The organism is Rhizobium mongolense subsp. loessense, from assembly GCF_900099775.1.
In the GTDB taxonomy this organism is placed as follows: Bacteria; Pseudomonadota; Alphaproteobacteria; order Rhizobiales; family Rhizobiaceae; genus Rhizobium; species Rhizobium loessense.
In genome coordinates this window covers 953,845-1,008,135 of sequence record NZ_FMTM01000001.1, presented here as the reverse complement: position 1 = coordinate 1,008,135, position 54,291 = coordinate 953,845, and the positions used below count along the sequence as shown (strand labels likewise).

Below are 54,291 nucleotides of genomic sequence, written 5' to 3'. Positions count from 1 at the left end.
GGTTCGGTTCGAGAAACCGCGCGGCGCTTCTCGCTCGCGGCCTCCACTGTATCGTCGGCGGTCAGCAATCTTGAGAGCGAGCTTGCGATCAAGCTGACCAAGCGCAGTTCCGGTGAACTCGTCAAACTGATCGCGAGCGGCAAGGTGCGCGACGCGCTGCAGCCCATCATGCACGCGGTCGAGCAGCTTTATGAAGTCGCAGACGAACGCGCCGAAGCCTTGGAAAGCTGGGCATCGCGCATTCCGATCAAGCTCGTGACGATCGAGCGCTTTCTGGAGGTCGCAGATCAGGGTAGCATCAATCGTGCCGCCCGGCGTCTTCAGCTTGGCCAGCCGCAACTTTCATTGCAGATCGCCAATCTTGAGAAGTTCGTCGGTCATCAGCTTCTCGAACGTCAGGCGCAAGGCTCGACGCTGACCGAGAAGGGAAGGCGGGTCTATGGCATCTTTTCGGCGGTGAGCCAGGCCTGGAACGATCTCAAATCAACGGCCGACGAACGCTATCGGCGTGCTGCGCGTTCGCTGCGTATCGGATCGATCATTCCGACGGGTGCGGAAAGCTGGGTTGCGCGCTGCCTGGGCGCTCTGGTGGCCGATTGGAATGCGGGGCGCAGCAAGAACGCCATTTCGCTGATTTCCATGACTGCCGATGATCTGCGGGAAGCCCTCAGATCTGGCCGCATCGACGTGGCGATCCTAGATTCGGTGTTCGAGCTGGAAAGCTTCGGACACCGCGAACTCCTACGCACCGATCTGGTGGCAATCGCGCCGCCGGCAAGTACGGGGCTGACTGTCGCCGATCTGGTGGCCGAGCATCCCATCTGCACGCCGAGCGAGCGAACCGGCCTGGGCGATGCCGCAACTGCACTGAGCCGCGAGCGAACCGTAAGCCGCCGCTTTCGCAATCAGGACATCATGGCGGCGGATTCACTGCCGGTGATCGTCGATCTTGTTTCGAACCACGGCTATGTCTCGTTCCTCGGACGCGTCAGCGCGCTGCCGATTGCCGATCGCGTCCGTATTGTCGAACTCGCCGAACACATCCCGATTTCCTATCATGTCGCCTTCAATCATCGGAAAGCATCGGCGGATGCCTGCGCCATGATTGCTGCAGCCGTGCACAAAATCATCTCGGAGCCTGTCGCGAAAACCGCTGCTGTCGCCTAAAGAGGCCGTCGGCGGATGAAGGAGTTTAGAAAGATGCCGGCTTTGCTGGAAGTGTGCGTGGACAGCCCGAAGGGCCTTGCGGCCGCAATCGAAGGCGGCGCAGGCCGTATCGAGCTTTGCTCGGCGCTTGAACTGGGCGGCCTGACGCCGGTCGCAGGTCTCATGAAAGCCGCAGCATCAGCACCGATCCCAGTCTACGCGATGATCCGTCCGCATTCGGGCCCCTTCATTTTCGATGCAGCGGACGAGGATGCAATGATGGCGGATATCGATGCCATCCGCGCTTTCGGCCTCGCCGGCGTTGTCATCGGCGCCAACCGACCCGATGGAACGCTGGACATGCCGCTCATCCACCGCTTGAAAAAGCATGCTGCCGGTCTGGGCTCTACGCTGCATCGCGCCTTCGACCTCGTGCCGGATGCCGATGTTGCGCTGGAGCAGGCCGTCGAGCTTGGCTGCGAGCGCATCCTCACCTCCGGCTGCGCGCCGAAAGCGATAGATGGTCTCGAAACGCTGAAGCGTATCTCCGCAAAGGCCGCCGGCCGGATTTCGATCATGCCCGGCAGCGGCGTGCGGTGCGGCAATGTCGCGCAAATTCTACGCATGACAGGCGCCCGGGAGATCCATGGCTCGTGCAGTTCACCGGCGAACATCGATCCGCGCGCCGTCTCTTTCGGCTTTGCGGCACCGGCCTCCAATCAAACCGATGTCGCGGTCGTCCGGCAGATGCGCCAGGCGATCGACGCGGCTTAAGCGGCCACTTTGATGACGGCCTTGATCAGGCCGGTCTTTTCATGCGTCCAGAGGGGGAGGTCGCGCGGCGCGTCGGCAAGGGTCGTGCGGTGCGTGATCAGCTTGTCGACTGGCACCAGGCCTTTGGCGATCGAATCCGCGACATGCTCGAAGTCTGCGCGCGTCGCATTGCGGCTGCCGATGACCGTCATTTCGCGCTTGTGGAATTCCGGGTCGGAAAAGCGGATGTCGTCCTTCACGACGCTAACCAGCACCAGTGCGCCGCCATGCGCCACGAAACTGAAAGCCTTCTCCATCGAAGGACCGTAGCCCGTCGCGTCGAATACGACATCGAAGCCATCGCCGTCCGTCTTCGCCTTCACGGCTTCGGCCGTTTCGTCATTGGCGACAATGCCGGCGAGGAAGCCGAATCGCTCCGAAGCCATCTGCAACCGTTCGGCACTGGTGTCGAGCAGTGTCACGTCATGCCCGGCAATCCGTGAGAAGATTGCAGCCCCAAGCCCGATCGGACCTGCGCCGATGACCAGCGATCGCGAGGCGGCGGGCGCCATCGAACGCCGGACGGCGTGTGCGCCGATCGCCAGGAACTCGACGGTTGCTGCCGCCTCGAGGCTTAAGCCTTTCGCGGGATAGAGATTGTCGGCCGGAACGGTGATCTCTTCGCAGAACGCTCCGTCGGTGTGGACGCCGAGCACCTTGATACTCGTGCAGCAGTTCGGTTTGTCTTGCCGGCAGGCAACGCAGTTGCCGCAGGAAAGGTATGGATTGACAATCACTGGCGTTCCGGCAGTCATCGTGACACCGTCACCCGCCTCGAGCACGGTTGCCGAGATTTCGTGGCCCATGACGCGCGGATACTCGAGGAAGGGGTGTTTGCCTTCGAAGATGTGGTAATCCGTGCCGCAAATGCCGACGTGGCTGACGGCAAGCCGGACCCAGCCGGGGGCAGGGGTTCCGGGGGAGGGGTGCTCGACAATTTCGAGCACGCCGGGCTTCTGGCAAAGCACTGCTTTCATGATGTGTCTCGCATTCAGAACATGAAGAAGCCGGTCGCGGGACCGGCTTCACGATGTTTCTTCGATCTCACTGGCTCCGGCGGCGGCGCAACTGATCGAAATAGACGATCACGATGATCAGCAGACCGGTGATGATACGCTGCCAGAAGGAGTTGACGTTCAAGAGGTTCGCGCCGTTGTTGATCGTGGCCAGGATGAAGGCGCCGATCAACGGACCATGAACCGAGCCGATCGCACCGAAAAGGCTGGTTCCGCCGATAACGGAAGAGGCGATCGCCTGCAGTTCCCAACCGTCGGCCTGGGTCGCGTTGCCGATCGCGATGCGCGAGGCAAGTAGCACGCCGACAAAGGCGGCGAAGGTCGCCGAGAGAATATAGGCGAGATAGATCATGCCGTCGACGCGCACGCCGGAAAGGCGGGCAGCTTCGCGGTTGGAGCCGACTGCAAAGAGATAGCGGCCCCAACGGCTCAGATGCAAGAAGACGAAGGACGGAACCGCGACGAGTATGACCATCCAGAAGAGGCTCGGCACGCCGAGAAAGTTGGCGCGGGCGAAGTTCGTGAAGGGCTCGTTGACGATATTGATCGTCGATCCATTGGTGATGAGCAGGCCGATACCGCGCAACGACGTCAGCGTTGCCAAGGTGATGATGAATGGCGGCAGCCCCATCTTGACGATGCCAAAACCGTGAAAGGCTCCGATCCCGACCCCGATCAGCAGCGTGATGAGAATGGCGGCCCATACCGGAACCCCCGCCTGCAGAAGCCACGCGAGAATGACACCGGCAAAGCCGACGATGGCGCCGACGGAAAGGTCGATGCCGGCCGTAATGATAACGAAGGTCTGGCCGAGCGCCAGGATTGCCGTCATCGCGCCCTGCCGCAGCAGGTTCGAAATATTGAGCGGCGTCCAGAAGCTGGCGGTGACGATGCCGAGGAGGATCCAGAGGAAGAGAAGTAATCCGATCAGGGTCAGGCTGAACAGGATGTTCACTTTTCGGCGCGGCGGCGGGGCGACGATTTCCGTGGGGGTTACAGTCATTGGTTCTCTCTCCCTCTTATTCTTTCACTCAGACGCCGATCGCTTCGCCGAGCACTTCTTCATGCGTCGCCGCGTGGTAGTCGTGGCTTGCGACCAACTGGCCGCGGCGGAAAACGTGCAGCCGGTCAGCAAGCTCGTAGACTTCCGGCAGATAGGACGAGATCAGGATGATGCCTGCGCCTTCCTTCAGAAGCTTGGCAAACAGCCGGTAGATTTCCGCCTTTGTACCGACATCGACACCAACTGTTGGCTCGTCGAAGATGAACAGGCGTGCGCCGTGGCTGAGCCATTTGCCGATGACGACCTTTTGCTGGTTGCCGCCGGACATGCTGGATGCGAGCACCCGGCGGCTCGGGGTCTTGATTGAAAGATTGCGAATCTGCCGGTCGGAATTCTCCGATTCCTCGCTGTGGCTGATGACCGGGCCTTTGCTCAGCCTCTTGAAGACCGGCAAGTTGATGTTGAGACTGATAGACAGGTTGAGGCAGAGCCCCTGGTCGCGGCGGCTCTCGGGCGCAAGCGCGATCCCGAGCTCCATCGCCGTGCGTTCGTTCTTGATGTCGACCTGCTTGCCCATCCATCGGATTTCGCCGGCGGTCGTCTTTTCGCGGCCGTAGAGGCCGAGTGCGAATTCGCTGCGTCCTGCCCCGATCAGGCCGTAAAGCCCGACGATTTGGCCGGCCTTCACGGTCAGCGATACGTCCTCGAAACCAGGCCCCGAAAGCCCGCGTACATCAAGGATCGTTTCGCCGATCGGAATTTCTTCCTTGTGATAGATTTGTTCGATCGAGCGGTTGATCATCAGCGCGATCAACTCCGCTTCGTTCGTCTCGCCGATCGTGCGCGTGCCGACATGGGTGCCGTCGCGCAGCACCGAGACGCGGTCTGCAAGCTCGAAAACTTCTTCCATGCGGTGGCTGATGTAGACGATCGTCACGCCTTCGCCCTGCAGGCGACGGATGAGCTTGAAAAGTTGTGCAGATTCCTGTCGGGTAAGATAAGCCGTCGGCTCGTCGAAGATGAGGAACTGCGTACCGCGCATAGCTGCGCGTGCCGTTGCTACGAGCTGCTGCTGGCCGATGGTGAGCTCACTCAGCAGGACATTTGCGGGCAGGCCGAAGCCGAGATCGTCGAGGACGGCCTGTGCCATCTTGACCATCTGCTTCTTCCGCATGAGGCCGTACTGGTTGACTTCGTCGCCGAGAAAGAGATTGGCCGCAACCGTCAAGTGCGGGCAGAGCACCACCTCCTGGTGGACGGCGTTGATGCCGCGCGCGATCGCCTCGTTCGGCGTCGCAAGTGCAACGGGATGGCCGCACCAGAAAACTTCCCCGGCGGTTCGGCTGATCACACCGGTCAACAGCTTGATGAGGGTTGATTTGCCCGCACCGTTTTCGCCGACTATCGCGTGAATTTCGCCGGCCAGAAAGGTCATCGTCGCAGGCTTTAGCGCTTGGACATAGCCATAGTTCTTTTGCAAAGCCCTGAGCTCGAGGATCGGTGAGCCCGCGGGAATGCGGTTTGCCTCTTTCAGTGTCGCGCTGTCGTCGTGGCGATGACTGACCTCTTCCAGGCTCATGGACGTCTCCTCCTCACGAATTGCTGTCTCCTCCACCAGCGATCCGCGCCCCTCGGGCAAACGATAACACAGGTGAAGAAAAGGCTGCGCGGAATTTCTCACGCGCAGCCTTGGTTCGTGTTTACTGGATCTTCGGATTGATCAGCGCATCGATCTTCGGATCGCTCATATTCGCCTTCGTGACGAGGTTTGCACCGGTGTCGACGTTTTCTTCGACCTTCTCGCCCTTCGAAACCGCAAGCGCGGTCTTTATGCCGTCATAGCCCATGCGATAGGGGTCCTGCACGACGAGACCCGCAAGCGAACCTTCCTTCAGGAAGCCGACGGTCTTCTCGTCGCTGTCGAAGGCGATGACCTTGATCTTGTCGCCGAGCTTGTTTTCAGCGATCGCTTGGCCAACACCCTGCCCCAGGATCAGGTTGGAGGCAAAGACCCCGACGAGGTTCGGGTTGGCGGTGATCAGGTCGGTCATCATGTTGAGGCCGGTCGTTGCCTGACCGTCACCGTATTTGTCGGCAATGACCTTCAGGCCGGGATACTTGGTCTTCACTTGATCCAGGAAGCCTTCGCGGCGCTGCTCGAGCGAGCCGACGCCCGGAAGATTTGTGAGGATCACCACTTCACCCTCTTCCTTGCCCGTCATTTCCTTGATGGCAGCAGCCAGACCGTCAGCTGCGATGCGGCCGCCCTGAACGTTGTCCGTCGTCAGGAACGACTTGAATGCCTTGGAATCGGCGGCAGAGTCGATACCGATGATCGGAACCGATTTGGCGGCTTCGTCGATCGGCTTTCCGAGCGCCTTGAACTCGGTCGGCGAAATGACGATGGCGGCGGGTTTACCGGCGACGGCGTTTTCAAGAATGCTGATCTGGCCATTGATGTCGGATTCGGCCTGCGCGCCGAGTTCCGGAACGTTGACGCCGAGATCCTTGCCGGCCTTGCGGGCGCCGGCGAGCACGATCTGCCAGTAGAAGGACGTCGTATCCTTGACGATGATCGGGATCGTCACGTCGGCTGCAAAGGATGGCACCGGCATTGCAGTTGCGATGACGGCGGCGCCCGCGAGAGCCGTGAAGGCTCGGCGAGACAGAATAGATTTCATGCGCATGTGGGTTCTCCTCTCAGGGTGCGTTCTCCTCCAAGAAACCAGACCGCTGAACGCAGGCGGACGATTTTTATCTATAAAAAACAGTTGCCGAAGCAAGCTAGCCGAGACCTTACCAAATTGCAAGTGGCTAGAGGCCCGGCTGCGGCTGTGTCGACTATACTCTCAAGCTCCTGTTTTTAAATAAATTAAACTGCATTCTAAAATAAATCACGGCCGCGATAGACTTCATGCGGATGCACGACGCCTTTCTTCAGAATAAGATTTCCATACAGCCGGAATTCGGTCGTCGCGACGATATAGGCTGCCTTCCTGGCATGCTCGTAGAATGCGAAGCGTTCGAGCCGTGCGATCCGGAAGTCGCCAGCACGCCTGCTCACAATCTCCTGGAATTCGACGCACACCTCCGGCACGGCGCCGGGATCGCCGACGACCTCCATGCGCCATGCCGTTTCCGGAACGAACGTGTCCAGCGGCATATGCGTCAGGATCGCTTCGGCCATTTCGGTCGCCGTTACGCCATCGGCACGAATGACATCCGGTCCCATGGTGCTCGAGGGAAAGTTGGCGTCCGCGATGACAATGTCGTCGCCGTGGCCCATGCGCGCTATGGCGCGCAGAAGATCCGGGCTGAGAACGGGATGAATTCCTTTGAGCATGGTCTGGTCCTTAAACGCGCACCGCGTCTTCGCCAAGCGGCGGCGCAACCAGTGTCAGGTGGTCGAATTCAGGGAAGATCGTGTCGGGTAGCGCGGGCTCGAAGAGCTCCATGTTGCGCTTGAGGCTGGATGCCTTTGCCGTTCCGATCAGCACGGAAGAAACGGCTGGCTCGCGAAGCGGGAATTGCAGCGCCGGGGCCGCGAGCACAACGCCGTGACGTTTGGCGATGTCTTCCATCGCGCCCACCTTGGCAAGCACCTGCGGTGTCGCGGGCATGTAGTCGAAATGCGAGCCCGGCACCGGACCGGTCGCAAGGATGCCGGAGTTGAAGACGCCGCCGACAACCAGAGACGTGCCTTTCTTGCGGCAGAGCGGCAGGAGCTCCGCCACAGCGGAGCGATCGAGCAAGGTATAGCGTCCGGCCATCAGGATGGCGTCGATGTCGGCGTTGCGCATGACATCCAGACAGACAGGAACCTCATTGACGCCAAGGCCGAAAGCCTTGATCGCGCCCGATGACTTCAGCTCTTCCAGCGCCTTGATGCCGGAACTGAGAAAATTTTTCAGGTGAACGGCATTCTTCGCGGCACCGTGCGTGTAGCTGCCGATGTCGTGGACATAGAGAATATCGATGCGATTAAGCCCCAGCCGTGCATAGCTGAAATCGACCGATCGCATGATGCCGTCATAGGAATAGTCGTAATCGGCATCGAAGGAGAGGGGGTCGACATAGCTGTAGTCCGGCACCGTACCAGTCGGCACGGGCCGCAAAAGCCGGCCAACCTTGGTCGAGAGCACGTATTCCTTCTCGGGCTTGGCCCTCAGGAAATCGCCGACGTAGCGCTCGGCAAGGCCGAGGCCATACCAGGGCGCCACGTCGAAATAACGGATGCCGCTCGCCCAAGCAGCTTCCAGCGTTTCCATTGCCTGTTCGCGCGGGCAGGCACGGTAAAGGCCACCCAGAGCCGCGGCACCGAAACTGATTTCGGTGACCTTGAGTTCGGTCTTGCCGATTTTCCTCGTCTTCATCTTCCCTCCCCGTGAAGAGCCGATTTCTGTTAGAGCGTTGCTCCCAGGTGCCACGGTACGAATTCGTTGTCGCCGTAGCCAAACTCCTCGCTTTTCGTCTTCTTGCCGGAAGCCGTATTGATGATCAGGTCGAAAATTTCGCGCCCCTTGCCGCTGATGGTCGCATCGCCGGTGGCGATCGTGCCGCAATCGATATCCATGTCCTCTTCCATCGAAGCGTAGAGCGCCGAATTGCTGGACAGCTTGATCGAGGGCGCGGGACGACAGCCGAAACAGCTGCCGCGGCCGGTCGTGAAGGCGATCATGTTTGCGCCGCCTGCAACCTGCCCCGTCGCGGAAACCGGGTCGTATCCGGGCGTATCCATGAAAACGAGTCCCGGTGCAGTTACGCGTTCGGCATAGCTGTAGACCGCCGTCAGCGGAGACCGGCCGCCCTTGGCCACTGCACCGAGCGACTTTTCAAGAATGGTCGTCAATCCGCCGCGCTTGTTGCCGGGCGAGGGGTTGTTGTCGAGCGAGGCGCCATGCAGTCCGACATATTTCTCCCACCAGGCGATCTTGTCGTCGAGCTTCCTGGCCACGTCCTCATTGATCGCGCGGCTGCGCAGCAGATGCTCAGCGCCGTAGATTTCCGAGGTTTCGGAAAGGATTGCGGTACCGCCGGCTGCAGCCAGAAGATCGGCTGCGACGCCGAGCGCCGGATTGGCGGTAATACCCGAAAAGCCATCCGACCCACCGCATTGCAGGCCGATGATGATCTCGCTGATGGGTATCGGCGTGCGCCGCTCCCTACCGACATCGGCGGCGATATCCCGGAGCATCCCCATGGCGCGTTCGACGGCCCGCCGCGAGCCGCCGGCATCCTGAATGTTGAAGTGCCGCTTGGCATTGCCGGCACCGCTTTGGCCGTAAAGCGTCAGCTGGTTTACTTCGCAGCCAAGGCCGATCATCAGCACGCCACCGAAATTGACATGGCGCGTGTAGCCTGCAAGCGTGCGGTGAAGGACCGACATGCCGTCACCCGTCGAGCTCATGCCGCAGCCCTGGTCATGCACGATCGGCACGAAGCCGTCGATGCCCTCGTAATACGGCAGGATGGTGCGATTGGCCTCGTCTGCAATCGCACGGCAGACGGTGGTGGAACAGTTCACGCTGGCAATGACGCCGATATAGTTGCGGGTCGCCGCCCGGCCGTCCGCGCGTCGGAAACCCATGAAGGTTCGTGCGCGGTCTTCCGCGGTCGCCGCTTCCGGAGCGGAATTCGCAGTTGCCGCCAGACGGTCGTTCTCGAAATGCAGGTTGTGGCTGTGGATATGATCGCCGGCCTTCACCTCGGCAGTCGTGCGGCCGATCGCCTGGCCATATTTCACCACCGGCGTGCCGAGCGGGATGTCGGCGATCGCAACCTTGTGGCCGGGTTCGATTTTCTGCCGGGTCTTTATACCTGCGACGGTCGCTCCGGCTTCGATCGCTGCCGTTGCGACGGCGACGTTATCTCCAGCAGACAGGATGAGCCAAGGCAGTTTGTTCAATTGTCTTCTCCCTGAGGAACGCGCCCGCTGCATCGGCAAAATGCGCATTGATTTTGTTTTTTATCTACAATAAACATTTTCAAGTCAACGGGAATGTTGTTCCTGTGGTCAAGGGAGGCAAACAGCCGCAGATGGCCAGGAAATAGGATAAAGGTCGCAGTCGAGTAGCTCCTGCGCTTTGAACTTTGCAGGTGCAAAGTTTAAAGGCACGAGGAAAGAGCGGGGTGGCATGGCAAGGCAGAATACGGTCTTCAAGGAAGCCTATAACAGGTATGCTGCTGCTCTGCGCCCGGATGCCGCCTTGCCTTCCGAACCCGAAATCGCCGCGCAGCTCGGCATCAGCCGCAGCACGGCCCGGGCAATTTTGACCCGCCTGAACGACGAAGGCATCATCCGGTGGAACAAGCGCCAGAAGATCGTGCTGCGCGTTCCCACCGAGGAAGACCTCTTTCCGTCCGAAGAGACGGATTCGCTGCACGACATCATCGAGCGCAGCTTCATGCAGCGCATTCTGTCGGATGATGCCGCGCCCGGCATGCAGATCAACGAGCTGGAGCTGGCTCGAGAGATCGGCACCGGTACGACCAGCGTCCGCGAATTTCTCATCCGTTTCTCGCGCTTCGGCCTCATCGAAAAGCGGCCGAACAGCCACTGGATCCTGAAAGGCTTCACCCGCGAATTCGCACTGGAGCTCGCGGATGTCCGCGAAATGTTCGAGCTCCATTCGGCCACCGAATTCGGCAAGCTGCCGCCTGAAAGCGAAGCCTGGGCGGCGCTGGCCGATATCAAGGCCGAGCATCATGCGATGCTCAACGATTTCGATGCGCGCTACAAGGAATTCTCAGCCCTTGACGAGCGCTTCCATCTCTTGATCCACGGCGCCGCGAAAAACCGGTTCATCGCGGACTTTTACGATGCGATCGCAATCATCTTCCACTATCACTACCAGTGGAACAAGGCGTTCGCGCGCCAGCGCAACGAACGCGCCATTCACGAACATCTCGATTACATCGCGGCGCTGGAATCACGCGATCAGGCGGCAATCGACTTCTCGTGCCGCCTGCATCTGCGTTCTGCGCGCCAGACCCTTCTTCAGTCGCTGCCGCAGAATCCTGGCGAGCCGCCTGAAGCTTAGGCAGCCGCAGTGGGCGTGTGGATCTAATGGGCGGTATATGCCCCGTCCACCAGATGATAACTTCCAGTGATGAAGCTTGCTTGTTCGGACAGAAGGAAGCACACGAGGGCTGCGACCTCCTCCGGCCTGCCGCGCCTGCCCATCGGCTGAAGCGCTTCCATGCGCCGGCTTCCCGCAATCGCCAGATGCTCAGTCAAAAGCGGTGTTTCGATCCAGCCGGGGCCGACGGCATTGATGCGGATGCCCAGTCTCGCATATTCGATTGCGGCAACCTTGGTCAGGCCGACAACCCCGTGCTTGGCGGCCGTATAGGCTGCTGTAAAGGGCAAGCCAACCGAACCGAGGGCGGAAGACATGTTGACGATGGCCCCGCCGCCGCGTTGCAGCATGGCGGCAATCTCATGCTTCATGCAGTAGAAAACGCCGTTCAGGTTGACGTTCATCAGGTTGTGCCAATTGTCGAGCGGGTAGTCTGCCGTCGCCTTTCGGGGGCCGTCTATGCCTGCGTTGTTAACCGCCAGATGCAGGCCGCCGCATGTCTCGACAGTGTAGCCTATCAGCTTTTCCACCGCACCGGCATCCGTGACATCGACCGCAAAGTCCCGCGCCCGCCCGCCCTTTGAACGGATCTCCGCGGCAAGGTTGCGTGCGGCGTCAGCATCGAGATCGGCAATGACCACCTCTGCTCCCTCGTCAGCGAGCTGCCGGCAAATGGCTGCACCTATACCGGACCCTCCGCCGGTTACGAGCGCGACTTTCCCCGTAAAGTCAGGCGTCGTCATCATGTCCCTCCTCATTGCCCCTGCCTCTAGTCGAGCAGAGGCATGCCATTGATGCAAGACCTTTCATAGCCGTAAGCAACGGCGGCCGCTGGTTCTGCTGCCCTTCACCCTTCATGGTCCCGCTCGGCAACGCGGGTTCAAGTGAACGAGAGCATTTGACCTTTGACCTTTGACGCGAGGCTTGGCCGGTTGGCGCCGGGATGTTAAGACGAAGAATAGGGTCGATCGATTGCTTAGCAGGTAGAGATGGAAAAAAAACACGTTGCGCGCCGGGGGCTCCTGCTGGGCAGTCTGGCGTTGATGGTATCTGGATGCGCTTCAACGACGGGATGGCAGGTGGGGTCGATGTTTTCGTCGACGCCGCGAATCAGCTCTCGCTACCGGCGGCGGCGCGTTCCATATGACGGAAGCGAGCCGCCTGGAACGATCGTGGTCAACACCTACGAGCGTTACCTTTATCTGGTCGAAGGCGGAGGCGAGGCGCTGCGCTATGGCGTTGCAGTCGGCGAGGAGGGACTGACGCTCAAGGGAAGGGCGACCATCGGTCGGAAGGCGGAATGGCCCTCGTGGATGCCTACAGCGAGCATGATACGGCGCAAGCCGCACTTGGCGCAGTATGCGGGCGGTGTTTCAGGCGGACCCCACAATCCGCTTGGCGCCGCTGCCCTTTATCTCTACAGGGGCGGACAGGACACCCTGTTCCGGCTGCATGGAACGAACGAGCCCTGGTTGATAGGGCAGGCAGTTTCCAATGGATGCATTCGTTTGACCAATGAGGACATCGTCGACCTCTACAGCAGGGCTCCGGTGGGAACGCCAGTATTGGTCATATGATGCTTACATTTTGCAACGATAACGCCACGGTCTGTTAGGCATTATGAGGCACCCGAGGCCGCACAGAGGCAAGGTGTGTCCTTTCTGCACTTGGCTTAGGCGTATTTTGCGGCTATTAGTAGAAGCGTTGCCTTCGATAACCTATTCCGTGCTAAGGAGAGGACTACTGATGAGCAGAATTCTGATCATGTGCCTAGTTGCGTTGTTTTCCGTTGCAAGCCTGAGCGCTTGCGGGGCGATCGGTAAGGGCAAGGGGAAGGCCCCGCCGCCCGTAGCAGCGGAACCGGCACCCGTATATAAGTAGCAACTAACTGTTGCTGAATGGGAGGGGGCATTCGTGGCCCTTCCCAACATCGTGCAGTCCGAGCTGGACCTGCCTTTCAGCTTGCAGCGCAGAGAATGGCGTCAAGCAGGGCATGTGTCGATGCTCACTTGATACCGGGAGATGAAGTGTAGCGATGACGCTTGCAAAGGGCCGTCTATCACTTGTAATTCTATTCGCTCTCGCGCTCACATCATGCCAGACAGAAGACAAGCCACCCCAGCCGCGATTCGTTTCGGATGCGCGGGGCGGGGCTGTTGGCGAATCATCGCAAAAAAGAGATGGCCAGTACTTTATCGAATTTCGCTCGCGCTACGCGCTGAGCTACGGCCACACCTACGTGATTTTCGGGCGGTTGAACAAAGCTGGCGGGATGGTCAATCCGGAGGTCGCGGGGCTTGCTCCTGCGACCAATGATACAGCCCCCTATGTTCTCGGCCACTTCCTGCCCGTACCGGCCGAAACCGGGGCCAGTGACGGCGACCTGGAGGAGGCCTACAGATCGGCAAGCTGGCGCGTCCTTCTCACTCCATCGGAATACGACGAGACCGTCGCCTTCATACGCAAGCTGAAGGCCAAAACCAAGTTTTGGCAGGCTTCGGTTTATAACTGCAACGCTTTCGTAGCAGAAATCGCTCGCTCGATGGGCTATAAGGCACCCAGCATCTGGCTCCGCCCGCAACAATTCGTGACGCAGCTTCGAGAAATGAACACCTGAATGCGAGGCGGGCGAGCTGCTATACCGCTTCTCCATCCAGTCGGTTGCAGGACGCAGAAGGGCTCTGGAGACTTAAATTGAGCATAGCTGTTGTCGGCAAGATCCTGTGGGTGCTCGGCGTCGTTGCCTGGTATATCATCCGATATCCTTTCGAGCGCCGCGCCAAGCGCGTGCGTGTCGTCAGTCACCGCCGTTCTCAAATCGAGAAGATCGGGCTTGCGTCGGCGCTACTGGGTCTTGCGGTCGTGCCGGGGTTCTATGTCGCCACCGGCATGCCGCAAGACGCCGATTATCCGGCCCGCGCCTGGGCGGTGGCCATCGGAGTGGTGCTCTTTGCCGCCGCCATGTGGGTCTTTCGCAGAACCCACAAGGAACTCGGCCGCAACTGGTCCATCACGTTGGAGATTCGCGACCAGCATCAGCTGATTTGCAGTGGCCCCTACGCTTTCGTCCGCCATCCCATGTACACGTCTTTCCTGCTGATGGGCCTCGGCCAGGCCTTTCTGCTGTCGAACTGGATCGTGGGGCTTGCTGGTCTGATCGGCTTCGCAATCCTCTTTTTTCTACGGGTGGACAAGGAAGAGCGTATGATGCTGGAGATTTTCGGCGCGCAATATCGCGCCTATATGGACAGGACCAAGCGAATTATTCCCTATCTTTATTAGAGGAGGCATGATGCGAGGCCGGACCATCAAGCTTTCTGCGGCACGGCGCCTTGTCGGGGATCTGATGCGGTTCTCGATCGGAGTGCCGCGGGTCACTGTGCAGCGGCAGATGAATCTCGGCCCGCTCCAGAGGGCCAGACTGACCCAGCCAAGCAGGCCCTCCTGGACCGTACTCTTCTTGAAAGGATACGCGCTTCTCTCCCGGGAGACACCGGACCTTAGGCGCGCTTACATCAAGTTCCCGAGAGCTCAGCTCTATGAATATCCCGAAAGCGTGGCCTCGATTGCCCACGAGCGCGAATATGGCGGCGAGCGGGTCGTCTTGCTGAGCTCCATCAAGGCCCCCGAGCGGCGGCCGATCGCCGAACTCGAGGCCCTGATCCAGGCGGCGCGCTCGCGCCCGGTCCTGGAAATCAAGGAGTTCCGGCGTGCATTGAAGTTTGCCCGTGCGCCGGCGCCTTTGAGGTGGCTGTTGATGTGGCTCGGGCTGAATATCGGGCGGCAGCGTGCTCGCCGGTTCGGCACTTTCCAGCTGTCGGTCTATTCCGGTCTCGGGGCAGAGTCACTCAATCCCCTTTCGCCATTGACCACGCTCTTCAACTACGGCCCGATCTCGGCAGACGGATCGGTCACGGTCCGGATCCACTACGATCACAGGGTCATGGACGGTGCCAATGTCGCACGGGCGCTGGAGCGATTCGAAAAAATATTGAACGGCGAAGTCGCCAGCGAAGTAAAGAGCATCGCCCCACTCGCCCCACAGGGTGTTGCCGCCGCCCCCGATACGGCGGCTTCAGGGACGGCAATATGATCATGCAGAGTGAGTTTCGTCCGGCCGCCGTCGTGGTCGGTGCCTCGCGCGGCATCGGCAGGGCAGTTGCCAAAGTCGCTGCCCGGGAGCATGGGGCCGTCGTTGTGCTCGTTGCGCGATCGCCTGAAGGTCTGGCTGCTGCCGCGGCAGACGTGCAGGCGGCGGGCGGCGAGGCATTCACGCTGGAACTGGATCTCCTTGTGGCCGATGCCTCGGCGCGTTTGCAGGACTTCCTGTCTGCAAACGGGTTGTTCTGCGACGTCCTGGTCAACAGCGCCGGATACGGATTGCGCGGTGCGGCAACACTCCTGCCGATTAAGGACCAGCTTGGCATCATCGATCTCAATATACGCGCCCTCGGCGACCTGACCTTGAGCTTTCTGCCCGCAATGGCGGCGCGCGGACGCGGTGGTGTGCTCAATCTCGGTTCCATCGCCGGTTTCGCGCCCGGGCCGAATATGGCCCTGTATTATGCGAGCAAAGCTTTCGTGCGCTTCTTTTCGGAAGCGCTCCATCAGGAATTGCGAGGCACGGGCGTGACGGTCACATGCGTCGCTCCCGGACCGGTGTCGACCGAGTTCCTCGAAAAGTCCGGCGCCAGCCGGGCAACGCTATTCAAGATCTTGCCGAAGCTCGATTCGGACTATGTGGCCGAACGCGCCTGGCGCGGCTTCAAATCCGGCCGCCGCCTTGTGGTCCCGGGCATCTCGGCCAAGCTCATAGCCCTTGCCGCAGCCCTGCTGCCTTCTGCAGCGACGCTCCCGCTGATCGGCCGCCTGCAGCGCCGCAGCGGCGATCTATGCCCGTGCGGTTCAGGCAAGACCTTCAAGGAATGCCGCCGCCTTCGCCATCGCGCAATGACAACGGGAGGTCCTTGACTGGCGACGCCCGAAACGCGGCGAGGAACAGAGCGCATTCGCGAACAAATGGAGGCGCTGCATTGGGCCAACGGCGCGGGCATGACGCCTATGAGGGCGGCCAATCCGCCTATTCTTCACCCGACCGATATACGTTTGAGGATCCTGAGATGGCAGCAAATGCAAGCCGATAGCGCGAGAACAAAAAGAAACGTCCCGAGCGGTGAATAAGATAGCGGCAGGAACGACCAGTCGCCGCGCAGCAATTGCGGCAATGAAAAGCTGGAGGTGCCGGCTTGCGCTACGGCCGCCCGCCCCATAGTCAGCCCGGTCGCGATCAGCGCGACATGTGCATGGATGAAACCTGACCGCAGGTATCGTTGTGGCTGCAAGGCGAGTTGTATCCCGAAAAGTGACGCAAGCATCAATAGCGCCGTAGCGATCCAAATTCCCACTCCAGGTACCGCAAAAAGCAAGTAGATGGGCTCGCGCATGACCGGAAGTATCGTCATATAAAGCCACCACGCGGATGCGCTTGAGGGAGAGTAATCCAACAGCAGCATGCTGATGAGGAAGACCGCCGCTGTCGCATAAGCCAGGGATGGCCCCAGTCGCGCCAGCGTGAACAGAGCGGTCCGCATATGACTATTCATCCTTTGGGTTACGGTCACGCTACGACCGACAGGAACAATATAGGTGACGTTTGATAAATTTTTACTCTACGAATCACAATCTGCGAAGCGCGTCTTTCGAATCGTGCGCTTCCAAAAACTCGCTTGTTTTGCCTCGCAGCGGGCTGCGCATTTGTCGCTATTTTGCGACTATTTACCTAAATTATTGAGTTATTAGCTTTTTTTCAAGAAGATTTTCCGTGGACACATCCGACTGCTTGGCTAGGATGCCTGAAAAATCGGGGGATCAAATTGCAGATGTTGCAGATTAGAGCTCGGATTAGGTGCATTGCATTCTTGCTTGCGAGTGGAGCGAGCCTGGTCGGGTGCCAGTCGTCCGGCTTTGATAATCTGGCTGCTTATGGCGATAGTGCGAAGACCGTCGAGGATGATTCAGCCGTCGCCTTTTACAAGAATGATGAACTGATCACTACTGGCAAGCTGCAGTTCCAGGAAAAGAACTACGGAAAATCATACGCCATTTACAAGCGCGCGGTTAACGTCTTTCCGGAAGATCCGGCCGCCTGGCTCGGCTTTGCGGCCTCTGCGGACATGGTTGGCCGCTTCGATACCTCCGACCGCGCTTACCGGGAACTCGCGAGGATGATCGGCAAAACCCCGGTCTACTACAACAACATCGGGTACTCGCACCTCTTGCGCGGCGACCTTCCCAATGCCAGACGGTACTTTCTGAAAGCCTACGAGCTCGATCCCGCAAACGAGGTGACCGCCCGGAACCTCGAATTGTTGAAGAACAGCGTGAATTTCGCACAACGGAGGTAGGCTTTCTGGGCTCCCAGTTGAGACTCTGCCGACGGCAGCTTGGCGTCGTAGCCGCTATGGGCCGACACGATACCACAACGATTCTTTCGTCGCCGGGCGGTTTGCGTTGGAGATTTCGGGGAAGTCGCGGTTTACTGCACCTTCCGGAGTATAAGCTTCCCTTCCGGTGAGACCGTTCGTTCGTAGCGCGGCAGGTCGTCGACCGCGACGCCTTTAGCATCGATGGACGTAAAACTTTCATCCGGAGCCTGATTTCCAGCTGGCGGGGCAGCGGTTGATGGCGCGAAATATTGTGTCGGCTCCTTGCCAGGCGCACTCAGCACCAAAGCTCCGCCAGCGCGCGAGGCAAACGAACCAGAGCGCATCCGTTCATTCATTGTGAAAATCGTCTTTTGCAAGCTTTCCGTCTGCTGCCGGATGACTGCCACTTCATCAGCCTTTGCATTTCCGGCAAAAATGCGCCCCTGCTTGTCTACCTGCGCTTTCAGGCCATCGATCGACCTCTTGAGCGCGACAATCGTCTCGCGGCTCTCGCGCAAATCCGCTGCGTTCTTGGCAGTATAGATCAGAATGCCTGCGTTGATCGGCAGAAGCATCACGACCATGGCGATGAGCGGCGCATTTCTCGGGTGCCTCTGCTCTCCGGTCGTTCTGATACCGCGCTGTTTTGCGCCATCCGCTTCGGCGTCGAGATTCGGGATGCTGGTCATTCGCTTTCCTCCACCGCACGTCATCACGTCATTGTTTCAGGTATTCCTTAATAACGCTGGCAACTTATTCCAGAGTGAATACGCCTTCCCAGGCCCGCTCCAGCATATCCAGCGACGCGACCTTCGGCATTCCATTGAATTCGCAGTAAGACCCGACAAAATCGAGAAGATACTTCGGATGATAGCAGGACGCGAGCATGGTGCCATGGTACTTGCGATCAAAAAAGAGATTCAAATCAATATCACTGACATCGATCGCGGCACCGGCGGCATACGACTTGCAAATTTGGATGTATTCGTCGCGCGACGGGTTATTTACGAAGATCTTGTACTTCAGGCGTCTCAGGCCAGCCTCGTCGGAAAGATCCTTCGGGGCGATATTCGTCGAGAAGACGACCAACTCGTCGAATGGAACCTTGAATTTCTTGCCGGTGTGCAGCGTCAGGAAGTCGTATCCGCGTTCGAGGGGCACGATCCAGCGATTGATAAGCGATTGCGGCGCCACCTGCTGGCGCCCGAAGTCGTCGATGATGAAAACGCCGCCGGATGCCTTCAGATGCACCGGCGCTTCGTAGACATTTGGTCCTTCGTTGAAGGTGAGGTCGAGCAGATCGAGGGTTAATTCCCCGCCGGTCTTGACTACAGGACGACGGCATTCGATCCATCGCTGATCGGCCTTCGGATAGGGTTTTGCGTCGACCCCGGCTACGGGTTGATGCACAGCTTCGTCAAAGAAACTGATGACATGGCCGCCAACCTCGATGGCATGGGGTACAAAGATCGTTTGGCGAAATAGTTGCGACGTCCGCTCGGCAATGCTCGTCTTTCCGTTTCCGGGCGGTCCGTAAAGCAGGATGGAGCGACCCGAGTTCATGGCCGGACCGAGCTTTTCGACCAGCGAATCAGAAAGGACTAGCCCTTCAAGGCTCTCGATCAGCCGCTCTGGGGTCACGCGCTCGTCATGGATCGACTGCAACCCCACTTGTCGGCAGAAAGCGTCCAGCGATACCGGCGCCGGCCCCACATACTGGGATTGACGCGACGCCGCGCGGGCATATTCGAAGCCATTGGTCGAAAGCGTATAGCGAATGTCGGATCTCACATCCTCGCCAGCCAGGCCACGAGCCTCCAGGAATGCGAGCTTCACAAGTTCCTTGATCAGGATATTGGCCAGCACTTTCGGCAATTTCATGCGGTCGGTCAGGTGAGATGCCGTGATTGTATCCTGCTCGGCCGCACATTTTGCCGCCAGCCTGAGCAGGAACGACGATTCCAGGCCAGTCTCCTCTAGGCTTGCCGGTGCCATCGGCATCCGTGGATCGATGGGTATTACGACATCTTGACGATTCTGTTCGGGCGAATACTGCATACGGACCTCGCTTGGTTCAACCGCCGGGTTTCAAGCCGACGAGAATACTGACGACACGGATGACAATGGGCACGAGCACGATGATCAGGCTCACCGGAAACAGGAAGGCTCCGAGCGGCAGCAGCATTTTGATCGGCAGGGCGTTGGCCTTTTCCTCGGCCCGCACGATGCGAAGATCGCGCATTTCCTTGCTGTAGACCCGCAGCGTCTGCGTAACGCTCGTTCCAAGTTCCTCCGATTGGCGGAACAGTACGGAAAGCGCCCGCGCCTCATCTATCCGCAATCGTGTCGCAAGATTGGCCAATGCATCGCGCAAGCGGCGCCCGCCGCGCACTTCCAGCATCATGATCGAGAGATGCAGGCCGAAGTCCTGCTGCTTGTCGACGAACTCCCGGGCAACGCGGTTGGCCGCTGCCTCAATGCTCATCCCTGCATCGAGGCAGACGATCAGCATGTCCATGAAGTCGGGAAAGAGCCGGCGATACTCCCGCTCCTTGGCGCCGCCGCGCCGGTCGATATAGATGTTGACTAGAATAAAGGTCACGCCGGCGGCAAACATGGCGATGATCAGCGTTGCGATCCGCGACATCTCGGGCACGAAGCGATTGAACGTCCAGACCGCCGCGACAAACACGCCGATACAGATCAGCGCGCGAACCACCTGGAAGATGGTCACTGCACTGGCATCGAAAAATCCCGCGCGAATCAGCCGGTTCTGGGTGGAGTTCTGATTCGTATCACGCCGGGTAATCTCGAAATAGCGACGGATCAGGCGGTTTTCCGCCTCGCCGAGATCGGCAATGGTCGTATCGCCAAGTTGAAATTCCCCACCTGTCGCCGTCGTGGCCTCCGACAGCCGCGCCCCGACCTCGCGCCGGCGAAAAACCAGTTCCGATGCCGCTGCTGCAAATATCAGCACTGAAAAGAAGACGATGAAGTAAATTCCATATTCACTCGACATGACGGCCTCAGTACTCGAAGTTGACCAGCTTGTAGAGAATGACATTGCCGACCGCCATGAGGGCCAGCAGCACGCATACCACGGTGGTTCCGTGGCCGCTTTCCCAGAGGGGATCGAAGTAGGTCGGCGACAGCGCCTTGATCATCCCGTAGAGCAGAAACGGGTACATCGACATGAAGATCGCCGTGATGCGCCCTTCCGAGGAGATTGCCTTGACCTTTGCTTTCAGCATCGTCCGGTCGCGCAGTGTCTTCGAAAGGTTCTGCAGGATTTCGACGAGATTCCCGCCGGTTCCGGCCTGTACACTCAGCGATATTGCGAGCAGGTTTAGATCCTCGACGCCCACCCGGTCGGCCAGGTTTATGAGGGCGTCGTCGAGCGTCACGCCATAGGTGAGTTCGTCCGAGAGGAGGCCGAACTCGCTACCGATCGGATCAGGCATCTCGCGCGCCACCAGAGCAATCGCTGCAGGCAGCGGGTGGCCGGCGGCCAGGCTGCGGTTGGCGACATCGAGCGCTTCGGGAAGCTTCAGTGCGAATTTTCGCATGCGGCTTGCCCGGGTGCGCCAGACGACGAGCACAGGGATGAGAAGGCAGATCAGGAGAAAGACCGGTACCCTGACCAGATTGCTCGGCACCAGAAACTGAACGATCAGCCATACTAAAGCTGCGCCGGCGATCGCGAAGAGGCCAAATCGCCTGGCATCGAACTTGATGCCAGACTGGACGTAAAACTGCCGCATTCGCTGCACCAAGGGGACTTGCCGCCAGCTACCGTCGGCACCGCGCTCCTTCAGCATGTCGCGGTAGGTCTTACGATGATCGTCGCTGACATTGAGCAGGCTCAGCCGATGGTTTACAGCGCGGTGACGCTCGGACGTCCTGAAGTAGCCGCGCATGATCGCTTCGACAGCAACAAGGGCCGCGATGAATACGGCCGCGTAAAGCAGGATCAGGTTCATGGTTCAAGAGGCCCCGATTGCAGCGGTTTGCCGGGATCGAAGATCATCGCAGGAATCTCGATTCCGAGTTCGGCAAATTCCTCGATGAAGCGCGGCCGGATGCCCGTGGCGCGGAATTCCCCGCGGATCCGCCCGTCGTCGTCGGTGCCGGTCTTCTTGAATTTCATGATCTCCTGCATCTGCACGACTTCACCCTCCATGCCGGTGATCTCGGAAATCGAGACGATCTTGCGGCTGCCGTCGCTCAAGCGCTGAACCTGCACGATAATCGTGATGGCGGACGAGATCTGCGAGCGAATGCTCAGCTGCGACATCGGCATCCCTGCCATGCCGACCATCTGTTCAAGCCGGCCGACGGCGTCGCGGGGCGTGTTGGCGTGAATGGTCGTCATCGACCCTTCATGACCGGTATTCATCGCCTGCAGCATGTCGAAGGCCTCATCGCCGCGCACTTCGCCGACGATGATGCGGTCCGGGCGCATGCGCAGTGCGTTTTTCAAAAGTTCGCGCTGACGAATTTCGTTGCGCCCGTCGAGCGTCGGCGGCCGAGTTTCCAGCCGGCCGACATGTGGCTGCTGCAACTGAAGTTCGGCTGCGTCCTCGATGGTGATCAGACGCTCCTTCGGAGAAATTTGCGACGAAAGCGCGTTGAGCAAGGTGGTCTTGCCCGAACCTGTGCCGCCCGAAATGACCATGGACACCTTGCCCCTGACTGCGGCGCTAAGAAGGACGCGCATCGCATTGGCCATGGCGCCATATTCCACGAGGCGCTCCATCGTCAGCGGCTTTCGGGTGAATTTTCTAATGGAAACGAGCGGTCCGTCGACCGAGATTGGCCTAATGGCGACGTTAACACGCGAGCCATCCTTGAGTCGTGCATCGACCATAGGCGTCGATTCGTCGACGCGGCGGCCGACCGCCGAGACGATCTTGTTGATCACCCGCAACAGATGGTCCTCGTCCTTGAAGCGCACGGCGGTGCTTTCGAGCCTGCCGCCCCGCTCCACATAGACGCTGTCGTGGCCGTTGATGAGAATGTCGGCAATCGTGTCGTCGGTCAGTAGCGGCTCGATCGGTCCCAGCCCGAGCATCTCGTCGGTGATATCGCGGATCAGATCATTGATTTCCTTAGCATTGAGCGGAAAGTTGTTACGCCGGATATAGTCCTTAACCAGTGGCCTGATCTCAGTTGCAATCTCCTCGTTGTCGAGCGTATCGAGAATGCCCAGGTTGATACGATCGAGCAGGTAGCGATGCAGATTGACCCGCTCCGACACCATATCCGGCCCGAGCGGAGCTTCTTCGACAGACACCGGCGCTTCGCCGGACGGGGATTGCCGGGCTGGGGCGAGCGGAACCGCGCCGGCTAGAGACAGTTCGATCGCCTCCGGATGCTCCCGCTTTTCCGGTTCCCGCTGCTTGTAGAAACGCCCGATGATTCCGTTCGTCATGCCTTTCACCCTCGACTATTTTACAATGACCGTGGAACCGATCTTCACTCGCTCATAGAGATCGATGACATCGGCGTTGCTCATGCGGAAGCAGCCCGACGAGGCGAAACCGCCGACCGTCGACTGCTCGTTCGTTCCATGAATTCGGTAAAGCGTGTCGGTGTTGCCCTTGTAGAGATAGATTCCGCGGGCGCCCAAGGGATTAAACGGACCTGGAGGTACAAGGTCCGGAAGTTGCGGCGAGCGCGCCTTCATCTCGGCCGGTGGCCGCCAGTCGGGCCACTCTGATTTGCGCCCGACCTTCACGACGCCGCTCCAGCGAAATCCGTCGCGACCGACACCGATTTTATAGCGGATCGCCCGATTTCCGGAGACGACGAGGTCGAGCGTCTGGTTCCCGCTGACAATGACGATCGTCCCTGCTGCGTAGCTTTGCTCGATGGTGACCATGGCGCCTGTCCTCGGTCCGAGGCTTCGCGGCACAAGCCCGCCTGCCGCGGCATCCGCGACAGCTATCGCGAAAACCGCAAGACCAAGAATGGCGGCGCGGGCCCTTATGCGCCGACGGTCGATCACCTTCATCGCACCAGTGCTCCGAGCTTGCCGACCGCCCTGCAGAAGCGCGCTCGGGAATTCACTTCCACCGGCAGCACTCCGCGGTTGACCGCCTCACTTAGGGTATCCCAATCATCCACGATCACGTGAGTGGGGATCTCCCTGAATATCTTGTCCGTTTGCTGCCGGCGCACGCCGAGGCCGAAAAGCTTGGTGCGGTATTTGTTGATGACGATGAATATCTGATCCGAATTGCCGCGCAGCCGCACCAGATTGGTGAACAGGTCCTTGGCTTGCGAAAGCGCGGGAATCGTCATTTCGGTCACGATGCAGACGCTGTTGACCGAACTGAGCACATCGTTCTTCCACGGCGTATCGTAGTAGGGAACGTCGATGACGGTGTGATCGCTTTCGAAGGCGGCTACGTCCAGCATCCGCAGCACCAGTTCGGAGCCCCGCGGCGTCAGAAGGACGGACGGCTGCTTGAAGGACAGCAGCGAAAAGCCGCCCGAATGGCGCTTGCGGACCAGATCGATGAATTCCAGATCGACCCGGGAAGGATTGGCGATGACCGGCTTCAGGTCGTAGTCATTGACAAGGTTAAGATAATAGCCGAGCGACCCCGATGAAAAATCCATGTCGAACAGATTGACCCGCGGCGCGTAATTCTTGGTCGGCTGGGCAAGCACATGCGCCAGCGACGAAGCGATCACGCTGGCACCCGCACCGCCCACGGCCGAAACCACGGCATGGACCCGGCTGTCGCTTGCCCCGGTGCCGGGAGCGTGGGTCGAGATCATGTCGATCAACGCGCGGCGCTCGAGGGGTTTCTTCAACCAGTCATTGCCGTTCAGGCGAAAGAGCAGCCGCAGCATGTCGTCGGGTAGATCTTCGGAAACGACAACGAGCGGAATGTCCCGATGGCTGGTGCGGAACGCAAAAAGTTCCGGACGGTGAAGTGATTCGCCGTCGTCGACGTCGAGAACGATCAGGTCGAACTGCGTCGAATCGAACCGGCCTTTTTCACCAAGCGCCTTCAGTGCCACATGGCGTACATCGTAACGCGACAGTGCACCGAACACATCGAGCATGAGGCTTGCGGCCGCAGCATCGTCGGAAAGGACCAATATCTTGGTGGATGCGGCAATGTTGATGTGAGCTGTCATTTTCGCTTTCCTACGCAATATTCAAGGAGTCAGCAGGTCGAACAAGTCTTGAGGTCTTCCGTGGTGATCGTCACCGGATGGGCTGGAATGACGATGTCGTTGATCCCGAGCAGTGCCCCGAGGATTGGCAGATCGAAGGTGACGTCGCGCACCTCCAGCCGCATCGTCAGCACCGGCCCGTCCGGCCGGCCCCAGTAGCCGAGTCCCGAGCGCTGGTAGGTCACCATCAGATTCTGCGGCTGGATCCGCCAGTTGAAGTCGCAAATGCCAGGGTGGGGATCACCCGGCACGCTACAGAATCCATCGCTCCCTAAGACGATCCGGTTCAATGCCGCCGTGCAGTTCGCAAGAGCCGGTCCGCAGGTTGAGGCAATCGCCGCATCGTTCGGCGCGGCCTTGCCGTTGTCGAGTGGATCGGCGGCTTCGATCGGGAAAACGGCGCCGAAATTCGTTGTCAGCGGATCGGATACTGCAGCCAGGCGGGCGCCATATTGCAGTGCCTTGACCGTCTGGTTCCACTGCGCCATCGCATAGCCAAACTCGACGAAGGCGGCAAACACCAGCATAACGATCGGAAAGGTCAGCAGCCCCTCGGTGAGGCTGACGCCACGGGTATCTTGCCAGAACGCCCCAAATGTCCGAAAGGTCACCATCCGATGTACTTCTCTTCATGGAAGGAATTGATGGTGATGGCATCGATTCCAAGCCAGTCGAACAGAGGCGAAGTCTGGTAGAGGTGAGCGGTAGAAATAGTGATGTTCCCATCGGCATCGGGCGCTGCGATGGTGATGTCCGCAGGGTCCTTCCAACCCGGCACGCGGGGTTTGGCGTCCGCTGCAGGAGTTTGCGTTCCGTAAAAGGCGATCGTCTTCGCCGTTGTCTGATTGCATGTCGGCGCATAGGTTCCCGACGCTGGCCGACAGCGCGACAAATAACGCCCGGCATCGCGCAGGCCTGCGTCGATCTGCATCCGCTCCCAGAAAATGTTGCCGAACTCGAGAATACCGGCGGCGAACAGCGTCACAAAGGGCACCGCCACCAGCGCTTCGGCCAGTACCGCTCCCTCCTGCCTTGACCAGAACTCGAGACCAAGGCCTTGCCGGACGAAATTGCGGAGCGCCATCATCATCGGACTAGTTCCGCTTCTTCGCGCAGGAACTCATCGAGCGTACCGCGTCCGCCCTTGCCGGTTATGTCGATCATTTCGAGCGAGAGGTATCGCTCGCCGGCATCCTTGATCGCCGGCTTGGTCAGGAACATCCGGGCGAAGGCGACCGCACGGGTGGCCTTATGGCCGTTCAGATGGCCGACAGACTGTTCGTAGCCGCAGTTTACAATGGCCGAGAAGATCTCGCGGCGATCGCCATATTCGGCCGCCGTATAGTCTCCGAGGTCGGGCCCGCTGTAGCACTGGCCGCCTGTCGCAGGCGTCCCCGTCTCACCGTTTGCCGAGGCATGGCTGATGAGCGCCGGGTTGGCGAGTTCGTAGCGGTAGACGTCGTAGGCGGAGGGCTGGGATGGTGTACCGGCTGCCTGCTGCGGATAACTGGAGTGGCTGCTCAGGATCGTGCTTGCTGACGGAGCCGCCGTTCCCTGAGCAACGTTCCAGTATGTCGAATACTGCCAGTTGTTGCCGCTGCTGATCTTGCCGCCGGAGAGGGAGTTCATGGCCGCTCCGTAGCCTAGCGGCAAAGCCTGGGCGGGATCGCCGACAATGTCTCCCACTTTTACCGGATCGTACGTATCGCATCCCTTGACGCCCTTGCCACCCTTTCCGGTTATCGTTTGAGCAGAGCGCACGTTTTGGGCTGGACGATAACGATAATCGCCCTTCACTTTATTGAACGACGAGGAGTAGTAACCGAAGCGCGTATTCACGCCGTCTTCGACCGGCCCCGCCTTTGCACCGGTCTCTGTATCGAGGCTGTCACGTGTATAGCAGGTACCGGGATTGCCGGTGGCAAGAGCCTCGGCCAGCTCGGACGCCCCGTTACCCAAGGGGGTTCGCAAAAAACCGAAATTGCCAGGACCGGGGTTGGACGCCGAGGTGCTGTGAAGCTCGATCTGCACGCCATAGAGATTGCCGGCCGCAAAGTTGGTGTGTAAGGCCTCTGCCGCATCTTCGCTTGCCGTCTCGCTCGTGTTCCCGACCGGCTCGAACGGATTGCAGATAAACATCGGCGTCACGTCGCAGGCGCTCACCCGGTAGACCGCCACGGCATCCGCCGAGACATTCACTGTGTCACGCGTGAAGCCGACTGGTATCGGGAAGATCGTCTGCATCGCCTGTTCTTTGGCGATCACCCAGGCATAGGAGGCTTCGTTGGAGTTCTCCGCCTCCATCGTGTCAAGGTCGATGTCGTCGTCATCCTGATCCGGTATGCTCTTGAGATATTTGACAATAACGGTGCTCCCGGCATCGTTTCCGGGATCATAGCTCACCGTTATGTACGAGCCGAGCGACATGCCGTTTCCGCCGCCGGAAAAAGCTGCACTGTTGGCAATTTTCTCGATCGCCGCGTCTGCCCGGTCGATTGCATCGTCCCGGCCGTCGAGTTCGCGGGCTCCAGCGAGCGCCATCGCATCGACGGCGCTCTGCAGGTCGGTATGCAGATTGCCGCTGCGGCCTACATCGATGACCAGCAGCGAAAAGCCGAGAAGCAGCGGCATGGCGATGAGCGTCAAGGCGATGACGTAGCCATGATGATCATTCCAGAACCGTCGGATAACCCTGCTAAGCATTGGCATACCCCCATCGCGGCGCTATCGCCGTGACGTCCGTGTTTTGTGCGTCTTTTCCTTCCGGCGCTGCCGCCGTTCATGCCATTCGATAGTTACCTGCCGAGGGCTGCCCCACCGGCCGTGCCATTGGCCGCCGCGGCCGGAACCGGCTGCACGATAACCGACCCGCCGTTCTGGTAATCGGTGACCACCCTGCGGATCACCTTGCCGTCGCTGGCGATACGGGTTCGCTGCGCTTGCGGCGGGAACGGGTCCTGCGTATGGATGGCCTTGTTGGCTTCCACGGCGTTCCCGAGCCCGAAGGTGATCGAGTCGCGATGGTTCATGTAGTCGGCGCAGCCGGAAACGAGGCTGGCGACGATAAGGACGAGAAGCACGCGCTTATCTTTTTGCAACAGCAAGTTGGCCTCCCTGGTCCAGATCGAGACGATGGCCATAGGGGCCTTTCACACCTTCGCCGTTGCGAAAGCGCCGCAGCATGTCCTTGTCCACTTCCAGTATACCGAGCGCGAACAGCTCAGCGTCGTTCGATGAACGTGTCTGGTCAAGCGGACTGTAGAGGTCCTCGCCTGGCGAGGCCGGCCGCACGATATGCGGGGTGACGACGATGACGAGGTCAGATTCCTTTTTCTGGAAGCTCGTCGAGCGGAACAGCGCGCCGAGAATCGGTATCTGCCCGAGACCCGGCAATTGCTGGATGTCCTTGGCATTGATCGACTGCAAAAGCCCCGCCATTGCGAAGCTCTGCCCGTTGCGCAGCGCCACCGTGGTGCTGGCCGCGCGCGAGATGAAGCCCGGATTGCCGTTGACGTTGATCGATGTATCGAGCTCGGAGACTTCCGGCTCGATCTGCAGGTTGATGAGGCCGTCATCGAGAACCACCGGCTTGAAAGTCAGCCGCACGCCGAAGGGGCGATAGTCGGTCTGGGTGGCGACGGTCGCGCCGTTGGTCGTCGTGGTCAGGATAGGCACTTCGCCGCCTGCATGGAAGCTGGCCGTCGAGCCACTCATGGCGATCAGGTTCGGCTGCGCCAGTCGGCGCACCACACCCTTCTGCTCGAGCGCGTTGATCACCACGTCAATTTGGCCGCCCGAGATTTCCAGGACCTTGGCGATTAGTTGGCCGAAGGGCTGCATACCCGTCGCCGCCCCCTTGGGGTCGAGCAGGGTGCGGACGAGGCTGCCGTCCTCCACTCCGATGCCCTGGCTGGTCGTTGCCTTGCCGATGCCGTTGTTGCCCCGTCCGGACCAACCAATCCCGAGGTCGCGGCCCGTCTGGCGCGAGGCCTCGATGACACGCACTTCCAGCATCACCTGCTGGCTGTCGCTGACCCTGAGCTGGTTCAGCACCGGTCGCTCGGAATAGGACTGGGCGATTTCAATCACCCGCTGCAATTCCATGGCATCACGTACGGTGCCCGTCAGGCGGATGCGATCGTTCGAGTTGAAAACCCTGACCTGAGCCGAGGGCGCGGCGGAGCGGATTGCGAAGGCCGCCTCGCTGAAATCGCTGGCGACGCGGACGTCTATGACGCCGAGCAGTCTCTTGCTGTCGTCATAGACCGAGATATTGGTGGCGCCGATCTGCTTGGCGCGGATGAACAGCGACCGGTCTGACAGCGGCACCACGTCGATCATATCGGCGCTGCCGATGACGAGATCGCCGAACGTCTGGCCGGTATTGAGCGTCAGCGTTTCGTTTGGAGGCAGCGTGACCTGCTGGACCGATCCGCCGAGCGTCACGAACTTTTCCTGTGCGTCGGCGCGCCCGCTAAAACCTGGCCCCCAGCACACACAGGCCGAAAAAATTGCGACTAGTGCCGCAAGGCTTCTTGACCTTGCATTTCCCTTCTTGCCACACCTCGACATGCCTGCCTTTACCCCCCTCATTCGGCCGCCGCGCTCGCGTCGCGGGCATCCCGCATCGATGTCACTGGATCAGGCCGACTCGGTGCTCCTCGCGCTTCGTCGTGTTCCAGACGCCCACAGTTGCCCACTTTGGCTCAATCGGCAATACCGGTTCGACCTTGCTTTCGACAATCTGGACTTGTTTTTCGCGCTCTGGCGTCTTCGCCAGATCCTTGCCGAGTTCGGTCGCTATCGGCCCGCCACCGAGGTCGGCGACGGTGATCTGCCGGGTCTCTTCGACGGAGGACGAGGCGATGTTGCGGAGTGCCAGCGAGAGCGTGCCGATTGTGGCGCCGAGCGTGAGGCGCTGTGCCTCGTCGGTCGTCACCTCGAAGGTCACGGTTTTCACCACGGAAGGCTCGTCCTTGCGCTCGTCCGCGGTCTGGTCCACGGCCAGCACCTTGACGCCCTGCAGCAGCACGTCGACAAAGGTCTGGTCGTTGCCGGCCTTGCTGCGCACGAGCCGCGTCAAAAGCACATCGACGCGATCCGACGGCCGCACGAAGCCCGCGACGCCGAGCACGTCGTTGACGCGGATGGAAACCGCCTTCATGCCCTGGTCGAGCGCCGCCGACAGCGTGGCACGCTCGCCGGCACCGGTGATTTTCGAGGAAAGCACCGGCTCGCCCGGATCGATCGCCGCCATCGCATAGCGCGGCTGGGCATCGTCGCCGACTACGGCATCGATGCTTGCGAACGAGCCTGCGGGTGTTTCGTTTGAGGGCCAGGCAATGGCCTTGAGATTTTCGGGGCGCACCCGGTCGCCGAAGCGCATCGGCTTGGCGGCGACAACCAATGACTTTTCCTGCGTCTTGGTGCGGCCCATCGCCAGCAGCCGAGCCTGCTGATCGGCGAGATACTCACGCATTCCAAAGACCGCTGCTCCTGCGAGCACGAAAGCAATAACGAGACTGAAAATCGTTGAAGAACGCATCACCGCTACTCGCTACACTGGGTGAGATACTTCCATCTAAGATGGCTAATTTAGAAGAGAGGCGTTAACAAAACCCCTCTCTTCAGCTCAAAGGACGCTGCTCAGGAAGCAGCTGAGGTGCATCAACCCCCGGTCCCGGTCCCGGTCCCGCCGCCGCCCGCAGCCGGTGCTTCGAGGTCTTGGGCTTGGAACCAAGTGGCCCATGATCCCCATGCCGTGTTGAGTTCCTCGCCGATCAGGACAACTGATGCAACAACTCCGCCGACCAGCAAGCCAAGCAGAATAAGATATTCAGTCAGTGCGACGCCGTCTTCTTCCCGCGCGAAAGCGCGTACGCTATTTACAAGTGCTTTCATCGAGAATTACCTCCAGATTACTTGGCTCGCCGTCATTCCCCCGGCACCGCCTCTTGCCGTCGAGACCACCCCTCCGACTAGATATATTAATAATCTGTTAATTCTAATTTAGTCAATTAGCGATATCGAATACGAATCGACGTGTATAGTTTATGGTTAAGATGCGACTCGATAAAACCCGTCATTAAAACCGTTCCATCGCGGCCCGCATCGGCTTTAGAGCTGGATTTATGTAGATTATCTTCGCCAATAGGGTTAGGTGGCATGATACAAATAGTCAGCTTTACTACGTGGCTTTCAGTATTGCTTTTTCTTTATGCCGGGTGGACCGATTTCCGAACATGGAAAATCCCCAACCCACTCGTCCTCGCGCTCGTGGCCCTGTATGCGCTGCGCGCCGTGGCCGAGATGCTTGGCTCCCAGGATGTCGGCGCGACGCTGTTTGCCTCTACTGGGATCGGCGGCGATGTCGGTGCCGGCCTGCTGATGTTCGCGCTCGGCGTCGTGCTCTGGGCTTTACGGATGTTCGGCGCCGGTGACGCCAAGCTCTTCCTGCCGATCGGCCTTTTCGTCGGCTGGCATGGCATGCTGCCGTTCTCGATCTTCCTCCTCGTCCTCGGCGTCGCAACGCTGCTGATGCTGCGGCTGCCGGTGCCGCTGCCCTTTAGGCATCTCGGCTTTTTTATGCGCATCGAGGAAATTCGGGCGAGCCGCAAGGTACCCTATGGCGTCGTCATGGTCTTCGCGGCGCTCCTCACCCTTGCTTTGCCTTCGGCAGGACCTGACGCTTCGGCAAGGTCCGCTTCCAAGGCACCAGCAGTTGCTGCACGACTGCTTGCGGCGTGATCACCAGCATGAAAGCGACTTGGGGGCTTTTCATTCCAGCAGAAATGCTGCGAGCTATGCCTGATCGTGATCAATCCCGCTTATCTGGTCTGGAAGTCCCTGAATTGCATATCTCGGAAGACGACGCCAAGGCGAACCACCCTTATTCCGGTTGAGGATGTCCATGAATTCGGAGGCATCCTTACCCGTCAGGTCGTTCAACTGCTTGTACCCGATCCTAGCAGGATGGCCAGTAATGGCATCAACAACGGTCCACGTTCCGTCTGTTTCTGCGCGACGGTCATAGGGCATGTAGGAGATGTCGGAAGACATTATGTCCTCCTTTCCGGCGCCCCGTAAGCGAAAGCGCCTATATGACAGAACGCGCAGCGGGCCTGTTTGTTTCGGTTCTGGGGCCAGCACCATCCGCGCCGGCGGGTTCCGGCAAATAAGGAGAAAACGCATGAGCGTACAGGCAATGTTCTACGTGAAGGAAATCAATCACCGAACCATCAGTCAGGCCGATCAGGTTAACGTCGACATCAAGCTTGCTGCTGCCTTCGGTGGCTATCTGCAGGGCCTACCGGAAGGCAACGGCGACTGGTCGAAGTATACGCCGCAGGGCGAGCTTTCCATGACCGTCACGAATCCGGATGCCATCGAACAGTTCGAGATCGGCGGCGTCTATCGCCTGACTTTCGACAAGGCGGAGTGACCCCGCATACCCGATAAGGTGAGCCGGGCTTAGTGGCCCGGCTCCCTCAAGCCCTGCTGCGGAAAAGTCGTAAGGCTGTTTTTATGGGTCAATGCCGTTTGTAGATAGAAATAGGCCTAGATCATCAAGAAAAACGGCCATTCCAATCACAAGCTGCACCTGCGCTCTTAGTTCCTGAAGGACATGCGCAACGATTTGCCCTTCACTCATTCGAACTTGCGAGCCATCAGGGTTTGTGCTCGTGTAGACAAATCCGGACTGATTGCCTGCAAGCGCGTCGATGAACGATTGTGCCGTGGGGCTGGGCCGCGTCAAGCGAAAGCCTACGTTCGATCTGCGAATACGAAGCCATGCCGAACAAGGCGACGGTTTTCCGCTGGCTGGCTGCGCATCAAGAGTTTAGCGACCAATACGCCCGCGCGCGCGAAGCCCAAGCTGACAGCCTTGTCGATGACATCCTCTCGATCGCCGACGACGGACGCAACGAGTGGATTAATGCATCAGCGCATGGATATGCTGGTCGACCGTGTCGGCAAGGTTGAGGGCACTGTCGTGGCGGTTCAGGAAGACATTTCAGAGATGCGACCTGTAACAGACGACGTGAAGCGGTGGAAGCTGATGGGTATCGGCGCGCTCGCTGTTATCGGGATCGGCGGCATGGCGATGGGTGTGACCTTTGCGGATGCTATAAGAAGGATCGGGGCGATCATTTTGGGGCGCTGGGAATGGCGGTCCGCGCAGCCGTGCAACGGTCATTGCACGTTACACGTGGCTGCGTCGCGCGATCCGGGCGGGGCTAGCGGGCTATCAAGAGGCATTGAAGACCAAGAATTTTCGTTCGAGTGCCTTCTATCGGTGTCGTTCAGCGCAGGGGACCGTTCAGGTCAACCAAAAGAGGTAATGAAGGGAACCGAGAAGCAACCAAGAGTGAACTAAAGGGGATATTAGACTCTGCTAACTGACATAATGTGACAAAATTGCGAATCAGCTAGGATGCGGCTTGACTGAAGCTCAAGATAGGCGCGGCGATGAGATACGAAATTGAACGGGAAAACAACGGAACCTACCGTATCATAGATCATCGAAGAAACGACCAGGTCGCGGTATGGGAGGACGCAATGCAAGTTCGCTTATCGTTTGGCCTTGCAAGTGACCTAGTGGGATATATGAACGCGAAGGACCGGCACGACACGGCTGTCGGTCGCGAACCTGAACGCGATCGGCTCCCACAGGCAAGCTCTCACTGACATAATGTCAAAAAATGACCCGGCGATTGGCTGGCGATTGCCCGCTGGTGGCGGATCGCACAGCCGCGTGCAAGGGGCTAAAGCACGGTTACAGGAGAGCTTGGCCGCACGATCCATTCCGCCGAACGTCCAAGGCGGTTTGAATGTTCCTCGTCCGCTTCAATAAAAGGCTCGCGCTGGGTGAACAACGCGAGCCTTTTTGCAAACCGCGTGAAAGAGGGGAAGGGGTTCGCCTCCGTCACGCACTAATCAGAATGACAGACGATCAAACGAGAGCAAATTAGTTAAAACGGCTTAGGCCGTCGTGCCGTCGTGCCGTTGTGCTGTCGGCGGAGGCGCCGGGTTCTCCGGAAGCCGAATGCCTCTCTCTCAGGCATCGATAATCTCCATGGCGGTGGATTCATCAAGGCGCCTTAGCGGCAGTGTTTCAGCGATGACAGCGACCTTTTGCGTCTGGGTATTGACGATCGACCAGCTACCATCCCCGTCGCGTCTGGTGTAATACTGCGGGCGTATATTCACGTCAGCCTCTGTCTTTGACCTTGGACGAAGGTGGATTGATGGGGAGGAATTAGCGGGCCTGGGGCAGGCCCGCAGTGCTTTCAAGTTATTCGACGACCTCGATCACCGCGCGGGTCTTCGGATTGACGAGCACGCTTTTCGTTGACGATCACATAACCGTAATCGGGCTGATCGGGGATCGTGTGGATCTCGACCGTGTCAGGAAGCGCCGTACCGACTGCAACCTCACCTTCAAACTTGACCGATGGCGATTTCTGCCCAAGAACATAGGTTCTGACCTCGCCGGGAACGACGACCGTCGCTGTCTGCGCGACCGCCGCTGTCTGCGCGACCGCCGCTCCTAGGCATCGATCGCGAACTGCTTTGGTCGACCGGTCACAAGATCGAGCGGCTGTATCAGAAGGCCGTTGGCGAGCGCCGCGCGGTCCGTCGTTAATTGGCAACGCTTGGAGCATTCGCAAACGTCCCCTATTGTCATACCGTGGGGTCTTTTCGAAGTTGAGCGTTGGGCCCTCGGCACCGAGAAGGTCAAGCAGACATGAAGCTCGTCCTCATCGCTCTCGCTGTCGCCCATAACTGGTATTCCGGCCACCATGATCCGGTCACCGGCTACGAATGCTGCGACAACAAGGACTGCCGGGTCATCAGCCCGCGCTATGTCGAGCCGCTGCAGGGCGGCAACTTCAACATCCGCACCGGGTCCAAGACAAAATACTTCATCCCGAAGAACCGGGTTTTGGAGAGCGAAGACAGCCAGTATCACATCTGCACGTCCGCCCCGCATATGACGATCCGCTGCTTCTTCGCGCCACGCGGGCTCACTTGAGAGGTGGGCTGAACCTCCGGCCGGACATTGCCGTACAAGGAGCTGCCCGGCGTCCGCAGCGTCCAGTAGCGTCCAACGGGACAGCTTCCGCATGTAGTGCATTTCCGGCATCATTAGTCCCGGTCGAAACTCGGGCGCCAGCCGCGGACCAAGCCACGGCTCAACGCCTTTTCCGCCAATGCGAGTTGCAGCCTCAAGTGATGATTATCCGCCAGCAACGTTGCAATCGTCGCCTTGGCATCGTCGTCGTGAAAGGCGAGAGCGGCTTCAACCTCGTAGTCGATGTCTTCCTTCCGACCGGTCAGCATCAGAGAACCCAGCCATCCGCCTGCGCAATCCGAAAGACCTTATCAATAGCAAGTTCCGCATCGTTCTCGCAGGGGAACCACACCGGCATGCTGGTGATGTCCTCGCCTTCGAATATCGTCCTAAATACTCCGCACGCCCGCTCGTTGTCCGGATCGAGAGCGATTTCAAAATAGCCTACAGGACCGCCTGAGGCCACGTCGTAGGCGCAGGCCGTCATCAGGCGAATGCGCTGAAAAACCAGCCGAGGCGGCAGTTGAGCTTTCAAGTTGGGATGAGCCTCGCTTACCGTCATTGGTGCAGCGGGGGTCCAATACGTGCCTTGATCGTCGTCGTCATCGTCAATATGGATCGCCTCCGCAAAAGGGCGCGGCTTATCGTTCGGATGTAGAAGCATATCCGTTCTCCAGTTTCAAAGGTATCGTGATGGCGCAGCCGCAACGCGCTATGTTCCTATTATGTTCTCATCAAAATGAGAGTCAAGACATCTTCTTCAGGATGTCGTGTAGGTAGAGGTGAACTAAGGAGAGATGCCCAGCCAGACCGCCACAAGCTAAATCGGAGCTCGGTAGGGATCACCGGAGGATCGCTTCGGGCGCCGGGGCTGCATTGTTCCTCGCATGCCTTTCATTCTTGCGAAACCGAAGTCGACGTATGGCTCCTCTGTCCATCCACATGAGGAGATAAACAATGGAGATTGGACTTAGCCACGAACGTTTTCCAAGTTCACGGTCTGGACGCCGATGGCAAAAAGCTTTTCAACAAGAGGCTCCGCCGCAGCGAAGTGCAGCCGTTCTTACAGCAATTGTCACCATGCACCGTTGCAATGGAAGCAGGCGGCAGTGCTCATTACTGGGCGCGGGAAATCGAAGCACTGGGGCATAGGGCCATCATCCTACCCGGTCAGTACGTCAAGCCATTTGTCAAACGAGACAAGACGGACGCGGCCGACGCTGAGGCCATCGCCGTTGCTGCACGACAAGAGGGAATGCGCCTTGTGCCTGTGAAAACGGCTGACCAGCAAGCGCTGACCGCTTTGATCAAAACGCGTGCATTGTTCATCCGGCAGAGAACGAAGGCCTTTAATGCCATCCGAAGCCATCTGGCAGAATTCGGACTGATTGTTGGCACCGGTACAGTCCGATTAGAGGCTTTAGCCAGGTCCCTGGACGGCGATCAAACAGGTCGCGTCGCTTGCTCGCGGGAGTGGATGCGCTGAAGCGGATCCTTGCAAGCTCTCCTACCGTTGGTATCAATACGGTCGCACGCCCAGTGCCCAGGCTAATTCGACATCTAAATGCCTTCAGCCAATGCCGCGTAGCTAATTGTTTTTATTAAGGAAAATGGTGCCGCTTACGTGACTCGAACACGTGACCCCATCATTACGAATGATGTGCTCTACCGACTGAGCTAAAGCGGCAACTTGGCGGCCGAACCGTGCGGCCCGCGATTTGCATGGCGCTGATACAGGCATTGTTTGAAGATTTCAAGCGCCCTGTCGTGCCTTTGGCAAAAAAGACGCCCGTTGAAGACGATCATGCATCTCAGAGCGAGAGACGCGCACGCGCCGCGCGGAATTCGGCCTCCAGCCTGTCGACGAGCTTGGCGACCGGCTCAACCGCCTTGATCGCGCTGATGCCCTGGCCGCTCCCCCAGACGTCCTTCCAGGCCTTTGCGCCGCCGACGGCCTGCTCGAAATCCAGCTTCGATGGGTCCGCTACCGGCAGGTTGTCCGGGTCGAGGCCGACGGCTTGGATCGATGGCTTCAGGTAGTTGCCGTGCACACCGGTGAAATAGTTGGAATAGACGATGTCGTTTGCAGCGCCCGCGACGATTGCCTGCTTGTAGGCGTCGGTGGCGCGCGCTTCCTCGGTCGCGATGAACGGTGTTCCGATATAGGCCATGTCGGCGCCCATCGCCTGTGCTGCAAGGATCGCGCCGCCGGTGGCGATCGCGCCTGCCAAAAGCAGCGGCCCGTCGAACCATTCACGGATTTCCTGTACCAGAGCGAAGGGCGACAGCGTGCCGGCATGCCCGCCGGCGCCCGCCGCTACCGCAATCAGTCCATCGGCACCCTTCCTAATCGCCGAATTGGCGTGGCGGTTGTTGATGACATCGTGGAGCACAATGCCGCCATAGGAGTGTACGGCCGCATTCACTTCGGGCACGGCACCGAGCGAAGAGATCACGATGGGCACCTTGTATTTGACGCAGAGGCGCAAGTCGTGCTCCAGCCGCTTGTTCGACATGTGGACGATCTGATTGACGGCAAAGGGAGCTGCCGGCCTGTCTGGATTGGCGGCGTTGTAGGCCGCGATGTCTTCGGTGATCATTGCCAGCCATTCGTCGAGCTGGCTTTCGGGCCGGGCATTTAGTGCCGGAAAAGCGCCGATCACGCCCGCCTTGCATTGCGCCAGCGTCAGGGCCGGATGCGAGATGATAAAAAGCGGTGAAGCAAGAACCGGCAGTCTCAGGTTTTCCGTGAGGATTTTGGGAAGGGACATTGCATTCACCATTCAATTGACGTTTACGAAAACGTCAATTTGATAACAGACTTGATGAGCGAGGAAAAGAGTGTGCGTGAGCGCCGACCTGTCGATTCCGCAGAGATTGGCTGTCGACATAAGTGGGCAAGGGCGGGGTAATGGGCATATTTATTGCCTGCGATGCGAAATGCTGCCAGACGCAAGACTTGCGGTTTTCAGCCATTGACGCTACCGAGTTTTGTTAGGCATTTGTAAAGATTTCAGTGATGCCTGATGCCAGCATGAAGGATCGGATGTGAGCGGATTAGAAACGGCAATCAGAACGGCGCTTAACAACTCCGATCGCGATAATCCGGAAGTCCGTGCAAGGATTTATCAATCGGCCCGCCAAGCGCTGGAGGCCGGCCTTCGCAAGCAGGATATCACCGACCGGGAAGCGATTGCGCATCATCGTCATCGGCTCGAAACGACCATTCACATGATCGAGGCCGAAGAACGCGAGCGCCTGCATCCGCGCCAGGGTCCACCGGCAGTGCCCGTTCCGCCCGTCGCCGAAATTCCGCCGCCGGTCAGGCACGACGAGCGCTTTGAACATGACGCGCCTCAGGTCGGCGGTGAAACACGAGGCTATTCGGCAAGGCCTGCCTACGACGAGTCGAGGCTTGATGACGTCCATGCCGCTACGTCCGATCATCGCGGTGCTGCAGCTCAGACCGGCGAAGCCCTTGCACCCGAAAGCCGCCCCTCCGCTCATATGGACTTCCGGCCCGAGGGGGCTGCAAAGCGTCGCAAGCCGCGAAAATTCTTCTCGCGGCTGCTCGTCTGGTGCGTGCTGATCGCCTTCATCGGCATGGGGGCCTGGTGGGCTTATAAGTCCGGCCTCTTCCTGACGGCGGCCGAGCGCGACACCAGCGTCGCCAATCCGCCTGCCAGTACCGAGCCGGAAGACTTCGACGGTGTGGACGAAGGCGCTGCGAATACGACGCCGCATGTCGATCAACCGGTCACGATCGACCCGCAGAACCGCTTTTCTGCGGAATGGATCGAGATATTCGAGCCTTCGGACGCTGCCAAGATCGAAAGCGGCCCGCGGGCACGGACGGAAAACATCGCCGAAAACGATGGTCCGGCTGTTCGCTTGATCTCGGAAAGCAACGGTGCCGATGGCAATATCGGCATCAGCGTTCCGAAAGACGTACTTCGAGAGCTCGCCGGCAAATCCTCGACGATCGCGATCACGTTGCAATCGACGAGCGACGAGCCGACGCAGGTGATGGTCGAATGCAATTTCCAGACGCTCGGCAATTGCGCCCGCCATCGGTTCAGCGTCACCCGCGAAAAGTCCGACGCCCTGCTTCAGGTTACCTTCGACCGGTCGTTGGCGCCGAGTGGCGATGGCAGGCTGATGATCAACAGCGATGTCGACGGCAAAGCGCGAGGCATCAACCTCTACGCCGTGCGCATCCTGCCGGGGCAGTGACCCTTATTTCAAAAAGCCGGATCCCGCGCCGATGATCTTGTCGTCGAGATCGCCGATCGCCTTGTCGTCCTTTCCGTCGTAATCCATTTTCTTCAGCATGTGACGGATGAGGTTGAGCCGCGCGCGGCGTTTGTCGTTGGCGCGGATGACCGTCCAGGGCGCAAATTCCGTATGCGTCTCCTTGAGCATCCGCTCGCGTTTGTCGCTGTAGTCGTCCCATTTGGTGAGCGCAGCGATATCCATCGAGGAAAGCTTCCATACCTTCAGCGGATCGTGCCTGCGGTCGTGGAAGCGCTTGAGTTGCATCTCGCGGCCGATATCCAGATAGAACTTGAAGAAGTGAATGCCTTCGTGGGCAATGATCTTTTCCAGCTGCGGCGCCTGCTTGAGAAAATCCTCGTATTGCTTGGGCGTGCAAAACCCCATGACCGGTTCGACACCTGCGCGGTTGTACCAGGAGCGGTCAAAGAGAACGAACTCGCCGGCCGTCGGAAACTGGGCGATGTAGCGCTGGAAATACCATTGGCCGAGTTCGCGATCATTCGGCTTGGCGAGTGCGACGACGCGGGCAAGGCGCGGGTTCATGTGGGCGGAGGAGGCCGAGATGGCGCCGCCCTTGCCGGCCGCATCGCGGCCCTCAAAGAGCGCCATCACCCTTTTGCCGGTCGCCTGCAGCCAGAACTGCACTTTGACCAGTTCGATCTGCAGCTTTTCCAGCTCTTCGAGATATTCTTCCTCGTTCAGCTTTTTCTTGTAAGGAAAATCCCCCGATTCCAGCGCCTCTTCATCGATCCAGTCCGGAAGCACCGGATCGTCGACATCGAAGACGCGCTTCTTGCCCTTGATGTCCAGTTCAACCGCGCGGCTTTCAACAGCTTCGGCCATATTCCTTCTCCGCCTGTGGCTTTCTTCGCAGGCGATCATATTTTCCATTGAAAATCAAATCCGTTGCGGCAGGCAAAATTCCTGTGTGTTTCGATTGCCGCTTTTACGGCAGATGGCAGCGGCGGAAAACTTCTGTCATGAATCACGGCTATCAGGCAGAGTTTGAACATAAGAACGAACCGACCGGGCGAGGAACACTTGGAAGACGAAATGCCATGGACAACGGGGCTCATGGCCCGCATCCGGCAGCAGCGAACGGTCCTGCTCGCGGCGATCGTCATTGGCCTCGTTGCGCTTGCGGCCGGCATGAACAAGTGGGCGGTGCTGGGCCTTCTTGTTTTAATGATTGCCATTGTGCTTCTAAACAGCATGCCGGGCGTGCAGGCAAAGCTTGCGGAACCGCCGGAAGTCGAACCGGAAGCGCCAGCAAGTCTGCTGCCCGCCGTCTCCGCAACGCTGGCTGGCCTCGATATGCCCGTGATGCTCCTCTCAGGCGATGCCTCCGTTCTCTTCCAGAACCGCGCCGCGGAAAAGGCCTTTGGCGAAGTGGTGATCGGGGCCCATATTTCTGCGCGCCTGCGCTCGCCGGGCATTCTGGACATGGTGGGAGAGACGATCGCCACCAACGCTCCCAACCAGATCGAGCATTCCGAGCGCCTGCCGTCGGAGCGCGTCTATATTGTTCGCAGCGCGCCGATCGACCTCGGCGGTGCCGGAAATGGCGAGCGCTTTTTCCTGCTTTCGTTCCGCGATATCTCCGAGGTGCGGCGTATCGATCGCATGCGGTCGGATTTTGTTGCCAATGCTAGCCATGAGCTGCGGACTCCGCTTGCGTCGCTCCGCGGTTTCATCGAGACCATCCAAGGCCCGGCAAAGAATGATCCGAAGGCGCAGGAGCGCTTCCTGGGCATCATGTTCGACCAGACGACTCGCATGAGCCGCCTTGTCGACGATCTTCTCTCGCTTTCCCGTCTTGAGCTCAAGTCGCATATTGCACCGGACGAGAAGGTCGATCTCGTGCCGTTGCTCGGACATGTCAGGGACGCGTTGGTGCCGCTTGCCACGGAGGTTGGCGTCGAGATCAATCTGCACCTGCCGGAAGGCAAGGCGGAGGTTCTCGGAGACCGCGACGAACTGGTCCAGGTTTTTGAAAATCTCATGGAGAATGCATGCAAGTACGGCCAGGAGGGTAAGGTCGTCGATGTCCGTGTCAAAAATGCATCCGGCGAGGCGGTTGAAGTCAGCATCGCAGATAAGGGCCCGGGTATCCCCGCCGAGCATGTGCCGCGCCTCACGGAGCGCTTTTATCGCGTCAATATCGAAGACAGCCGCTCCAAGAAGGGCACCGGTCTCGGTCTGGCGATCGTAAAGCATATCCTGACGCGCCACCGCGCGCGGCTGATCGTCAAGTCCGAAATCGGCAAGGGAACGGACTTCACCGTTCGTTTCTGACGACGTAAATCCCTGGAATATTGGTGGTGGATCTGAGGCCGAGGTCTCCATTTCCAGACGCAAAAAAACGGGCCTGCGAGGACCCGTTTTTGTTTGTTACTTATCCGGCTCAGCTTGCGCGGGCTGCGGTCCGGCGGCGTTCGTTGACCGGCTGATAGGCCATGCGCTGGTGATAGCTGCAGTAAGGGGAAGAGTCCGGGCTGTCGCAGCCGCAGAAGTGGAAGTCGTCCTTCAGCGGGTCGCCGACCGGCCACTTGCAGGTACGCTCCGTGAGTTCCGTCAGACCCAGACGACGGGAGATCGGCACGACAACGTTTGCGGCCGGACGATAGTCCATCTCCTCCATGAGATCGATTTCGACCTCTTCCTTGAGCATCGTCGCGCCCTGCTGGCGCGTAACGGTGCGGGTCGCGATCCGCGATGCATAATTCGGCGCGCGGACAGCCGAAGTATTGCGCTTCGGTGCGCGTGCGGTCGTCGTCGCACCGCCGGCCTTGGCGCGGCCCGGAAGGCTAAGCCTGTGGACCTTGCCAATGACCGCGTTCCTGCTCACTCCGCCGAGTTGCGCCGCAATCTGGCTCGCGCTCAATCCTTCGGACCAAAGCTTCTTGAGTTTTTCGACACGCTCGTCTGTCCAGTTCATGCCCTGTCTCCGCCGTTTAGCGTTGTGAAGGCAGAATCCTTCACCGTTGCTCCGGACACGTCCGAAGCAGGAAACGCCTGACCAATTGTGGTGACTAGTTCCGCCGCATGCAGTCTAGTAATTGAGTTTTAACCTAGTGTGAGGCTGACTCCGTGACAAGAGTCGCGGGAATCCGGATGAATCGAATTTCAAGTTTTCCCCAACTTGCTTCCCGAGCGAGTCATTTCTGCAACATTAGCTGTTGATAAATAGCTCGCCTGATCGGCTGCCGGCCACACGCGCCGAAATCCGCAGTTTTGTTGACATTACGGCGCGAAACGTCAATAGTGGCCCTCGCCGCCGAAAGGCGGCATTTTTAATTTTTCGGGCCTGGTTTTTAGCCGGAGTCCGGTTGCCCTAACGACGACAGGAGACCGCGCCATGGCTCAAGCCGCGCCGCTATATGACACCTATTCTCGCGCCCCTCTGCGGTTCGAGCGAGGTGAGGGCGTGTGGCTGATCACCGAGGGCGGCGAGCGATATCTGGATTTTGGTGCAGGCGTTGCCGTAACATCCGTCGGCCACGGCAATCCGCATGTCGTTGAAGCCCTGAAGGCGCAGGCCGACAAGGTTTGGCATCTGTCGAACATCTATGAAATTCCAGGCCAGGAGGCGCTTGCCAAGCGGCTGACCGACGTCACATTCGCCGACAAGGTGTTTTTCACCAATTCCGGCGCCGAGGCACTGGAATGCGCGATCAAGACCGCGCGCCGCTATCAGTATTCCAAGGGCCATCCAGAACGCTTTCACATCGTCACCTTCGAAGGCGCTTTCCATGGCCGCACGCTGGCGACGATCGCTGCCGGCGGGCAGGAGAAGTATCTCGAAGGCTTCGGTCCCAAGGCACCGGGTTTCGATCAGGTTCCGTTCGGCGATATCGAGGCGGTCCGCGCCGCGGTCACGGATGCGACGGCGGGCATCCTCATAGAGCCGGTGCAGGGTGAGGGCGGTATTCGTCCGGCGACAAACGAATTCATGAAGGCGCTCCGCCAGCTCTGCGACGACAAGGGCCTGTTGTTGATTCTTGACGAGGTTCAGTCCGGCGTCGGCCGCACAGGCAAGCTCTTTGCCCACGAATGGTCCGGCGTCACGCCGGATATCATGGCGGTGGCGAAGGGCATCGGCGGCGGCTTCCCGCTCGGCGCCTGCCTTGCGACCGCGGATGCCGCTTCCGGCATGAAGGCCGGCACGCATGGTTCCACCTATGGCGGCAATCCGCTTGCCATGGCGGTCGGCAGCGCAGTGCTCGACGTCATCCTGGCCGACGGTTTCCTGCAGCATGTGCGCGACGTGGCGCTTGTCTTCCGCCAGGGCCTTGCCTCGCTGAAGGACCGCTATCCGGATGTTATCGAGAATGTGCGCGGCGAAGGCCTGATGCTCGGCATCAAGGCAGCCGTCCCGTCGTCCGAACTGCTGCAGGCCATTCGTGCTGCTCATCTTCTGGCCATTCCGGCGGGCGACAATGTCATCCGTCTCCTTCCGCCCCTGGTCGTCACGGCGGAGGAAGCGCGCGAGGGGCTGGCCCGCGTGGAGCGCGCTGCCGAAAGCATTCGCGTCGCAAAGACCAAGAAGACGGCTTGAACGGATAGACGCCTCTCAAGGGGCATACAGGTAAGAACGACATGGCTTCCCCCAAACACTTTCTCGATCTCTCGGCGGTAACCGCATCCGATCTCAGGTCCATCATGGATGATGCGATCGTACGCAAGCAGGCCTTCAAGGCCGGTAAGGGCGATAAACCGCTCGCAGGCAAGATGCTGGCAATGATTTTCGAGAAGCCCTCGACTCGCACGCGCGTTTCCTTCGATGTCGGCATGCGCCAGCTTGGCGGCGAGACGCTTTTTCTCTCCGGCACAGAGATGCAGCTCGGCCGCGCGGAGGCGATCGGCGATACCGCCAAGGTGCTCTCGCGTTACGTCGACGCCATCATGATCCGCACCACAGAGCATCACCGCATGCTGGAACTTGCCGAACGCGCGACGGTGCCGGTCATCAACGCGCTCACGGACGACACACACCCCTGCCAGATCATGGCCGACATCATGACCTTCGAGGAGCATCGCGGTCCCGTCAAGGGCAAGACGATCGCCTGGACCGGCGATGGCAATAACGTGCTGCACTCGCTGGTCGAAGGCGCTGCCCGTTTCGGCTATCGCATGAACATGGCCGTGCCCCTTGGTTCCGAGCCGAAGGATCACTATCTGAACTGGGCCCGCAACGAGGGCGCCCAGATCATGCTTGGCCATGATGCCGACCGTGCGGTCGAGGGTGCCGATTGCGTGGTAACCGATACCTGGGTCTCCATGAATCAGGAACATCGGGCCCGCGGTCACAACGTTTTCCAGCCCTATCAGGTCAACGCGGCTTTGATGGCAAAGGCCGGCAAGGATGCATTGTTCATGCATTGCCTGCCTGCCCATCGTGGTGAGGAAGTGACGGACGAAGTGATCGACGGCCCGCAATCCGTGGTTTTCGATGAGGCGGAAAACCGTCTTCACGCGCAAAAGTCGATTCTTGCATGGTGCCTGGGTGTGATCTGAACCATACTGGGCGCCACCTTTGGCCTGATGGCCTCGTGGCCGCGCGAGTGGATAGACTTCTGGTCTGCCGCTCGGACTACTAGGAGTAAGACCATGGCAGAAACCGCAAGTGCTCTCGGCGAGTTCAATTTCGCCGGTGATGATCACGTTGTCCCGTTCCAGGTAGAGGGCCTCGATGTGCGCGGCCGCGCCGTCCAGCTCGGTCCCATGCTGGATGCGATCCTCGAGCGCCATCACTATCCGGCACCCGTTGCGCGGCTGCTCGCCGAAGTCATTGTGCTGACGGTGCTTCTCGGGACGTCGCTCAAGTTCGAAGGCAAGTTCACGGTGCAGACCAAGGGCGATGGCCCTGTCGATCTCCTCGTCGCTGATTTCTCGACGCCGGAGAACGTGCGTGCCTATGCCCGCTTCGATCAGGCCCTGCTCGACAAGGCAGTCGCTGCCGGCCAAACCGAGCCGGAACAGCTTCTTGGCAAGGGCGTACTGGCTTTCACCATCGACCAGGGCAAGTTCAGTCAGCCCTATCAGGGCATCGTCGCGCTGGACGGCACCTCGCTTGAGGATATTGCCGGCACATATTTCCGTCAGTCGGAGCAGATCCCGACGCGCGTCCGGCTGGCTGCCGCCGAATTGTTTGACCGCGACGAGGCGGGTAAGCCGCGCCACCGCTGGCGCGCCGGCGGTCTCGTTGCGCAGTTCTTGCCGGAAGCGCCGGAGCGCATGCGCCAGCCAGACCTCCACGGCGGCGACGGCGATAACGCCGCGCTGGCACACAAGGAAGACGACGCCTGGACCGAAGCGCGCGCGTTGGTCGACACCATCGATGCGGACGAACTGACGGATCCGCAGGTTGGAATCGAACGCCTGCTCTTTCGCCTCTTCCACGAGCGTGGCGTGCGTGTTTTCAGTACCCGGGCAGTTTTCGACCGCTGCAGCTGCTCGCGCGATAAGATCAAGAATGTGCTGAAGGGCTTTTCGGACGACGAGATCGACGCCAGCCAGGAGAATGGCGAGATTGCCGTTACCTGCGAATTCTGTTCCACGACCTACCGGTTCGAGGTCGTGGAAGTCGCATCGGCTGCTGAATGATCAATTCAGCACCCTGAGCAGCCCGGGAGAATCCAGCGAGAAGGCGGGAATTTCGACATCGAAAAGCTCACCGTCCTCCGTTTCCATCTGGTAATGCCCGAACATGAGGCCGGAAGGCGTATCGAGCGGACAGCCGGACGAGTATTCGTAGGTATCGCCGGGTTCCAGCCGGGGCTGCTCGCCGACGACCCCAGGACCGGTCACCTCGTCCACCAGACCGTTCTGATCGGTGATGTTCCAGTAGCGATTGATGAGCCGTACTGTCAGGTCCGAATTATTGCTGATCACGATCCGGTAGCCCCAGACATAGCGATCATCATCCGGATCGGATTGCTCCTCCAGATAAAAGGGCTCGACGACAACTTCGATATCTCGTGTGAGGGCGCGGTACATGCCTTACACCATAGCTAAGATATGTTACCCGTATCTTATACAGCGCTCGATCCGTCAAGAAACGGCACATGCATCATCCTTCAAACCGCGAAGATTGCACGTCGTTTCGAACATTAATCCTAATTTTCGAAGTTAATTCCCGTATTAAAGCAAAGCTCTTGCGCCATTTCTTAGGTGGAGCGTGCGGCCGGACCGGCAAGGTCCGGCCGTCGCTATTGCAGGTCAGGACTTAACCTTTGAAAGAGCCTGAGCGAAATCTTCGACCAGGTCTTCGGCATCCTCGATGCCGAGCGAAAGGCGAACGGTGCCGGGGGAAATGCCTAGTTCCGCGCGGGCGTCATCGCTCAGGTTCTTGTGCGTCGTCGTTGCCGGATGCGTGATCAGGCTCTTGGAATCGCCGAGATTGTTCGAGATTTTGATGATATCGAGCGCATTCTGCAACGCGAAGGCTGCTTCCTTCCCGCCCTTCAGCTCGAATGCGACGAGCGTCGAGCCGCCGGACATCTGCTTGGCGATGATATCGGCCTGCGGATGATCCTTGCGGCCCGGATAGATCACCTTTGCCACCTGCTTCTGTTCGGCAAGGAAGTCCGCGATCCTGGCGGCACTCGCCGTCTGCTGCTTGACGCGCAGCGGCAGCGTTTCGATGCCCTTCAGAAGCGTCCAGGCATTGAACGGCGACATGGCCGGACCCGTATGGCGGAAGTAGTCGTGCAGGTTTTCGTCGATCCATTGCTTGTCGGAAAGCACCACGCCGCCGAGGCAGCGGCCCTGGCCGTCGATATGCTTGGTCGCGGAATAGACGACGACATGCGCGCCGAGTTCCAGGGGCTTCTGGAAGAGGGGTGTTGCGAAGACGTTGTCGACGACCACCTTGGCGCCGATCTGGTCGGCGAGCTTGGCAACGCCTGCGATGTCGATCACTTCCAGCGTCGGGTTCGTCGGGCTTTCGAGGAAGAAGACTTTCGTCGCCGGGCGGATCGCCTTCTCCCAGTTTTCGAGATAGCGGCCGTCGATGAGTGTGCATTCGATGCCGTATTTCGGCGCAAGCGTTTCGACCACCCACCGGCAGGAGCCGAAGAGCGCGCGGGCTGCCACGATATGGTCGCCGGCCTTCAACTGGCAGAGGATCGCCGCGGTGACGGCAGCCATGCCGGAAGCGGTGGCGCGGGCGTCTTCGGCGCCTTCGAGCGCACACATCCGCTTTTCGAACATATCGTTGGTCGGGCTTCCGTATCGGGCATAGATGAAGCCGTCCGTCTCACCCTTGAAGCGGGCTTCCGCCGCTTCAGAGGAATCATAGACGAAACCTTGCGTCAGAAAGATCGCTTCCGAAGTCTCGCCATATTGCGAGCGCAGCGTCCCTTCGTGAACGAGTTGGGTTGCCGGGCGCCAAGTCTTGCTCATGCCATCACCACCTTCAAACAACAAAAAAACCGGCCGCAAAAGCAGACCGGTTTCATACCCGGTCTTTTTAGCCACTTCTTTAACGTGGCTGCAAGCCGACCGGCCAAATCACCACGGGATAAAGCTGCAATACTGCTGTTAGCTTCTTGCGTCAATTCCTTGAGTTTGGTTTTGTCTGAGGCAAATTATGGATGGAGCATGATGGCTCGCGAAACTGGAATCTTGGCCGACCGCGCAATTGCTGCGCTGTTTGAAACGGGCCGCCTTACGAGTGAGCGGGAGCTGGATCGCGATCAGATCCAGCCGGCAAGCCTGGACCTGCGCCTGGGGGCCAAGGCGTTCCGCGTCCGGGCAAGTTTCATGCCAGGCCCCTCGCATCTCGTTGCCGACAAGCTCGACCGGCTGAGCCTGCACGTCATCGACCTCTCCGAAGGAGCCGTGCTCGAAACGGGTTGCGTCTATATCGTGCCCCTCATGGAGCGGCTCGATCTTCCGGCTGAAATGTCTGCCTCGGCCAACCCGAAGAGCTCGACCGGCCGCCTCGACATCTTCACCCGTGTCATTACTGATTACGCGCAGGAATTCGACAAGATTCCGACCGGTTATTCTGGCCCGCTCTATCTGGAAATCAGCCCGCGCACGTTCCCCGTCGTCGTGCGCCGCGGCTCGCGCCTCTCGCAGATCCGCTTCCGCGTCGGGCATTCGATTCTCGGCGAGCCGGAATTGCAGGCGCTGCATGATGCGGAAACGCTGGTTGCAAGCTCCAAGCCGAACGTTTCGGGCGGCGGCATTGCGCTGTCGATCGACCTGGCAGGCGACAAGGATGGCCTGATCGGCTACCGCGGCAAGCATCACACGGCCGTCGTCGATGTCGATAAGAAGGCTGAGCACGATATATTCGATTTCTGGGAGCCGCTTTACAGCCGCGGCCGCAACGAACTGATCCTCGATCCGGACGAGTTCTATATCCTCGTTTCGCGCGAGGCCGTGCACGTTCCGCCGCACTACGCAGCCGAAATGACGCCCTTCGATCCGCTCGTCGGCGAGTTTCGCGTGCACTACGCCGGCTTCTTCGATCCAGGCTTCGGCCACGCGCCTGCCGGCGGCATGGGCAGCCGCGCCGTTCTCGAAGTCCGCAGCCATGAGGTGCCCTTCATCCTCGAGGACGGCCAGATCGTCGGCCGCCTGGTTTACGAGCACATGCTGGAGAAACCCGAAAGCCTTTATGGTTCCGGCCTTGGATCGAACTACCAGGCCCAGGGCCTGAAACTCTCGAAGCACTTCCGCATCTGAGAGCCTTGACACCGCCACCCATCTGTTGGAAGGCTTCCGTGATCGCGGGTGTAGCTCAATGGTAGAGCAGCAGCTTCCCAAGCTGAATACGAGGGTTCGATTCCCTTCACCCGCTCCAGCTGCTTTCGTTTCACAGGTGGGACGCCTATAAGCGAGTGGGCGGCTCTAGCCGCCCGTTCTCAAAATTCTGTCCAATCGGCTTCCTTGTTTTGTGAAGCGTTGTTAATGCCAAATGCGCCGGCAAGCTTCTGGCCAAGTGCGTGTGCAGGCGAAGCGGCGGGCCGCGTGCTCACTGTCGCCACGCGGATTGCGGATTTTGATACCGGCGCCGAACGGGTCGCAGCAGGCCGTGCTGGTGCTTGCGGCATCGGACGTGCCGCTGCGATGAAGCTATCCGTTCCGCTCAGCTTGAATTGGCCGAGCAGTTCGTTCAGCGCGGCGGCCTCCGTTGCCAGGCTGTGACTTGCCGCCGTGCTCTCTTCGACCATGGCGGCATTCTGTTGCGTGCCCTGGTCCATGGTGTTCACGGCCGTATTGATTTCCTGCAAGCCTGTCGATTGCTCGCGGGAAGCCTCCGCGATCGCGTGGACGTGCTGGTTGATCTCCTGCACCTCATGAACGATGGTGTCGAGCGCCTTACCCGTTTCGCCGACAAGGGCAACGCCGGTCTGGACATGTGTGCCGGAATTGATGATCAGCGACTTGATCTCCCTTGCCGCATTCGCCGAACGCTGCGCCAGTTCCCGCACTTCCTGAGCGACGACCGCAAAGCCCTTGCCCGCTTCGCCCGCACGAGCTGCCTCCACGCCGGCATTCAGGGCCAGCAGATTCGTCTGGAAGGCGATGTCGTCGATCACGCCGATGATATTGCTGATCTCGGCCGAGGACTGCGAGATCTGCTGCATCGCCTTGACGGCATTGCGGACGACTTCGCCGGACTTCTCGGCGCCTGCGCGGGTGCGGGCAACGAGTTCGCTTGCTTCCTGCGCGCGGCGGGCGGCGTCCTTTACAGTCGTTGTGATCTGTTCCAGCGCGGCAGCGGTTTCCTCCACGGAGGCGGCCTGCTGCTCCGTGCGCTTCGAAAGTTCGTCGGCCGATGAACGGATTTCATTCGCCCCCATGCCGATCGCCCGGGCATTGGCGCCGACGGTGCACATCGCCTCGTTCAGCTTTTCGACCGAATGGTTGAAGTCGTGGCGCAATCCATCGAGATGTTCTGCGAACGGGACATCGATATGCGAGGCAAGATCGCCCGATGCGAGACGGCGCAGCCCGTCGCCGAGCGCCTCTGCCGCGCCGGACAATTCCGCCGCTTCGCGAGCCTTCTGGGCTTCGCGCTCGCGGCGTTCGCCATCGGTCAGGTTGCGATCGACTTCCGCCTGAGCTTCGAGCTTAATGCGCTCAATCGCACTGTTGCGGAAAACTTCGAGCGCTTCGGCCATCTGGCCCACTTCGTCGCGGCGTTCGAGGCCCGGCACATCGCTGTCGGTTTCGCCTTCGGCAAGGCGTGTCATTCGCTCACGAAGCTTCGCCATCGGCGAGGTGATGCCGGCCTGTGCGATGACGATGCCGAGCGCGATGGCGCCGATGACGGCCGCCGCAATTATCGCAAGGCAGAGATTGATGCGCTCATTGACGCGTGCCGAAACAGCGTCCCCGCCATCGTTGAGCATTGACATCAAGGCATCGTTATTCGCCGTCATCTTCGGGGTCAGTACGGTGAGCTTGGCGTTCAGCTGATCGGCCGCAATCTGGGCTCCGGCACTGTCGCTTGCCTTGCTCATTTCGGCAACCTTGCCTGAAATCGTTTCTATTTCGGCGATTCCGCTGAGAATATCGTCTATCGCCGGCTTGCGGCCGGGTACCAGAACGGCCGCCTCTTTAAGACGGTCCCGCGCTTGCGGCAGCTTGCTCGGTGTGGAAAGCGCGGTATGGAAAGCGGGCGTGCCCGCCTTCAGGCTCGCCAGCCTCGTGGTCTGCAGCACGGCGGCGACGACAGACGCGCTGGCGCGCGCACCTTGCATGGCCGCCAATGCTTCATGGTCGATGAAGGTGCTGTATGTCGCATCCGCATGACGGAACTCGGTGATGACGTAGATCAAACCGCTGATGGCGATCACCCCCAGAAGCATGAGGATGGACATGATCTTGGTTCGAATTTTCAGGTTCTTCAGCAGTGTTCGCATGGAAAATATCCGCTTTCTTAGGCCTTCTGCTTGCCCGTATTCTCGAAAATCGATGGTTCGAAACTCGGCATGGAGCTGCGGCATGTTCGAAATGATCTGGTGAGGGCTCGACGTCCGCGTCATGCAGCCGGCTGAAAAAAGCCGTCGTCTTCTGCGGCATAAGAATCGATATTGCTTAACGGTGGCCTAACGTTCAAAGCCGATCCCCAGCAATTCGAGGCGCGCATTCCTTGAACGCTACCGACGATTTCCTATGCTGGATTTTTGCTCGGAGTATGAGGCGTCCCGCAAGAAGGGTTCGTCCGGAGCTGCGAGCACGGCTCGCCAGGCGGCGGCGAGCATGAGCCAGCCTGAGCGGCGCCTGATCCATCGCAGCCAGGTCGCCTGTTTGCCGCTGTCTATCTTCATTTCGCCCGAAGCAGAATGAAGAGGGTATGGCTCCAGAAAATGTTGAAGAAACCGGTGCCGACAGGATCGGCTAGGCGAAATGAGGAGGCCGATCTCGGCATGCGCCTTTAGCCGCCCGGATATTCGTTGCCCGAGGATACCCATCCGCCGCACCTCGATCTCACCGTTGCCATCGTCGAGACGGTGCGGCCTAGCGCATATTCCCCGAAACGCATGACTCTGATACACGATCACCGAGCGATGATGCCCCGACCCCACGAGCCGGATATGAGACAATCTTTCCTCGCCTCTACAAGGTTTGTTTTTTTAACCTTACTGCAATTAGTAGCTGCATTATCTGCCGCACCTGGCTTTGCGCAGCAGACGCAGCCGTCACTGCCGCTGCTTTTTGATGCCCGCGAACGACTTGCCAAGCCGGACCTTTCGTCGCTCGTCCGCCTCCGTTTTCTCACCTCCCTCGACTTCCCGCCTTTCAACTTTACCGATCAGAACGGCAAGCTGGCGGGTTTTAATATCGATTTGGCCCGCGAGATCTGCGATGAACTGGAAGTTGCTGCAAAATGCGAGATCCAGGCGCTTCCCTTCGCCGATCTCAAGGAAGCGCTTGCCGCCTCCCAGGGCGATGCCGTCATTGCGGGACTGGCCGTAACCGCGGACTTGCGAAAGCAGTTTACCTTTACCCGTCCCTACCTCATGCTACCGGCCCGCTTTGTGCGCAATGCGAAGGCAGAGATCGGCGGGACTACCGCCGCATCGCTCTCCGGACGTCCGGTCGGCGTCGTCAAGACGACGGTCCATGAGGCCATGCTTGCCGCCTTTTTTCCGGCAATAAAAGCCGTGCCTTTCGATAACAAGGAAGCGATGCTTACTGCGCTGAAGGATGGCAAGGTGGATGCCGCCTTTGCCGATGCCCTGCAACTGTCCTTCTGGGTTTCCTCCCAGGCGTCAGCAAAATGCTGTGCGCTCTTCGACGGCCCTTATCTGTCGGAGCAGTTTCTTGGGGAAGGCATGACGATCATGCTTCGCCAGAACGACGGCATATTGACCGCTGCGTTGGACCATGCGCTTGCAACGCTTTCCAGAAACGGCCGCCTGCAGGAAATCTATTTGCGTTATTTCCCTTACGGGCTCTATTAACCCCTGCGGAAGCGGGCGATCGCACTGCGTTCGATGGCAGCGCAGGTGAGCTTGTCGAGTTCCAGCCTGTCGCGGAGCATACTGAGCAACCGAAGCTCCTCGGCCTTGACCGAAAGGTCGGCGGAGGCGACTTCGACGGCAAGTGCATAGGCGGTGTCGTAGAGCCGCGAAGGCAGCGTGTCCTTTACCGTTTCTAAAACGACATCGAGGCCTTCCGGTCCGGCCAGCAGCGATGCGCAGTCGCGGGCAATCGAAATCAGCTTGTCGTCGTCGAAATCGTTGAAGACCGGCAGAAAGCCGATCAGCTGGCCGATGCGCTCCATTTCCCGGTCGTTCATCGTGCTGTCGACAGCGGATGCCATCACCATCACGTAAATCAGCGCGTCATGGGCGGAAAGCGGCTTGTTCATTCGGTCATTCCCTCTGCTTCGGCAGGAGTTTAGGAATTGCCGTGCGCCATTACAAGGGATCGCTAGATCGGATCGAGAGTATTGTCTGGCGGCGGTCCGGGCGGTAGCGTCAGCGGCGCGCCTTTGCGCGGATCCTCGCCATAGACGCCTTTCTTCTCCGCTTTGGCTTTCGCACCGGCTTCGGCCAGTGCCGATCCGGCGGCCGCATCCGCCCAGCCGTTTTCGACGAGCCATTCGGAAAGGTCCTGCGCACCGATCTTGCAGGAGGCGGTGGTGAGACCGGTCCAGTTGGCGTCCTCCAGATCGCAGGTGACCGAGCGCAGCCGCAGAAAGAGCCGGAAATTCGTCTTCGCCAGCATGCCGCAAGGCCATTCGTTCCCATCCGGTTCTTTGCAGACCTTGTCGGCCTGTGTCGGGACGATACCGGCAAGGCGCAGCTTCCTGTTTCCGAAGGCGAGAATGCCTGCACTCTCGGCGACCGGCCTCGGCAATGTCGCGGCTTTCTGCGGCTCAGGCTTTGGCTTTTCAGGCTCGGCCGTAGCAACCCGTTCCAGCGGCTTGCCATCGGCCTGCGCTGGATAAAATCGGCTCGCTTCGTCAACCGACCGCGCGCGCATGCTGATCTTTGGATCGGGAAGGGCAAGCGGCGGCTTTGGAGTCTCCTTGGATTCGGCAGTTGTGACGGGTTCTTCGCTCGCGGTTGCCGCCGCGTCCGGCCCGGCAAACCGCTCCCTGCCAGCCGCCAGCATCCCGGCGACGATTGTTATTCCCGCAACAGCTGTCAGAAGTGCTGCAGGCCGCATGGAAGATTTTCCTATTGGCTGGCCCAGATAATGCGCGCGATCCAATCCACATCGGAAAGCTCGATCGTCCGGTTCGGATGTTCGGGATTGAGAGACATCAGTTCGATGGAGCGCGGGCTCTGGCGCAGCAGGACTTTTGCCATCACCTCGCCCTCGCGCGTCTTGACGACGACGCGATCGTTGCGGCGCACCTGCGCGCCCGGCTCGACGATCAGCACGTCGCCGTCGCGATAAAGCGGCATCATGCTGTCACCCTGCACTTCGAGCGCATAGACGCCAGCCTTCTGTGAGGGGGCGGCTGGAAATTCCACCACATCCCATCCTTGGCCTGCGGGGAAACCGCCGTCGTCGAAAAAGCCGCCCGCACCGGCCTGTGCGAAGCCGAGCAGGGGAATGGAGCTTGCCTGCGGCGGCAATGCGCCATCCGGCAGCCCGGACAAGCTGTTTGCCGGCCGCATGAAACCCATGAACTGCTCCATTGTGGCGCCTGTGGCATCGAGTACCTTGGCAATCGATTCCGTCGAAGGCCAGCGCAGGCGGCCATCGGCAGATAGCCGCTTGGATTTGTTGAAGGAGGTGGGGTCGAGACCGGCCCGGCGTGCAAGTCCAGACGGCGTCAGGTCAT

59 protein-coding genes, 2 tRNA genes, 1 pseudogene and 1 riboswitch (2 of these 63 cut by a window edge) are annotated in these 54,291 nt (G+C 59.5%); of the genes and pseudogenes, 24 read left to right on the top strand and 38 right to left on the bottom strand.

Translation table 11 applies throughout. From position 1 onward, the window contains the following. Both BLP23_RS05025 and BLP23_RS05020 read left to right on the top strand, forming a co-directional pair. On the top strand, window positions 1–1,167 hold the 3' portion of the coding sequence (locus tag BLP23_RS05025; protein ID WP_092584280.1) for a LysR family transcriptional regulator. It extends 45 nt beyond the left edge of the window; 1,167 of the gene's 1,212 nt are visible here — the last part of the coding sequence; the start codon falls outside the window, past its left edge; it ends in the stop codon at window positions 1,165–1,167. Window positions 1,168–1,200: 33 nt separating this feature from the next. Continuing rightward, window positions 1,201–1,920: a copper homeostasis protein CutC gene (locus tag BLP23_RS05020; RefSeq protein ID WP_092584279.1), complete on the top strand. Its 720-nt coding sequence runs from the start codon at window positions 1,201–1,203 to the stop codon at window positions 1,918–1,920. On the opposite strand, the gene BLP23_RS05015 is transcribed toward BLP23_RS05020, so the two are convergent. The 7 genes from BLP23_RS05015 to BLP23_RS04985 form a co-directional block, all read right to left on the bottom strand. Continuing rightward, window positions 1,917–2,936: a zinc-binding alcohol dehydrogenase family protein gene (locus BLP23_RS05015; RefSeq protein WP_092583777.1), complete on the bottom strand. Its 1,020-nt coding sequence runs from the start codon at window positions 2,934–2,936 to the stop codon at window positions 1,917–1,919. The genes BLP23_RS05020 and BLP23_RS05015 overlap by 4 nt on opposite strands. A gap of 67 nt (window positions 2,937–3,003) precedes the next feature. Then, the gene (locus BLP23_RS05010; protein WP_092583776.1) at window positions 3,004–3,978 is read right to left on the bottom strand and encodes an ABC transporter permease; all 975 of its coding nucleotides are present in this window, start codon (window positions 3,976–3,978) and stop codon (window positions 3,004–3,006) included. A 28-nt stretch (window positions 3,979–4,006) separates the two neighbouring features. Next, entirely contained in the window at window positions 4,007–5,557 is a 1,551-nt protein-coding gene (locus BLP23_RS05005; protein ID WP_092583775.1) for a sugar ABC transporter ATP-binding protein, read from the bottom strand. Between the two features lie 121 nt (window positions 5,558–5,678). Continuing rightward, window positions 5,679–6,665: an ABC transporter substrate-binding protein gene (locus tag BLP23_RS05000; protein ID WP_092583774.1), complete on the bottom strand. Its 987-nt coding sequence runs from the start codon at window positions 6,663–6,665 to the stop codon at window positions 5,679–5,681. 197 nt (window positions 6,666–6,862) lie between these two features. Further along, window positions 6,863–7,321 carry an RbsD/FucU family protein gene (locus BLP23_RS04995; protein ID WP_092583773.1) on the bottom strand — a complete coding sequence of 153 codons (459 nt, stop codon included), beginning with the start codon at window positions 7,319–7,321 and terminating at the stop codon, window positions 6,863–6,865. Window positions 7,322–7,331: 10 nt separating this feature from the next. Next, the gene (locus BLP23_RS04990) at window positions 7,332–8,351 is read right to left on the bottom strand and encodes an aldo/keto reductase (protein ID WP_092583772.1); all 1,020 of its coding nucleotides are present in this window, start codon (window positions 8,349–8,351) and stop codon (window positions 7,332–7,334) included. A gap of 29 nt (window positions 8,352–8,380) precedes the next feature. Further along, window positions 8,381–9,883, bottom strand: coding sequence for a UxaA family hydrolase (locus BLP23_RS04985; RefSeq protein ID WP_092583771.1), 1,503 nt, complete (start codon window positions 9,881–9,883; stop codon window positions 8,381–8,383). A 229-nt stretch (window positions 9,884–10,112) separates the two neighbouring features. On the opposite strand from BLP23_RS04985, the gene BLP23_RS04980 reads away from it, so the two are divergent. Next, a complete protein-coding gene (locus BLP23_RS04980) occupies window positions 10,113–11,018 on the top strand; it encodes a GntR family transcriptional regulator (RefSeq protein ID WP_092583770.1) in 906 nt (301 codons plus the stop codon). A 23-nt stretch (window positions 11,019–11,041) separates the two neighbouring features. On the opposite strand, the gene BLP23_RS04975 is transcribed toward BLP23_RS04980, so the two are convergent. After that, the gene (locus BLP23_RS04975) at window positions 11,042–11,800 is read right to left on the bottom strand and encodes an SDR family NAD(P)-dependent oxidoreductase (protein WP_092584278.1); all 759 of its coding nucleotides are present in this window, start codon (window positions 11,798–11,800) and stop codon (window positions 11,042–11,044) included. A 246-nt stretch (window positions 11,801–12,046) separates the two neighbouring features. On the opposite strand from BLP23_RS04975, the gene BLP23_RS04970 reads away from it, so the two are divergent. From BLP23_RS04970 to BLP23_RS04945, 6 genes are all read left to right on the top strand, one after another. Next, window positions 12,047–12,634: a L,D-transpeptidase gene (locus BLP23_RS04970; protein ID WP_039843812.1), complete on the top strand. Its 588-nt coding sequence runs from the start codon at window positions 12,047–12,049 to the stop codon at window positions 12,632–12,634. Window positions 12,635–12,803: 169 nt separating this feature from the next. Further along, entirely contained in the window at window positions 12,804–12,938 is a 135-nt protein-coding gene (locus tag BLP23_RS34315) for an ABC transporter (RefSeq protein ID WP_092583769.1), read from the top strand. Between the two features lie 154 nt (window positions 12,939–13,092). Next, window positions 13,093–13,674 carry a hypothetical protein gene (locus tag BLP23_RS04960; RefSeq protein ID WP_092583768.1) on the top strand — a complete coding sequence of 194 codons (582 nt, stop codon included), beginning with the start codon at window positions 13,093–13,095 and terminating at the stop codon, window positions 13,672–13,674. Window positions 13,675–13,751: 77 nt separating this feature from the next. Continuing rightward, on the top strand, window positions 13,752–14,339 hold the full coding sequence (locus tag BLP23_RS04955) for a protein-S-isoprenylcysteine O-methyltransferase (RefSeq protein WP_092583767.1): 588 nt from the start codon (window positions 13,752–13,754) through the stop codon (window positions 14,337–14,339). A 10-nt stretch (window positions 14,340–14,349) separates the two neighbouring features. Next, entirely contained in the window at window positions 14,350–15,150 is an 801-nt protein-coding gene (locus tag BLP23_RS04950) for a hypothetical protein (protein ID WP_092583766.1), read from the top strand. After that, complete coding sequence (locus BLP23_RS04945) at window positions 15,147–16,028, top strand: SDR family NAD(P)-dependent oxidoreductase (protein ID WP_092583765.1); 882 nt, start codon at window positions 15,147–15,149, stop codon at window positions 16,026–16,028. The genes BLP23_RS04950 and BLP23_RS04945 overlap by 4 nt, the downstream gene beginning before the upstream one ends. 116 nt (window positions 16,029–16,144) lie before the next feature. Here the strand turns inward: BLP23_RS04945 and BLP23_RS04940 are convergent, their stop codons facing one another. Then, window positions 16,145–16,648, bottom strand: coding sequence for a hypothetical protein (locus tag BLP23_RS04940; RefSeq protein ID WP_092583764.1), 504 nt, complete (start codon window positions 16,646–16,648; stop codon window positions 16,145–16,147). A 288-nt stretch (window positions 16,649–16,936) separates the two neighbouring features. On the opposite strand from BLP23_RS04940, the gene BLP23_RS04935 reads away from it, so the two are divergent. Next, complete coding sequence (locus BLP23_RS04935) at window positions 16,937–17,461, top strand: tetratricopeptide repeat protein (RefSeq protein WP_092583763.1); 525 nt, start codon at window positions 16,937–16,939, stop codon at window positions 17,459–17,461. Window positions 17,462–17,592: 131 nt separating this feature from the next. Here the strand turns inward: BLP23_RS04935 and BLP23_RS04930 are convergent, their stop codons facing one another. The 14 genes from BLP23_RS04930 to BLP23_RS04865 form a co-directional block, all read right to left on the bottom strand. Next, window positions 17,593–18,171 (bottom strand): hypothetical protein, encoded by a 579-nt coding sequence (locus BLP23_RS04930; RefSeq protein ID WP_092583762.1) that lies wholly within the window; start codon window positions 18,169–18,171, stop codon window positions 17,593–17,595. A 64-nt stretch (window positions 18,172–18,235) separates the two neighbouring features. Beyond that, entirely contained in the window at window positions 18,236–19,540 is a 1,305-nt protein-coding gene (locus BLP23_RS04925; RefSeq protein ID WP_092583761.1) for an ATP-binding protein, read from the bottom strand. Between the two features lie 16 nt (window positions 19,541–19,556). Next, the gene (locus BLP23_RS04920; protein WP_092583760.1) at window positions 19,557–20,501 is read right to left on the bottom strand and encodes a type II secretion system F family protein; all 945 of its coding nucleotides are present in this window, start codon (window positions 20,499–20,501) and stop codon (window positions 19,557–19,559) included. 7 nt (window positions 20,502–20,508) lie between these two features. After that, entirely contained in the window at window positions 20,509–21,462 is a 954-nt protein-coding gene (locus tag BLP23_RS04915) for a type II secretion system F family protein (RefSeq protein WP_092583759.1), read from the bottom strand. Further along, complete coding sequence (locus BLP23_RS04910) at window positions 21,459–22,913, bottom strand: TadA family conjugal transfer-associated ATPase (RefSeq protein ID WP_092583758.1); 1,455 nt, start codon at window positions 22,911–22,913, stop codon at window positions 21,459–21,461. Before BLP23_RS04910 ends, BLP23_RS04915 begins: the two co-directional genes overlap by 4 nt. Window positions 22,914–22,928: 15 nt before the next feature. Continuing rightward, on the bottom strand, window positions 22,929–23,495 hold the full coding sequence (locus BLP23_RS04905) for a L,D-transpeptidase (RefSeq protein WP_092583757.1): 567 nt from the start codon (window positions 23,493–23,495) through the stop codon (window positions 22,929–22,931). Next, window positions 23,492–24,634, bottom strand: coding sequence for a response regulator/pilus assembly protein (locus BLP23_RS04900; protein WP_092583756.1), 1,143 nt, complete (start codon window positions 24,632–24,634; stop codon window positions 23,492–23,494). Before BLP23_RS04900 ends, BLP23_RS04905 begins: the two co-directional genes overlap by 4 nt. Window positions 24,635–24,663: 29 nt before the next feature. Further along, window positions 24,664–25,287: a TadE/TadG family type IV pilus assembly protein gene (locus BLP23_RS04895; RefSeq protein WP_092583755.1), complete on the bottom strand. Its 624-nt coding sequence runs from the start codon at window positions 25,285–25,287 to the stop codon at window positions 24,664–24,666. Then, window positions 25,281–25,760 (bottom strand): TadE/TadG family type IV pilus assembly protein, encoded by a 480-nt coding sequence (locus tag BLP23_RS04890; RefSeq protein WP_092584277.1) that lies wholly within the window; start codon window positions 25,758–25,760, stop codon window positions 25,281–25,283. The genes BLP23_RS04895 and BLP23_RS04890 overlap by 7 nt, the downstream gene beginning before the upstream one ends. Continuing rightward, window positions 25,760–27,376, bottom strand: a complete 1,617-nt coding sequence (locus BLP23_RS04885) for a TadE/TadG family type IV pilus assembly protein (RefSeq protein WP_092583754.1) — start codon at window positions 27,374–27,376, stop codon at window positions 25,760–25,762. Before BLP23_RS04885 ends, BLP23_RS04890 begins: the two co-directional genes overlap by 1 nt. A gap of 92 nt (window positions 27,377–27,468) precedes the next feature. Then, on the bottom strand, window positions 27,469–27,774 hold the full coding sequence (locus BLP23_RS04880; RefSeq protein ID WP_092584276.1) for a hypothetical protein: 306 nt from the start codon (window positions 27,772–27,774) through the stop codon (window positions 27,469–27,471). After that, a complete protein-coding gene (locus tag BLP23_RS04875; protein ID WP_092583753.1) occupies window positions 27,758–29,245 on the bottom strand; it encodes a type II and III secretion system protein family protein in 1,488 nt (495 codons plus the stop codon). The genes BLP23_RS04880 and BLP23_RS04875 overlap by 17 nt, the downstream gene beginning before the upstream one ends. A gap of 61 nt (window positions 29,246–29,306) precedes the next feature. After that, window positions 29,307–30,218, bottom strand: coding sequence for a Flp pilus assembly protein CpaB (gene cpaB / locus BLP23_RS04870; protein ID WP_092583752.1), 912 nt, complete (start codon window positions 30,216–30,218; stop codon window positions 29,307–29,309). Between the two features lie 122 nt (window positions 30,219–30,340). Next, entirely contained in the window at window positions 30,341–30,574 is a 234-nt protein-coding gene (locus BLP23_RS04865; protein WP_092583751.1) for a hypothetical protein, read from the bottom strand. A 264-nt stretch (window positions 30,575–30,838) separates the two neighbouring features. On the opposite strand from BLP23_RS04865, the gene BLP23_RS04860 reads away from it, so the two are divergent. Beyond that, window positions 30,839–31,420, top strand: coding sequence for an A24 family peptidase (locus BLP23_RS04860; protein ID WP_092583750.1), 582 nt, complete (start codon window positions 30,839–30,841; stop codon window positions 31,418–31,420). A gap of 54 nt (window positions 31,421–31,474) precedes the next feature. Here the strand turns inward: BLP23_RS04860 and BLP23_RS04855 are convergent, their stop codons facing one another. Further along, window positions 31,475–31,732, bottom strand: coding sequence for a hypothetical protein (locus BLP23_RS04855; RefSeq protein WP_092583749.1), 258 nt, complete (start codon window positions 31,730–31,732; stop codon window positions 31,475–31,477). 130 nt (window positions 31,733–31,862) lie between these two features. On the opposite strand from BLP23_RS04855, the gene BLP23_RS04850 reads away from it, so the two are divergent. From BLP23_RS04850 to BLP23_RS35200, 3 genes are all read left to right on the top strand, one after another. Beyond that, entirely contained in the window at window positions 31,863–32,114 is a 252-nt protein-coding gene (locus tag BLP23_RS04850) for a hypothetical protein (RefSeq protein WP_092583748.1), read from the top strand. 350 nt (window positions 32,115–32,464) lie between these two features. Beyond that, on the top strand, window positions 32,465–32,656 hold the full coding sequence (locus tag BLP23_RS35055; RefSeq protein WP_324613718.1) for a terminase small subunit-like protein: 192 nt from the start codon (window positions 32,465–32,467) through the stop codon (window positions 32,654–32,656). Next, a complete protein-coding gene (locus BLP23_RS35200) occupies window positions 32,610–33,050 on the top strand; it encodes a DUF1515 family protein (protein WP_407691764.1) in 441 nt (146 codons plus the stop codon). The genes BLP23_RS35055 and BLP23_RS35200 overlap by 47 nt, the downstream gene beginning before the upstream one ends. Before the next feature lie 680 nt (window positions 33,051–33,730). Here BLP23_RS35200 and BLP23_RS33590 read toward each other — a convergent pair. Next, window positions 33,731–33,883, bottom strand: a complete 153-nt coding sequence (locus BLP23_RS33590) for a hypothetical protein (RefSeq protein WP_167363829.1) — start codon at window positions 33,881–33,883, stop codon at window positions 33,731–33,733. An 85-nt stretch (window positions 33,884–33,968) separates the two neighbouring features. Further along, window positions 33,969–34,203: pseudogene (locus BLP23_RS34305) on the bottom strand (DUF1236 domain-containing protein); the annotation flags it as partial. 218 nt (window positions 34,204–34,421) lie between these two features. Between BLP23_RS34305 and BLP23_RS04835 the strand changes: the two are divergent. After that, entirely contained in the window at window positions 34,422–34,709 is a 288-nt protein-coding gene (locus tag BLP23_RS04835; RefSeq protein WP_092583746.1) for a hypothetical protein, read from the top strand. A 113-nt stretch (window positions 34,710–34,822) separates the two neighbouring features. On the opposite strand, the gene BLP23_RS04830 is transcribed toward BLP23_RS04835, so the two are convergent. Then, the gene (locus BLP23_RS04830) at window positions 34,823–35,017 is read right to left on the bottom strand and encodes a hypothetical protein (RefSeq protein WP_092583745.1); all 195 of its coding nucleotides are present in this window, start codon (window positions 35,015–35,017) and stop codon (window positions 34,823–34,825) included. Beyond that, the gene (locus BLP23_RS04825; protein ID WP_092583744.1) at window positions 35,017–35,412 is read right to left on the bottom strand and encodes a hypothetical protein; all 396 of its coding nucleotides are present in this window, start codon (window positions 35,410–35,412) and stop codon (window positions 35,017–35,019) included. The genes BLP23_RS04830 and BLP23_RS04825 overlap by 1 nt, the downstream gene beginning before the upstream one ends. Window positions 35,413–35,712: 300 nt before the next feature. Here BLP23_RS04825 and BLP23_RS04820 point away from each other — a divergent pair, with 300 nt between their 5' ends. Then, on the top strand, window positions 35,713–36,234 hold the full coding sequence (locus tag BLP23_RS04820) for an IS110 family RNA-guided transposase (protein ID WP_092583743.1): 522 nt from the start codon (window positions 35,713–35,715) through the stop codon (window positions 36,232–36,234). Window positions 36,235–36,359: 125 nt separating this feature from the next. Here the strand turns inward: BLP23_RS04820 and BLP23_RS04815 are convergent. Both BLP23_RS04815 and BLP23_RS04810 read right to left on the bottom strand, forming a co-directional pair. Next, window positions 36,360–36,435: transfer RNA gene (locus BLP23_RS04815), tRNA-Thr, on the bottom strand. Window positions 36,436–36,559: 124 nt separating this feature from the next. Further along, the gene (locus BLP23_RS04810) at window positions 36,560–37,519 is read right to left on the bottom strand and encodes an NAD(P)H-dependent flavin oxidoreductase (protein ID WP_092584275.1); all 960 of its coding nucleotides are present in this window, start codon (window positions 37,517–37,519) and stop codon (window positions 36,560–36,562) included. 277 nt (window positions 37,520–37,796) lie between these two features. On the opposite strand from BLP23_RS04810, the gene BLP23_RS04805 reads away from it, so the two are divergent. Then, window positions 37,797–38,981, top strand: a complete 1,185-nt coding sequence (locus tag BLP23_RS04805) for a regulator (RefSeq protein ID WP_092583742.1) — start codon at window positions 37,797–37,799, stop codon at window positions 38,979–38,981. Window positions 38,982–38,984: 3 nt separating this feature from the next. Here BLP23_RS04805 and ppk2 read toward each other — a convergent pair whose 3' ends face one another. Continuing rightward, window positions 38,985–39,866, bottom strand: coding sequence for a polyphosphate kinase 2 (gene ppk2 / locus BLP23_RS04800; RefSeq protein ID WP_092583741.1), 882 nt, complete (start codon window positions 39,864–39,866; stop codon window positions 38,985–38,987). Window positions 39,867–40,097: 231 nt separating this feature from the next. Here ppk2 and phoR point away from each other — a divergent pair, with 231 nt between their 5' ends. Further along, a complete protein-coding gene (phoR, locus tag BLP23_RS04795; RefSeq protein ID WP_092583740.1) occupies window positions 40,098–41,318 on the top strand; it encodes a phosphate regulon sensor histidine kinase PhoR in 1,221 nt (406 codons plus the stop codon). Between the two features lie 109 nt (window positions 41,319–41,427). On the opposite strand, the gene BLP23_RS04790 is transcribed toward phoR, so the two are convergent. Continuing rightward, entirely contained in the window at window positions 41,428–41,961 is a 534-nt protein-coding gene (locus BLP23_RS04790) for a GcrA family cell cycle regulator (protein ID WP_074060083.1), read from the bottom strand. A 420-nt stretch (window positions 41,962–42,381) separates the two neighbouring features. On the opposite strand from BLP23_RS04790, the gene BLP23_RS04785 reads away from it, so the two are divergent. The 3 genes from BLP23_RS04785 to BLP23_RS04775 all read left to right on the top strand — a co-directional run bounded on the left by BLP23_RS04785 (window position 42,382) and on the right by BLP23_RS04775 (window position 45,629). Next, the gene (locus tag BLP23_RS04785; RefSeq protein WP_092583739.1) at window positions 42,382–43,581 is read left to right on the top strand and encodes an aspartate aminotransferase family protein; all 1,200 of its coding nucleotides are present in this window, start codon (window positions 42,382–42,384) and stop codon (window positions 43,579–43,581) included. A gap of 41 nt (window positions 43,582–43,622) precedes the next feature. Then, on the top strand, window positions 43,623–44,540 hold the full coding sequence (argF, locus tag BLP23_RS04780) for an ornithine carbamoyltransferase (RefSeq protein WP_074066550.1): 918 nt from the start codon (window positions 43,623–43,625) through the stop codon (window positions 44,538–44,540). Window positions 44,541–44,633: 93 nt separating this feature from the next. Further along, entirely contained in the window at window positions 44,634–45,629 is a 996-nt protein-coding gene (locus BLP23_RS04775) for an Hsp33 family molecular chaperone (protein ID WP_092583738.1), read from the top strand. On the opposite strand, the gene apaG is transcribed toward BLP23_RS04775, so the two are convergent. Together apaG and BLP23_RS04765 are read right to left on the bottom strand one after the other, a co-directional pair. Continuing rightward, window positions 45,630–46,022 (bottom strand): Co2+/Mg2+ efflux protein ApaG, encoded by a 393-nt coding sequence (gene apaG / locus BLP23_RS04770; RefSeq protein WP_022713591.1) that lies wholly within the window; start codon window positions 46,020–46,022, stop codon window positions 45,630–45,632. 222 nt (window positions 46,023–46,244) lie between these two features. Beyond that, window positions 46,245–47,429 carry an O-succinylhomoserine sulfhydrylase gene (locus tag BLP23_RS04765; protein ID WP_092583737.1) on the bottom strand — a complete coding sequence of 395 codons (1,185 nt, stop codon included), beginning with the start codon at window positions 47,427–47,429 and terminating at the stop codon, window positions 46,245–46,247. Between the two features lie 46 nt (window positions 47,430–47,475). Continuing rightward, a riboswitch (SAM riboswitch) is annotated at window positions 47,476–47,554 on the bottom strand. Window positions 47,555–47,627: 73 nt separating this feature from the next. Between BLP23_RS04765 and BLP23_RS04760 the strand changes: the two genes are divergently transcribed. Both BLP23_RS04760 and BLP23_RS04755 read left to right on the top strand, forming a co-directional pair. After that, the gene (locus tag BLP23_RS04760) at window positions 47,628–48,722 is read left to right on the top strand and encodes a 2'-deoxycytidine 5'-triphosphate deaminase (protein ID WP_167363828.1); all 1,095 of its coding nucleotides are present in this window, start codon (window positions 47,628–47,630) and stop codon (window positions 48,720–48,722) included. A gap of 44 nt (window positions 48,723–48,766) precedes the next feature. Next, a tRNA-Gly gene (locus BLP23_RS04755) sits at window positions 48,767–48,840 on the top strand. A gap of 61 nt (window positions 48,841–48,901) precedes the next feature. On the opposite strand, the gene BLP23_RS04750 is transcribed toward BLP23_RS04755, so the two are convergent. Then, window positions 48,902–50,899, bottom strand: a complete 1,998-nt coding sequence (locus BLP23_RS04750; protein ID WP_092584274.1) for a methyl-accepting chemotaxis protein — start codon at window positions 50,897–50,899, stop codon at window positions 48,902–48,904. Window positions 50,900–51,583: 684 nt separating this feature from the next. Between BLP23_RS04750 and BLP23_RS04745 the strand changes: the two genes are divergently transcribed. Then, the gene (locus BLP23_RS04745) at window positions 51,584–52,453 is read left to right on the top strand and encodes a transporter substrate-binding domain-containing protein (protein ID WP_092584273.1); all 870 of its coding nucleotides are present in this window, start codon (window positions 51,584–51,586) and stop codon (window positions 52,451–52,453) included. Here the strand turns inward: BLP23_RS04745 and BLP23_RS04740 are convergent. The 3 genes from BLP23_RS04740 to BLP23_RS04730 form a co-directional block, all read right to left on the bottom strand. Continuing rightward, window positions 52,450–52,863: a tellurite resistance TerB family protein gene (locus BLP23_RS04740; RefSeq protein ID WP_092583735.1), complete on the bottom strand. Its 414-nt coding sequence runs from the start codon at window positions 52,861–52,863 to the stop codon at window positions 52,450–52,452. The genes BLP23_RS04745 and BLP23_RS04740 overlap by 4 nt on opposite strands. Window positions 52,864–52,925: 62 nt before the next feature. Then, window positions 52,926–53,666, bottom strand: a complete 741-nt coding sequence (locus BLP23_RS04735) for a hypothetical protein (RefSeq protein WP_092583734.1) — start codon at window positions 53,664–53,666, stop codon at window positions 52,926–52,928. Window positions 53,667–53,677: 11 nt separating this feature from the next. Then, window positions 53,678–54,291, bottom strand: the 3' portion of a protein-coding gene (locus BLP23_RS04730) for a S24 family peptidase (RefSeq protein WP_092583733.1). The gene runs 52 nt beyond the window's last position; only the last 614 of its 666 coding nucleotides appear in the window; its start codon lies beyond the right edge, outside the window; its stop codon occupies window positions 53,678–53,680.

What these genes read in the sequence shown, in the direction of transcription:
- BLP23_RS04935 (WP_092583763.1), top strand. Translation starts at nt 16,937, where the DNA reads ATGTTGCAGATTAGAGCTCGGATTAGGTGCATTGCATTCTTGCTTGCG.
- BLP23_RS04990 (WP_092583772.1), bottom strand. Translation starts at nt 8,351, where the DNA reads ATGAAGACGAGGAAAATCGGCAAGACCGAACTCAAGGTCACCGAAATC.
- BLP23_RS04810 (WP_092584275.1), bottom strand. Translation starts at nt 37,519, where the DNA reads ATGTCCCTTCCCAAAATCCTCACGGAAAACCTGAGACTGCCGGTTCTT.
- BLP23_RS04995 (WP_092583773.1), bottom strand. Translation starts at nt 7,321, where the DNA reads ATGCTCAAAGGAATTCATCCCGTTCTCAGCCCGGATCTTCTGCGCGCC.
- BLP23_RS35200 (WP_407691764.1), top strand. Translation starts at nt 32,610, where the DNA reads ATGCATCAGCGCATGGATATGCTGGTCGACCGTGTCGGCAAGGTTGAG.
- BLP23_RS04975 (WP_092584278.1), bottom strand. Translation starts at nt 11,800, where the DNA reads ATGACGACGCCTGACTTTACGGGGAAAGTCGCGCTCGTAACCGGCGGA.
- apaG (WP_022713591.1), bottom strand. Translation starts at nt 46,022, where the DNA reads ATGTACCGCGCCCTCACACGAGATATCGAAGTTGTCGTCGAGCCCTTT.
- BLP23_RS04760 (WP_167363828.1), top strand. Translation starts at nt 47,628, where the DNA reads ATGATGGCTCGCGAAACTGGAATCTTGGCCGACCGCGCAATTGCTGCG.
- BLP23_RS04925 (WP_092583761.1), bottom strand. Translation starts at nt 19,540, where the DNA reads ATGCAGTATTCGCCCGAACAGAATCGTCAAGATGTCGTAATACCCATC.
- BLP23_RS04850 (WP_092583748.1), top strand. Translation starts at nt 31,863, where the DNA reads ATGAGCGTACAGGCAATGTTCTACGTGAAGGAAATCAATCACCGAACC.
- BLP23_RS04865 (WP_092583751.1), bottom strand. Translation starts at nt 30,574, where the DNA reads ATGAAAGCACTTGTAAATAGCGTACGCGCTTTCGCGCGGGAAGAAGAC.
- BLP23_RS04915 (WP_092583759.1), bottom strand. Translation starts at nt 21,462, where the DNA reads ATGAACCTGATCCTGCTTTACGCGGCCGTATTCATCGCGGCCCTTGTT.
- BLP23_RS04785 (WP_092583739.1), top strand. Translation starts at nt 42,382, where the DNA reads ATGGCTCAAGCCGCGCCGCTATATGACACCTATTCTCGCGCCCCTCTG.
- BLP23_RS04825 (WP_092583744.1), bottom strand. Translation starts at nt 35,412, where the DNA reads ATGCTTCTACATCCGAACGATAAGCCGCGCCCTTTTGCGGAGGCGATC.
- BLP23_RS04920 (WP_092583760.1), bottom strand. Translation starts at nt 20,501, where the DNA reads ATGTCGAGTGAATATGGAATTTACTTCATCGTCTTCTTTTCAGTGCTG.
- BLP23_RS04855 (WP_092583749.1), bottom strand. Translation starts at nt 31,732, where the DNA reads ATGTCTTCCGACATCTCCTACATGCCCTATGACCGTCGCGCAGAAACA.
- BLP23_RS04950 (WP_092583766.1), top strand. Translation starts at nt 14,350, where the DNA reads ATGCGAGGCCGGACCATCAAGCTTTCTGCGGCACGGCGCCTTGTCGGG.
- BLP23_RS05000 (WP_092583774.1), bottom strand. Translation starts at nt 6,665, where the DNA reads ATGCGCATGAAATCTATTCTGTCTCGCCGAGCCTTCACGGCTCTCGCG.
- BLP23_RS04885 (WP_092583754.1), bottom strand. Translation starts at nt 27,376, where the DNA reads ATGCTTAGCAGGGTTATCCGACGGTTCTGGAATGATCATCATGGCTAC.
- ppk2 (WP_092583741.1), bottom strand. Translation starts at nt 39,866, where the DNA reads ATGGCCGAAGCTGTTGAAAGCCGCGCGGTTGAACTGGACATCAAGGGC.
- BLP23_RS04960 (WP_092583768.1), top strand. Translation starts at nt 13,093, where the DNA reads ATGACGCTTGCAAAGGGCCGTCTATCACTTGTAATTCTATTCGCTCTC.
- BLP23_RS04830 (WP_092583745.1), bottom strand. Translation starts at nt 35,017, where the DNA reads ATGCTGACCGGTCGGAAGGAAGACATCGACTACGAGGTTGAAGCCGCT.
- BLP23_RS04905 (WP_092583757.1), bottom strand. Translation starts at nt 23,495, where the DNA reads ATGAAGGTGATCGACCGTCGGCGCATAAGGGCCCGCGCCGCCATTCTT.
- BLP23_RS04900 (WP_092583756.1), bottom strand. Translation starts at nt 24,634, where the DNA reads ATGACAGCTCACATCAACATTGCCGCATCCACCAAGATATTGGTCCTT.
- BLP23_RS04940 (WP_092583764.1), bottom strand. Translation starts at nt 16,648, where the DNA reads ATGCGGACCGCTCTGTTCACGCTGGCGCGACTGGGGCCATCCCTGGCT.
- BLP23_RS04980 (WP_092583770.1), top strand. Translation starts at nt 10,113, where the DNA reads ATGGCAAGGCAGAATACGGTCTTCAAGGAAGCCTATAACAGGTATGCT.
- BLP23_RS04895 (WP_092583755.1), bottom strand. Translation starts at nt 25,287, where the DNA reads ATGGTGACCTTTCGGACATTTGGGGCGTTCTGGCAAGATACCCGTGGC.
- BLP23_RS05020 (WP_092584279.1), top strand. Translation starts at nt 1,201, where the DNA reads ATGCCGGCTTTGCTGGAAGTGTGCGTGGACAGCCCGAAGGGCCTTGCG.
- BLP23_RS05015 (WP_092583777.1), bottom strand. Translation starts at nt 2,936, where the DNA reads ATGAAAGCAGTGCTTTGCCAGAAGCCCGGCGTGCTCGAAATTGTCGAG.
- BLP23_RS04910 (WP_092583758.1), bottom strand. Translation starts at nt 22,913, where the DNA reads ATGACGAACGGAATCATCGGGCGTTTCTACAAGCAGCGGGAACCGGAA.
- BLP23_RS34315 (WP_092583769.1), top strand. Translation starts at nt 12,804, where the DNA reads ATGAGCAGAATTCTGATCATGTGCCTAGTTGCGTTGTTTTCCGTTGCA.
- phoR (WP_092583740.1), top strand. Translation starts at nt 40,098, where the DNA reads ATGGCCCGCATCCGGCAGCAGCGAACGGTCCTGCTCGCGGCGATCGTC.
- BLP23_RS04890 (WP_092584277.1), bottom strand. Translation starts at nt 25,760, where the DNA reads ATGATGGCGCTCCGCAATTTCGTCCGGCAAGGCCTTGGTCTCGAGTTC.
- BLP23_RS04775 (WP_092583738.1), top strand. Translation starts at nt 44,634, where the DNA reads ATGGCAGAAACCGCAAGTGCTCTCGGCGAGTTCAATTTCGCCGGTGAT.
- BLP23_RS04835 (WP_092583746.1), top strand. Translation starts at nt 34,422, where the DNA reads ATGAAGCTCGTCCTCATCGCTCTCGCTGTCGCCCATAACTGGTATTCC.
- BLP23_RS04945 (WP_092583765.1), top strand. Translation starts at nt 15,147, where the DNA reads ATGATCATGCAGAGTGAGTTTCGTCCGGCCGCCGTCGTGGTCGGTGCC.
- BLP23_RS05010 (WP_092583776.1), bottom strand. Translation starts at nt 3,978, where the DNA reads ATGACTGTAACCCCCACGGAAATCGTCGCCCCGCCGCCGCGCCGAAAA.
- cpaB (WP_092583752.1), bottom strand. Translation starts at nt 30,218, where the DNA reads ATGCGTTCTTCAACGATTTTCAGTCTCGTTATTGCTTTCGTGCTCGCA.
- BLP23_RS35055 (WP_324613718.1), top strand. Translation starts at nt 32,465, where the DNA reads ATGCCGAACAAGGCGACGGTTTTCCGCTGGCTGGCTGCGCATCAAGAG.
- BLP23_RS04970 (WP_039843812.1), top strand. Translation starts at nt 12,047, where the DNA reads ATGGAAAAAAAACACGTTGCGCGCCGGGGGCTCCTGCTGGGCAGTCTG.
- BLP23_RS04765 (WP_092583737.1), bottom strand. Translation starts at nt 47,429, where the DNA reads ATGAGCAAGACTTGGCGCCCGGCAACCCAACTCGTTCACGAAGGGACG.
- BLP23_RS04745 (WP_092584273.1), top strand. Translation starts at nt 51,584, where the DNA reads ATGAGACAATCTTTCCTCGCCTCTACAAGGTTTGTTTTTTTAACCTTA.
- BLP23_RS04875 (WP_092583753.1), bottom strand. Translation starts at nt 29,245, where the DNA reads ATGTCGAGGTGTGGCAAGAAGGGAAATGCAAGGTCAAGAAGCCTTGCG.
- BLP23_RS04860 (WP_092583750.1), top strand. Translation starts at nt 30,839, where the DNA reads ATGATACAAATAGTCAGCTTTACTACGTGGCTTTCAGTATTGCTTTTT.
- BLP23_RS04790 (WP_074060083.1), bottom strand. Translation starts at nt 41,961, where the DNA reads ATGAACTGGACAGACGAGCGTGTCGAAAAACTCAAGAAGCTTTGGTCC.
- argF (WP_074066550.1), top strand. Translation starts at nt 43,623, where the DNA reads ATGGCTTCCCCCAAACACTTTCTCGATCTCTCGGCGGTAACCGCATCC.
- BLP23_RS04735 (WP_092583734.1), bottom strand. Translation starts at nt 53,666, where the DNA reads ATGCGGCCTGCAGCACTTCTGACAGCTGTTGCGGGAATAACAATCGTC.
- BLP23_RS04740 (WP_092583735.1), bottom strand. Translation starts at nt 52,863, where the DNA reads ATGAACAAGCCGCTTTCCGCCCATGACGCGCTGATTTACGTGATGGTG.
- BLP23_RS04930 (WP_092583762.1), bottom strand. Translation starts at nt 18,171, where the DNA reads ATGACCAGCATCCCGAATCTCGACGCCGAAGCGGATGGCGCAAAACAG.
- BLP23_RS05005 (WP_092583775.1), bottom strand. Translation starts at nt 5,557, where the DNA reads ATGAGCCTGGAAGAGGTCAGTCATCGCCACGACGACAGCGCGACACTG.